General features: G+C 39.7%; 49 protein-coding genes (2 of these 49 cut by a window edge). 17 read left to right on the plus strand and 32 right to left on the minus strand.

Going from position 1 to position 57,671, the window contains the following annotated elements:
* The 3 genes from IPP86_17600 to IPP86_17610 all read right to left on the minus strand — a co-directional run.
* A protein-coding gene (locus IPP86_17600; protein ID MBL0140316.1) for a phospholipase D family protein crosses the window boundary here: on the minus strand, positions 1–595 show its beginning. It extends 1,298 nt beyond the left edge of the window; only the first 595 of its 1,893 coding nucleotides appear in the window; the start codon lies at positions 593–595; its stop codon lies off the left edge, out of view.
* Complete coding sequence (locus tag IPP86_17605) at positions 588–1,109, minus strand: hypothetical protein (protein MBL0140317.1); 522 nt, start codon at positions 1,107–1,109, stop codon at positions 588–590. The genes IPP86_17600 and IPP86_17605 overlap by 8 nt, the downstream gene beginning before the upstream one ends.
* Positions 1,110–1,295: 186 nt before the next feature.
* The gene (locus IPP86_17610; protein ID MBL0140318.1) at positions 1,296–1,745 is read right to left on the minus strand and encodes a hypothetical protein; all 450 of its coding nucleotides are present in this window, start codon (positions 1,743–1,745) and stop codon (positions 1,296–1,298) included.
* 398 nt (positions 1,746–2,143) lie between these two features.
* On the opposite strand from IPP86_17610, the gene IPP86_17615 reads away from it, so the two are divergent.
* The 3 genes from IPP86_17615 to IPP86_17625 all read left to right on the plus strand — a co-directional run bounded on the left by IPP86_17615 (position 2,144) and on the right by IPP86_17625 (position 11,973).
* Positions 2,144–2,665 carry a hypothetical protein gene (locus IPP86_17615; protein MBL0140319.1) on the plus strand — a complete coding sequence of 174 codons (522 nt, stop codon included), beginning with the start codon at positions 2,144–2,146 and terminating at the stop codon, positions 2,663–2,665.
* Between the two features lie 498 nt (positions 2,666–3,163).
* Positions 3,164–11,062, plus strand: coding sequence for a T9SS type A sorting domain-containing protein (locus tag IPP86_17620; protein MBL0140320.1), 7,899 nt, complete (start codon positions 3,164–3,166; stop codon positions 11,060–11,062).
* Positions 11,063–11,145: 83 nt separating this feature from the next.
* Positions 11,146–11,973 (plus strand): T9SS type A sorting domain-containing protein, encoded by an 828-nt coding sequence (locus IPP86_17625; GenBank protein ID MBL0140321.1) that lies wholly within the window; start codon positions 11,146–11,148, stop codon positions 11,971–11,973.
* 101 nt (positions 11,974–12,074) lie between these two features.
* Here IPP86_17625 and IPP86_17630 read toward each other — a convergent pair whose 3' ends face one another.
* The 5 genes from IPP86_17630 to IPP86_17650 form a co-directional block, all read right to left on the minus strand.
* Positions 12,075–12,590, minus strand: a complete 516-nt coding sequence (locus tag IPP86_17630; protein ID MBL0140322.1) for a hypothetical protein — start codon at positions 12,588–12,590, stop codon at positions 12,075–12,077.
* A 334-nt stretch (positions 12,591–12,924) separates the two neighbouring features.
* Positions 12,925–13,191 carry a DUF4236 domain-containing protein gene (locus IPP86_17635; GenBank protein MBL0140323.1) on the minus strand — a complete coding sequence of 89 codons (267 nt, stop codon included), beginning with the start codon at positions 13,189–13,191 and terminating at the stop codon, positions 12,925–12,927.
* 172 nt (positions 13,192–13,363) lie between these two features.
* A complete protein-coding gene (locus IPP86_17640; GenBank protein ID MBL0140324.1) occupies positions 13,364–13,819 on the minus strand; it encodes a hypothetical protein in 456 nt (151 codons plus the stop codon).
* A 40-nt stretch (positions 13,820–13,859) separates the two neighbouring features.
* Positions 13,860–14,453, minus strand: coding sequence for a hypothetical protein (locus IPP86_17645; protein ID MBL0140325.1), 594 nt, complete (start codon positions 14,451–14,453; stop codon positions 13,860–13,862).
* A 110-nt stretch (positions 14,454–14,563) separates the two neighbouring features.
* Positions 14,564–14,953, minus strand: coding sequence for a DUF45 domain-containing protein (locus IPP86_17650; protein ID MBL0140326.1), 390 nt, complete (start codon positions 14,951–14,953; stop codon positions 14,564–14,566).
* Positions 14,954–15,260: 307 nt separating this feature from the next.
* Here IPP86_17650 and IPP86_17655 point away from each other — a divergent pair, with 307 nt between their 5' ends.
* From IPP86_17655 to IPP86_17680, 6 genes are all read left to right on the plus strand, one after another.
* Positions 15,261–15,674, plus strand: a complete 414-nt coding sequence (locus IPP86_17655; protein ID MBL0140327.1) for a transposase — start codon at positions 15,261–15,263, stop codon at positions 15,672–15,674.
* A 540-nt stretch (positions 15,675–16,214) separates the two neighbouring features.
* Positions 16,215–16,502, plus strand: coding sequence for a hypothetical protein (locus IPP86_17660; protein ID MBL0140328.1), 288 nt, complete (start codon positions 16,215–16,217; stop codon positions 16,500–16,502).
* Positions 16,503–16,621: 119 nt separating this feature from the next.
* On the plus strand, positions 16,622–17,212 hold the full coding sequence (locus tag IPP86_17665; protein ID MBL0140329.1) for a sigma-70 family RNA polymerase sigma factor: 591 nt from the start codon (positions 16,622–16,624) through the stop codon (positions 17,210–17,212).
* A gap of 71 nt (positions 17,213–17,283) precedes the next feature.
* The gene (locus tag IPP86_17670; protein MBL0140330.1) at positions 17,284–17,664 is read left to right on the plus strand and encodes a hypothetical protein; all 381 of its coding nucleotides are present in this window, start codon (positions 17,284–17,286) and stop codon (positions 17,662–17,664) included.
* A 433-nt stretch (positions 17,665–18,097) separates the two neighbouring features.
* Positions 18,098–18,679 (plus strand): sigma-70 family RNA polymerase sigma factor, encoded by a 582-nt coding sequence (locus IPP86_17675; protein ID MBL0140331.1) that lies wholly within the window; start codon positions 18,098–18,100, stop codon positions 18,677–18,679.
* A 315-nt stretch (positions 18,680–18,994) separates the two neighbouring features.
* Positions 18,995–19,444, plus strand: coding sequence for a hypothetical protein (locus IPP86_17680; protein MBL0140332.1), 450 nt, complete (start codon positions 18,995–18,997; stop codon positions 19,442–19,444).
* 218 nt (positions 19,445–19,662) lie between these two features.
* Here the strand turns inward: IPP86_17680 and IPP86_17685 are convergent, their stop codons facing one another.
* The 22 genes from IPP86_17685 to IPP86_17790 all read right to left on the minus strand — a co-directional run bounded on the left by IPP86_17685 (position 19,663) and on the right by IPP86_17790 (position 49,248).
* Positions 19,663–20,637, minus strand: a complete 975-nt coding sequence (locus IPP86_17685) for a restriction endonuclease (protein ID MBL0140333.1) — start codon at positions 20,635–20,637, stop codon at positions 19,663–19,665.
* Positions 20,638–20,721: 84 nt separating this feature from the next.
* Positions 20,722–21,237, minus strand: coding sequence for a hypothetical protein (locus IPP86_17690; GenBank protein ID MBL0140334.1), 516 nt, complete (start codon positions 21,235–21,237; stop codon positions 20,722–20,724).
* Between the two features lie 275 nt (positions 21,238–21,512).
* Positions 21,513–22,163 carry a hypothetical protein gene (locus IPP86_17695; GenBank protein MBL0140335.1) on the minus strand — a complete coding sequence of 217 codons (651 nt, stop codon included), beginning with the start codon at positions 22,161–22,163 and terminating at the stop codon, positions 21,513–21,515.
* A gap of 49 nt (positions 22,164–22,212) precedes the next feature.
* Positions 22,213–22,410: a hypothetical protein gene (locus IPP86_17700; GenBank protein MBL0140336.1), complete on the minus strand. Its 198-nt coding sequence runs from the start codon at positions 22,408–22,410 to the stop codon at positions 22,213–22,215.
* Positions 22,411–22,541: 131 nt separating this feature from the next.
* Entirely contained in the window at positions 22,542–22,991 is a 450-nt protein-coding gene (locus tag IPP86_17705; protein MBL0140337.1) for a hypothetical protein, read from the minus strand.
* Between the two features lie 266 nt (positions 22,992–23,257).
* On the minus strand, positions 23,258–23,866 hold the full coding sequence (locus tag IPP86_17710) for a hypothetical protein (protein ID MBL0140338.1): 609 nt from the start codon (positions 23,864–23,866) through the stop codon (positions 23,258–23,260).
* 171 nt (positions 23,867–24,037) lie between these two features.
* Positions 24,038–24,670 carry an ATP-binding protein gene (locus IPP86_17715; GenBank protein ID MBL0140339.1) on the minus strand — a complete coding sequence of 211 codons (633 nt, stop codon included), beginning with the start codon at positions 24,668–24,670 and terminating at the stop codon, positions 24,038–24,040.
* Positions 24,646–24,987, minus strand: a complete 342-nt coding sequence (locus tag IPP86_17720; GenBank protein MBL0140340.1) for an NERD domain-containing protein — start codon at positions 24,985–24,987, stop codon at positions 24,646–24,648. Before IPP86_17720 ends, IPP86_17715 begins: the two co-directional genes overlap by 25 nt.
* Before the next feature lie 28 nt (positions 24,988–25,015).
* Positions 25,016–26,092 carry a Fic family protein gene (locus tag IPP86_17725; GenBank protein ID MBL0140341.1) on the minus strand — a complete coding sequence of 359 codons (1,077 nt, stop codon included), beginning with the start codon at positions 26,090–26,092 and terminating at the stop codon, positions 25,016–25,018.
* A 133-nt stretch (positions 26,093–26,225) separates the two neighbouring features.
* Positions 26,226–26,507, minus strand: a complete 282-nt coding sequence (locus IPP86_17730) for an NERD domain-containing protein (protein ID MBL0140342.1) — start codon at positions 26,505–26,507, stop codon at positions 26,226–26,228.
* 27 nt (positions 26,508–26,534) lie between these two features.
* Positions 26,535–27,800 carry a hypothetical protein gene (locus IPP86_17735; protein MBL0140343.1) on the minus strand — a complete coding sequence of 422 codons (1,266 nt, stop codon included), beginning with the start codon at positions 27,798–27,800 and terminating at the stop codon, positions 26,535–26,537.
* Positions 27,801–28,090: 290 nt separating this feature from the next.
* Positions 28,091–31,144 (minus strand): type I restriction endonuclease subunit R, encoded by a 3,054-nt coding sequence (locus tag IPP86_17740; protein ID MBL0140344.1) that lies wholly within the window; start codon positions 31,142–31,144, stop codon positions 28,091–28,093.
* Positions 31,125–32,414: a restriction endonuclease subunit S gene (locus IPP86_17745; GenBank protein ID MBL0140345.1), complete on the minus strand. Its 1,290-nt coding sequence runs from the start codon at positions 32,412–32,414 to the stop codon at positions 31,125–31,127. Before IPP86_17745 ends, IPP86_17740 begins: the two co-directional genes overlap by 20 nt.
* On the minus strand, positions 32,411–34,390 hold the full coding sequence (locus IPP86_17750; protein ID MBL0140346.1) for an SAM-dependent DNA methyltransferase: 1,980 nt from the start codon (positions 34,388–34,390) through the stop codon (positions 32,411–32,413). The genes IPP86_17745 and IPP86_17750 overlap by 4 nt, the downstream gene beginning before the upstream one ends.
* A 50-nt stretch (positions 34,391–34,440) precedes the next feature.
* Positions 34,441–34,830: a hypothetical protein gene (locus IPP86_17755; GenBank protein MBL0140347.1), complete on the minus strand. Its 390-nt coding sequence runs from the start codon at positions 34,828–34,830 to the stop codon at positions 34,441–34,443.
* A gap of 50 nt (positions 34,831–34,880) precedes the next feature.
* The gene (locus IPP86_17760) at positions 34,881–36,836 is read right to left on the minus strand and encodes a hypothetical protein (GenBank protein ID MBL0140348.1); all 1,956 of its coding nucleotides are present in this window, start codon (positions 36,834–36,836) and stop codon (positions 34,881–34,883) included.
* 40 nt (positions 36,837–36,876) lie between these two features.
* A complete protein-coding gene (locus IPP86_17765; GenBank protein ID MBL0140349.1) occupies positions 36,877–40,095 on the minus strand; it encodes a UvrD-helicase domain-containing protein in 3,219 nt (1,072 codons plus the stop codon).
* Complete coding sequence (locus IPP86_17770; protein ID MBL0140350.1) at positions 40,092–42,824, minus strand: hypothetical protein; 2,733 nt, start codon at positions 42,822–42,824, stop codon at positions 40,092–40,094. The genes IPP86_17765 and IPP86_17770 overlap by 4 nt, the downstream gene beginning before the upstream one ends.
* 10 nt (positions 42,825–42,834) lie before the next feature.
* Positions 42,835–45,930, minus strand: a complete 3,096-nt coding sequence (locus IPP86_17775; GenBank protein ID MBL0140351.1) for an AAA family ATPase — start codon at positions 45,928–45,930, stop codon at positions 42,835–42,837.
* Complete coding sequence (locus IPP86_17780) at positions 45,927–47,156, minus strand: exonuclease SbcCD subunit D (GenBank protein MBL0140352.1); 1,230 nt, start codon at positions 47,154–47,156, stop codon at positions 45,927–45,929. Before IPP86_17780 ends, IPP86_17775 begins: the two co-directional genes overlap by 4 nt.
* Before the next feature lie 68 nt (positions 47,157–47,224).
* The gene (locus IPP86_17785) at positions 47,225–48,361 is read right to left on the minus strand and encodes a hypothetical protein (protein MBL0140353.1); all 1,137 of its coding nucleotides are present in this window, start codon (positions 48,359–48,361) and stop codon (positions 47,225–47,227) included.
* Positions 48,362–48,843: 482 nt separating this feature from the next.
* Positions 48,844–49,248 carry a hypothetical protein gene (locus tag IPP86_17790; protein ID MBL0140354.1) on the minus strand — a complete coding sequence of 135 codons (405 nt, stop codon included), beginning with the start codon at positions 49,246–49,248 and terminating at the stop codon, positions 48,844–48,846.
* 451 nt (positions 49,249–49,699) lie between these two features.
* Here IPP86_17790 and IPP86_17795 point away from each other — a divergent pair, with 451 nt between their 5' ends.
* The 3 genes from IPP86_17795 (at position 49,700) to IPP86_17805 (ending at position 52,613) form a co-directional block, all read left to right on the plus strand.
* The gene (locus tag IPP86_17795) at positions 49,700–50,062 is read left to right on the plus strand and encodes a hypothetical protein (protein MBL0140355.1); all 363 of its coding nucleotides are present in this window, start codon (positions 49,700–49,702) and stop codon (positions 50,060–50,062) included.
* Between the two features lie 406 nt (positions 50,063–50,468).
* Positions 50,469–50,840, plus strand: coding sequence for a hypothetical protein (locus IPP86_17800; GenBank protein ID MBL0140356.1), 372 nt, complete (start codon positions 50,469–50,471; stop codon positions 50,838–50,840).
* An 81-nt stretch (positions 50,841–50,921) separates the two neighbouring features.
* Positions 50,922–52,613: an AAA family ATPase gene (locus IPP86_17805; protein MBL0140357.1), complete on the plus strand. Its 1,692-nt coding sequence runs from the start codon at positions 50,922–50,924 to the stop codon at positions 52,611–52,613.
* A 72-nt stretch (positions 52,614–52,685) separates the two neighbouring features.
* On the opposite strand, the gene IPP86_17810 is transcribed toward IPP86_17805, so the two are convergent.
* A complete protein-coding gene (locus tag IPP86_17810; protein MBL0140358.1) occupies positions 52,686–53,123 on the minus strand; it encodes a hypothetical protein in 438 nt (145 codons plus the stop codon).
* A gap of 206 nt (positions 53,124–53,329) precedes the next feature.
* Between IPP86_17810 and IPP86_17815 the strand changes: the two genes are divergently transcribed.
* From IPP86_17815 to IPP86_17835, 5 genes are read left to right on the plus strand one after another with little or no spacing between them, the layout of a single operon-like run.
* Entirely contained in the window at positions 53,330–53,905 is a 576-nt protein-coding gene (locus IPP86_17815; protein ID MBL0140359.1) for a hypothetical protein, read from the plus strand.
* Positions 53,906–53,930: 25 nt separating this feature from the next.
* Positions 53,931–54,797, plus strand: coding sequence for a hypothetical protein (locus IPP86_17820; GenBank protein MBL0140360.1), 867 nt, complete (start codon positions 53,931–53,933; stop codon positions 54,795–54,797).
* A complete protein-coding gene (locus IPP86_17825) occupies positions 54,794–55,588 on the plus strand; it encodes a hypothetical protein (GenBank protein MBL0140361.1) in 795 nt (264 codons plus the stop codon). Before IPP86_17820 ends, IPP86_17825 begins: the two co-directional genes overlap by 4 nt.
* On the plus strand, positions 55,542–56,549 hold the full coding sequence (locus IPP86_17830) for a caspase family protein (protein MBL0140362.1): 1,008 nt from the start codon (positions 55,542–55,544) through the stop codon (positions 56,547–56,549). Before IPP86_17825 ends, IPP86_17830 begins: the two co-directional genes overlap by 47 nt.
* Positions 56,522–56,974, plus strand: a complete 453-nt coding sequence (locus tag IPP86_17835; GenBank protein MBL0140363.1) for a hypothetical protein — start codon at positions 56,522–56,524, stop codon at positions 56,972–56,974. The genes IPP86_17830 and IPP86_17835 overlap by 28 nt, the downstream gene beginning before the upstream one ends.
* A gap of 112 nt (positions 56,975–57,086) precedes the next feature.
* On the opposite strand, the gene IPP86_17840 is transcribed toward IPP86_17835, so the two are convergent.
* A protein-coding gene (locus IPP86_17840) for a hypothetical protein (protein ID MBL0140364.1) crosses the window boundary here: on the minus strand, positions 57,087–57,671 show its 3' portion. Its footprint extends 12 nt past the window's final position; the window shows 585 of its 597 coding nt (coding positions 13–597); its start codon lies beyond the right edge, outside the window; its stop codon occupies positions 57,087–57,089.

Genomic DNA, 57,671 nt, shown 5'->3' on the forward strand with positions numbered 1-57,671 from the left:
CAGGGCGGAATTTTACCGACAGAAGTTCATCCAAAAACTGTTTGGGAACATCCCGTTTACTTGTCGTATACAGGAATTCGATAAAATCGGCAAGTGGCTTATTGGTTTTCCCGTCTATTTTTGATGGGTTTGGATTCACATCCCCTTCCATCATCACCGTCATATCCCAGCAGGAATCAAAGGTCAGGTTTCTTGTCAAAACAATTACTTTGTATCGGGCAGGTAAGGTATCGTGTTCATAACGGACAACCCATAACTTTGGATGAAAAGCTTTCCCTTCCGGAATTAATATTTCATGTATGGATCGTTCCAGGAATCTATACAAGCGATGACTTTTTGTATTGGCACTGATTCCACCCAATTGGCAAAAAACATCAATTTTATCCGCGGTGTCTTTCAGTGATAAAAACAATTGAAAAGGATCTTTCAAGGACTCCGCGTCAAGTGCACCGGAAAAACGAAATGCTACGGGAACTGCGATCAGTGCTTTCAGATCAAGCGAATATGTAGTACCAATCGCCCTGGCAAACTTGTATCCTTCTTCATTGATAGTTAACAATTCGCCAAATTCAAACTTATTATCGTCCTTATTCATAATTTCTATTTCCTGAGTCCTTCAAAATATCTGCCAGGAGTCTTTGAACAACGGCAAAGCGATAACTTAAATAATTTACAGATGAATCATCATTCAACGAAATACCTATTGGTAAAACTGCTTTTTGCGCTACGGTCCGATTCGAAAGCCTTGATCGGGATGGCCCTTTCAATTTGAATTCTCTTTGAGAAATAATCTTGTCAAGCTGTTCCGAGTTTTTTTCAAAATCCAAAATTCCATTTATCCAGGCCCGACAAAAATCTGAAGTCAGATTTGATATTTTAAATTTCCTATAAATTCCATCAAACATGGAAGGTGAAATACCATCTATTTGTGAAACCGAATTTTTGTAAAAGCTCCATCTCAATTCCCAATCTTCCTGATCGCTGTATCCGGCAGAGCGGCTAATGAGGTAATTGTACCTGATATAAGCGCCTTGCATGATTTTATCAAACAAAACGGCCAGCTTTTGCTCAGAAGCAAGAGGAACCTGTGGACCCAAAACTTTCACCATTTCTTCGAATGAAGAAACCTTTAGGATTCCATCCAGGTTAACCCTAAGAATATATGCAAGAAGGATTGTGGAACAGATTCCAGTATTTTAACTTTAAAAACTGTGCTTCTTCTTTTGTTAAGGGCAATTCAACATTTATCTGCGGTAATTTCTCAAATCCTTCACATACCAGGTATTGATTACCGGTTAATTCCCGCAAATCATCAGCCATGAGGTCCTCTCTTGTGTTTCGGCAAGGCGTATAAGTGTCTTCAAATTTTTTCGCCGTTTGAAAAATTCACGAACCTGTGAGAGATCAAGATCCTGAGTAATAATTCCGTAGGTTTTGAGTCCGTTCCAATAAATCGAAGACGGCATTCGCTTCAGTCGCTCTTTTGCCTCCTTCCCTATCAAGCCTGATTGATCCTCTGTCTTGAGAAGAGATTCAATAACCCTAATCTCCTCTCTTCTAAGAATTGTTCTGAAAGCTGTGAAATCATCATTTTTTCTGTAAATCTCATTGAGAATCCATGGCACCAAAATGAAGTATTTCGCCCTGGTCTGGATTGTTGTTGTTCCGGGGAAGAACAAATTTGCAAATCCATCACGCACCGATCCTAAACCCAATTCATCCAATGTCCCGGGTTCCTGGGTCATGCTAATGATCGTTTCCAGATTTTCTCTTTGCTTTTCAGAATAAAAAAACCCAACCGATATTGAACATAAGAATTTGAATATTCCTTAAAATTTGAAATCAACAGAACAAAGGTATAATGTTAAAACGTAATCTATTTACAGTGAATTTAAGAAAATTAGCAGATATATTGAAACATAAGGTGCAACATGCAATTAATAAATAATCGCCAAGTTTGACAAAAATAAAAATATGATTTACATCATCAGAAATAAAGAGTACCTCTAAAGCGATTTTAACAAATCGTCTGCTTTAAAAATTAATTATGGAAAGGTCGTTTATTTTATGATCCTTCATGTACAATATAAAATTCAAATTATATATTTGATCCGAATTTTCGAATTATAAATATTTCTTTTTTATGAAATTTATTTTATTCTCTCTATTCGGCTTAGCCATTTTATTCTCCTGCACAAAGGAAAACCAACTCTCAGATCCCTTATCAGATAAGGCTTTAATTGAACAAGCATTGCCGACTATCAATCCTGATTCAATAATGAACACAGGTGATTTTGAAAGAGCGCGACCTTGTCAGTACGCTGCAGGCATGAGTGTATTCACCTATGGCCAAAACATGGTTGTGCCAAATTTGTATTCTATAACGATTGGCGGTTCAGTAGTGAATGCTCCATTAAATGCTGTCATTGACATTTCATACCGAGTAAGTACAGACCTGCTCCATTGGTCACAACCCACACTGGTGTATTGCCGAACCATTACCCCTGCCGATACTGGTCTAACCACCATGGTCGGATTCAGTCATCAAATTCTTTACTTACAACCGGGAGAATGGGTGATCTATCGGCCGGTGATTTATGTGGGAGGATGTAGTAATCCAGTTCTGGGGGAGGTGAGGTTGGTGCATGCTTTGAGGATGAGGTGAATAAATTTATACCTAACAAGAAATAAGTTCACCTATATTGATGAATGCATTTTAATTTATCATGAAGTTAGTTCCTATCTCTGCTTCGAGTACTTTTTCATATTAATATTATGATTTAAAATTTATAATTTTCCTAAAATCACTTCCATGAAACTAAACTCCATTTTTAATCCCTCAATTTAAAAATACACTTCACAAATCCACTTTAAAATGAGATTTTATTTACTCTGCTTCAAAGTACTTATTATAAGTATTTTTCTTCCATTTTTTGCAATTTCCCAAACCGGTCCAGTTTTCAATACAAATTCTTCGAGTGTATTTCTACGATCAAATATCTGTACCACCTCAACCGCAATTACATCCATTGCAACAGGTGGTAAATTATATTCGATAAACGGAGCTGGATCCTGCAGTAGTTATAACTGGATACAGGTTGATGTCGTAGGTGATCACGCGAGTCATCCCAGGACTCTTTATTGTGCTTATGGCTCAAACTACATGATGGCAACCAGTTCGAATTATGTCGAAGTGATCAATGCTCCAAATGGCTTAATTCTTTACGATTCACCAGGAGGAAATGTACTATGGGTGGGGAATAATTATGCATCCATAGAAAATGGGCAACGGTTTATACCTACAGGTGCAACTCAAATTTATAATGGTGATGTATGGTATCAGATTTTTGTTACTACCAATGTTAAATACCCAATGAATGGGACCTCACAGCTATATGGATGGACGAATGGAAACTATTTAACTTATTCAGGTTGTTCATCTCCTTCAATACAGGCTAGTAATATTTCTTTTTCATCTGTTTCTTCAAATTCTTTGACTGTTAGCTGGACGAACGGAAACGGAAGTAACCGGATAGTTATAGCGAAATTGGGCTCATCAATTGGAGGGAGTCCAGTAGCCGGTAACTCCTATTCAGGAAATGCCAATTTCGGTTCCGGAACTCAGATTGCAAATGGTGAGTACGTTGTTTACAATGGTAGCGGCAGTAGTGTACCCGTTTCAGGGTTGACTGCCGGAGTGAATTACTATTTCAGGGTATTTGAATACAGTTGTTCGTCTCTTCAATACAATATCTCCGCATCAGCTGGTAATCCAGGAAGTCAATTTACTTTATCAAGTTGTAATCTGCCAGGAACACCAGTTATAAGCTTATCACCGCTTCCCGGCTCTCAAGTATATGTTTCATGGAATTCTGTAGCAAATGCCACAAATTATGATGTTTATTATTCTAGTGGTTCTTGCCCATGGACAAACGGCACCTTGTATACAAATACTACTGCCAACAATTCTACAGTAAGTGGCTTAAACCCTAATTCAATTTATAAATTTATAGTTATTGCAAAAAATTCACCCTCTTGCACTGCTACAAGTTCATGTATGAGTTGTACAACTCAGGGTACAGGATGTGTCCTTTTTAGCGGAATATCAAACTCGCCAACAAGCAGGATAGTCTCATCTCCAGCACCAACAACTTTCACAGCTACTCCACAAGGAAATGGTACGAGTCCGGCATATACATGGGAATATCAACAACCTGGAAATGGATGGATAGCCTGCACTTCAAGTAATTACACGTTTAACACAACAGGAGCTAGTTCTACTTTGACAATAAATAATACTACGGGTTTAGATCAATATCAATTTCACTGCATTATCACAAACCCATGTTGCACAATTCCTAGTAACCCATGTTTACTTAATGTCAACTCAACGCCACAATCCAACATTACTGTTACATCAGCAAGCATTCCTCCATGGCAGCGTGCAAATGACGATTATACAATATCAGCAACATGTACGACAAGTGATGGGAGTAACTGGAAATTCATAGCTTATAATCCCGTTAGTGGACAAACTCTATATTCTTCTCAAACTTTTCAAAGCGGATTGGAAGGAAACTGGGTTCTTAATTTTCTTAGTCCTACAGAACCAGAACAGATTTCCTATTCTGTGATCAGTTCTAGTTCAAATCCTGGAAGTAGTATAAGTCTTGATAACTACGGTAAGACTTCTATAATTAAAACACAATGGTTAAATGAAAACATTGTACTTTATAATCAACCCAACCAAGAATTATCAATCCCAATAAAATATGTGACCGGCGCCACTAAGTTTGAAATAGGTTTCGAACGCATCCAACTACATTCCACTGACAATGATGTACTCCGTCCACTAACACCAATTTCTGCTTGCCTTTTTGGATTAGATTTCTGTGATTCATACGTAAATGCAAATGGATATTTGAGAATTCCAACAGGGTATATTTATAATAATAACTTGTTAAATCTATCGCCAGGCGTCTTTAAATACACTTTATTTTATCTCAATAATTCAAATCAACAAATTGGAAGCTCAGAAATTAGTCATTTTGATTTAACTAAAATAGGAAATGTGAATAATTCAATGGCCAATGCAACGGATAAGAATAAAATCGTTGTACTTGTCGGCGGTATCACAAATACAATTGAAAATAATATTTTAGGTCTAACTCATTCCTTAAATACGAATTCTCACGAAATGTGGTCAATTGCCGATGACCTGAGTATTAATTCATCTAGTAATAAATTTAACACTTGGTATATAGCACAGGGTAATTTAAATTCAGTACAAAAAAATGCATACAATCTTGGAATGGCACTTGATTCCATACGTTCCATTTGTTTACGAAATGGGGCGCAAAATCCACAAATTAATGTGATTGCACATAGTAAGGGTGGACTTGAAATGCGATTACTTGTTGACGGAAAATCAGAATATTTAGGTGGGAACGCCGTTTTCACCCAAAATCCAGTTAGACCATTTACGAATACAAACATATCCGGTGCTTTAAGGAGTATTATATTCTTAGGGACACCACACCGTGGTATAAATCGAATATCTGAACAATGGTTAGCAGTTGGAAATTTTAATTTCTTCATAGATTATCGGAATAGTCAAGGATTTATAGATTTATTGAATGAATCTCCCCTATCACCGGTTATTAATTATTTAAATACACATGGATCAAATGCAAATAATATTATAGTAGCCAATTTCACTGGTTATGGAAATGCAATTCGTAATGGCGATGGTGGTGTGAATAGAGAAAATAGTGAATATCCAACTATAAACAATTCAGCGGGGGTTTATCAATATTACATTAAGGATGAATCTAATAATAACGGAGGGTACCTTCATGGCGCATTTCACAAATCATTCATTACTAATGACCCTACAATTGCCTGTAGAAATTGTCAATTCTTCTCAATATGTAATTATGGTACAATAAGCATTCTCGACAGAATAAGAAATATTGTTAACGGTGCACCAATAGATCAATCATGTGCTCCTCCTAATGAAAACACATGGTTGACTGCTTTTATTTCAAGATCAATCCTATCTGGTGCGAAACTAAGATTACGGGACATCAATGGAGTATACAATGATATCGGGATTTCAGATGAATATGGAATAGTGAACATAGGTCTTGAAAATATTCCATTGGGCGATACAATCTCAATAGAGGCGGCCGGAAGTCCTACTCTATATTTTGCAGTTGATTCTGAACTAGCTTTCAATAGAAGATTATTAATTCCTATGATCAAATCTCAAGTCACAAATAAAATTACTTACCCCTCATTAATTTCAAATCAATCATATATTTCAACTTTACCAACCTTTGATTTATTTATTTCATCTGAAAATACATTACAATATCAAATTTGCTCCCCGATAAATCAAGACTCCTTATTTCTTCCAATTACTTTAAATTCTGGACATTATTTTGCATCCTTGGATACAGGATATAATTTGTTAGCTGTTAGATTTATTGGATCTATTGATACCGTTATTTTATACAAGACAGTTTATTATTTACCAGGAACCCTTATAAATGAATTGACAAAATACTTGACAGTCACCACGAGTGATAATTATTTAGGAAGTAAAGTGTATTTAAACAATAATTACCTTAGTACAATAAATCAGAATATTCAGCAAATTAATATACTAGATGGATCAGGATATTTAAAAATATGTAAGCTAGGATACAAAGATACAATTTACGAACTGAGTAATTTGAATACAATAAATTTAATCCTTGAGCCCATCAATTATTCATCAGAATTGGATAGTACCAGACTCGATTTTGATTTGAATGGAGGGATGCAATATTGGAAAAACATAACAGTCAATAAATATAATACTACAACCGGAACAATTGTTAAATTAAAACAGTGTGAGGATACATTGCCCTCAATTGGTTTAATTCCTTTAAGTCGATGTTTTGATTTTTATAATATTTCCTCATCTGGATATCCGATATTAAGAACTGCTATATGCCTCGATCAAGTAAGGAATTTAAGCAAAGATTCCACATATCTTCTTTTTATCAAAAATGACAGTCTATATTCAAAAGCACTATTTGATTCAACAGGCATTTGCGACTTTGATTCCATTGTACAGAAGTTGTATGTAAATCCTATTGATTTTGACTCTGGACGCGTTGCGAAAGAAGAAATTCGAATCATGAAGCGTCTTGCCCCGATTGCTCTTCATAATACTTATTCAATAAATCAAAACAGTACACTTAGTATTCCCTTAGACTCATTGTTTGCTGATCCGGATTCACTTAAAAATGATATGACATTCTTGATTGGCACTATAGGAACAGGCCTGACTGTAGCAATAAACAACAATAATGTAAATATCAATTCCGTATCTTGTTATTATGGAAACACTCATTTTGTAATCACGGCTATTCATGACGGAATTGCAGTTAATAGTACGATTAATTTAAGTGTCGGATCTATTCCAACAATTAGTAGTAATAGTCCGGTTTGTTCTGGGAGTACTATTAATTTATCAGCTTCTTCTGGTTTGAGTTATTCCTGGAATGGACCCAACAACTTTATATCGGCACTTCAGAATCCTTCTATCTTAAACGGTACGTCAAATAATTCTGGAGACTATTTCGTCACCATAACGAATGTAAATGGTTGTGTGAGCACATTGACTACAAATGTCCAAATTGGAGTCTCTGTACCTGCAGATAGTTGGACCCAAATTATGCCATTCGGTGGCGGTATTAGACAAGGGTGTGCAGGTTTTACAATTGGCAATTCTCTGTATGTAGGGACAGGCGGGGACTCAATTTGCAGGAAAGATTTCTGGAAGTGGGATCCTTTAACTAATACATGGACTCGTTTAGCTGATTTCCCGGGTAATGCACGTTATGGTGCTATTGGATTTGCAATTGGTAATAAAGGTTATTTGGGAACTGGTTATGATTATACTAACTATTACAGTGATTTTTGGGAATATGATCCTATTACAGATAGCTGGACCAGAAAAAATGATTTTCTTGGAGGATCTCGTTTCCAGGCAGTTGGATTTGCAATTGGCAATAAAGGGTATATTGGCACTGGAAATGATGATGTAACAGATTATAATGATTTTTGGGAATGGGACCCTTTGAGCAATACGTGGACTCGTAAATCAGATATTCAAGGTTTAGCAAGAAGATCTGCGTCTGGATTTGTAATTGGCCAAAAAGGATATTTGGGCATAGGTACCAACGGTCTAACAGGTAGTCTTAATGATTTCTGGGTATATGATCAATTAACTAATCTTTGGTCTCCAATCGCAGTCATGACACAAGGCCCAAGAGCCGACGCTTGTGGATTTTCAATTCTGAACAAAGGATATATTTCTACGGGCATTCTATTGGGAGTTAGCAGATTGAACGATATTTGGGAATATGACCCGTCAATAAATCAGTGGAGTCAAAAAGCAATTCTTCCGGGATCAGGCAGAGATCATGCTTTCGGAGTTTCTATCGGAAGTAAAGGGTATGTTGGAACCGGATATTCCGGCACATGGTATTTTCAGGATTTTTATGAATATAATCCGGAACTTTCTATCATTACTTCTTCAATTAGCCCTCAACAATATTGTGCAGGCGATTCAATTCACATTCCTTTTGTAATCAGTGGAGCTTTTTGTTCGAATAACGAATTCACAGCCCAATTAAGTGATTCAACCGGAGATTTTTCAACCCCCATCAACATAGGTTCACTGGTCACTTCCAATTCTGCAACAATTCATGCAGTTATACCCCCAAGTGTACTTCAAGGTACACATTATAGAATTAGAGTAATCAGCAATAATGCGACGGTTGTCGGTTCTGTGAATCCTGAAGATATCATTATTGGCAGGCCTAATGGTTCGATCAGTAGCAATAGTCCAGTCTGTCTTGGCGACACAATTAATTTGTTCTCCGGTGGTGGCATTGTATATTCTTGGGTTGGTCCAAATGGATTCATGTCCAATTCCCAAAATCCAATAATATTGAATTCAATCGTATCCGATTCAGGTACCTATACATTGAATGTAACCGATGCAGCAGGGTGCCAATTGAACATAAACACGTATGTGAGCATTCTTTCAAATCATGTCACGGTCGAATCAAACAGTCCGGTTTGTAGTGGACAATCCATTAATCTAAGTGCAAATGGCGGATCAAGTTATGCCTGGAATGGACCTAATGGATTCATTTCAAATGATCCGAATCCGGTAATTAATAATGCAACATTATCTAATTCCGGAACCTATTCAATAGAAGTACTTAATACTACTGGTTGTGGCAATATAACAACTTCAATTTCCGTAAACGTTAATCCTAGTCCGCTGGCTTCAATTTCTACAACAAATGTGCTATGCGCTGGTGATTCAAATGCTACAGCCCAGATCAACACTTCAGCTCTTGGAGGGACACCTCCGTATTCCTACTTATGGAACAACGGAGAAACTTCGTCTTCAATTACAGGTCTTGTGGCTGGAACCTATGCTGTTAATATTATTGATGTGCATGGTTGTTCAGATGACACTACATTTGAACTTTCGAATCCAGATTTATTAAATATAAGCTTTCCTCAATACTCAATTTACTCAGGGGGTTATAATGTCAGTTGTTCCGGAGCATCTGATGGCTTCCTCGATTTGTATATAAATGGCGGTACTCCACCGTATATTTTCAACTGGAATAACGGACAATATACTACCCAAAATTTAACAACCATTCCTGGAGGTAACTATTCAGTTCTTGTGACAGATGCAAACAACTGCACTGCCACAGGTAACTTTAGTTTAACTGAACCTTTACCTATACAACTTGATTCTTTGTATAGTCCTTCTGGAAACGGCGGATATAATATTTCATGTGCTGGTGAATTAAGTGGCGAAATATTCACTAGTGTTTCAGGTGGAATAAGTCCATATACTTACTTATGGTCCGGACCTGGCAGTTATTCAAGTAGTGATGCAGATCCACGTAATCTTGCAGCAGGCCTTTATTTATTAAATGTTGCAGATGTAAATGGCTGTTCAATTTCAAATAGCATTACACTTACTGAGTCAAGTACCTTGTACCCTCTGATAGTAAGTGCAAGTATTAATGGCGTGAATATCCGATGCTTCAACGGAAGCGATGGCTTAGCATATGTGAACGAGGTTAACGGAGGTACCCCTCCCTATCATTTCGAATGGTCGAATGGAATAACTGATACTGTAATTCAACAAGTCCCATCAGGCACATATGATGTTCACATTGTTGATACAAATGGATGCACATTCGATGAAACGATTTTTCTGAATCAACCTGATCCACTTGAAACCATCCTTAGACATTCAAATTATAACACATACGGAATTTCATGTAACGGAGCAAATGATGGTTTTATAATCCTTGATTCATTATTTGGCGGCATACCACCATATACATATAATTGGTCCTCCGGTGGCTCATTTGATTCAATTGGAAATTTATTAGCAGGTAATTATACATTAAGAATAACCGATTTAAACGGTTGTATGGATTCTGTATTAACTGTTTTAACTGAACCTTTACCAATTGTTGCAGGTATTAATATTAATGGAGACACGCTTTCAACTTCCTGTGCTTATGATAGCTGTATATTTCAATGGTACTATGGAACGGATACAACATCGTATATCCCATTAACAAATTCTGATGTGGATACGATGATAGCTATGAACGAAGGATATTATTATGTAGAAATAACCGACTCAATTGGATGCAACGGGGTATCTAATTCAATTTATTTTTCAATTTTAAAAGCTTCAATGGATGAAAACCACACAGAAATTCAAGTATATCCAAATCCTAACAATGGTTCTTTCACAGTTGAAATCAAAGGTGAATCAAACATATCATCACCGACATCCTTACGGCTCTACACTGGAATGGGCGTAATGGTGGCCGAACAATTAGATTCTCGAGAAAATAAATTCGAATTCCAACTGGAAAATAGTATACCCGGAATTTACCTTATTGAAGTAGTTGTTAATAAGCATTTCTTTAGAAGCAAATTGGTAATCTACTAATCTCATAAAACCTTGTGATCTAATTGCACAATCAAAAGATATAATAATCTTGGTTTGTTTTTAATTTTAAAAAACTAATTCCAATGAAAATACCTTACAAGACATTTATAGTTATTCTTTTAACATTTTATTATTCCATTGGAACAGTTCTCGCCCAATGTAGCCCCATCATCGGCATCAATCCTCCAAGCCTCCAAAATGGTTACCTGATTCTTTCGGGTTTCGGCGTTAATTCGACTGCGTTTGCTGAATTTTGGGGAGAAGTGAATCCGGATAACACACAATGGGCGGCATTACAAAATACTATTGTGCCAAATCCCTGCACCGGCTGGATATTTGCTTATCAAATTGACATTAGAACATTAAATTTTGGCCAGGTTATCCAGTTCCGCGTCAAAATGTTCGATTCAACACTGTACTCAAGCGACAAAGTCACCTATCGTGTAATACACAAGCGACATCACGATACAATTGATAGAATTATTTCCGGTAACAATCCTAACTTCAATTCATACCAATACGAAAGACCGATCATTATCAATAGCACATCGAATTCAAATGAAGCGACCAATCTCGATATAAGTCAACTAACATCATCCGAATTCCCTTCTCTAATTGATATCGGAGAATATGACCTGGAAAGAATTTCAAATAGTGATTCTCAGATCATCCTTGAAAATATTGAGGTTACTGTTCATGAACCCTCAATTCTAATTTCAAATCATGAAAATTACGTCATAGGTGCGGCACTCTATACAATGGATGGCAGAGAGGTCCTCAATTCCAAAAATGAAATTTTTGGAAACTCATACATAAATCTTAATATAGAAAACCTACCTGCCGGAATTTATATTCTCAATATAAATAGCTCAACAGGTGGCATGAAGAGTCAAAAGGTGATGATTCATTAATTAAAATGACAAAAGGTTATTACACATAATTTTTTCGATCAAACCAACCAAAATATTTAAACTGATCTATATAGTATTTTAATTTTCTATGTTACAGGATTTTAACGATGAGATGATGAATACCAAATCTGATCTATTGCATTTAATTTACTCTGATAATCCTCATCGTCTATAAACTCCAGGACATATCTCAATTTGGAAGAAAAGCGAGTGTCAATTGTATGTATAAATCCGAGAATTGAAACCATTATTCTGCGATAGCTTTCACTATAATGGGTTTCTTGATGAGAATCTTTCTTATCAAACAATAAAAAAAGAACTCCATTCAAATAAAATTTTTCCCCGGTAATTCCAGAATTTATTTTGATTCTGTACACGTATTCATCAAGTGAAAATGGTGTCGAAGGTATTATGTCAGGATTGTACTGCTTCTCCTTGACTTGATAAGATAATTTATAAGCATTATAAGATCTTTGAGGGGCATTTGTAGTGAAGCGCCAAATAGTATACTTCAAAATCAGTAATTTCGCATTCTCAGCTAATTCTGATGACAACTGAAGTATTTTGTAGATATCCTGCACTACCAGAAACTCAAAAAGCGATAGGCCTTCGGGCATACTGCCATATCCAATTAGACCTGTCTTCCTGCAATAATCAATTATTTTTTGATTGTGCTCCGCCTTATGAATAAACCCCAAAATGTTGCTACAGAACACTTCCAATCCTTGAATATCTACACAGGATTCAGGGTCACTTTTACTTCATTGTTTCGAATTGCCAAACCTGATTCTTCATTCAGTATCGACGGAATTGGGGAACCAAAACTCTCCTGCACTTTAATCTCATTCATGCCGGCAACTACATTCCTATTACGATTTTTCACTAAGTATACAACAATGTCAAATAACCAAAGGACAAGCCAAAAAGAGAGTTGAATTACAGCAGGAAGAACTATGAAGAAGGCTGCATGAATGATAAAAATACCACTAACAACAACAAATGAAAAAACCAAATTACAGCATCAACGATGAATCCTTCTGATTTTTGTTTACGACTAGAAAACAAATACGTTAATCCGGGAATTCCTGTCCGCAATGAAATTCCCCTTCGTCCCACACTACCCCATCTACCTCGATAACTGCTGGATATACCAGACTTACTGAGATTAAAACCCCATCCGCTGCCTAAGTTAATTCTTCTCTGGTATCTGAATCCCATTTTAATCCACATTCAAAATATTTTCATGAAACCCATCCCAATTTTTCAAAATTAACTTTCAATAAAGAATACAATGCAGCTGATCCAATCCGTACTGATGGATGGTACATCTGCAAAATTCTGAAATCACACGTCTCCCCATACAAACACCCGAATCCTGATGGTTTAAATTTTATATTATTAAAAAGTTGTTCGACAATTTTATTATTCGAAACAAAATGATTATTACATTTGGTTTAATATTTTTGATCTGCTCATCAATTACCGGTTTGTTTTTGGTAGCAGCCGCTGACAGTTCTTTATCAGAAATTGTGTCCTTCCCAGATTCCTTCTTAATGTTAAGAAATGCAATTCTTTTTAAAATCCCATATCTAATTTCCTTTTTGTCTTCCCCGGAAATCTCGTCATGATTCCTGAAATTTGTAAAAATGCCATACGCCAATTCGGCAATTCTCTGCGCAAATTGATAATTCGGCTTCCGATTACACCATTCATCAATGAATGAGACAGTTTCGCCTTCAGCTACATTGTGATTTGATTTATTGGGCTCCTTCCCAATGAATAAAATTTTAATTTGTTCTTTGGCAAATAGCTCCGGGTTGATAATTCCATCTACATGAGAAGTCATAACACAAAATTAGATGTATTGATCGTACTCCATCGTGTATTTATTTCCACAAATTAATCCCCTGTTTCTTTATATTCAAATACTGCCCAAACGCAAATAAAGCCTCATCCAGCGATTTTAAATTCGAATAGTTTAATTGCTTGACAAAAGGGTAATAATGCTCAAAATAAAACTGAAGCTTTTTCTCATTTGAAATTTTATTATGAATACCCGACCAATCCTTGCCGTGAATATAAAGATATGCCCTGTGTACATGTTGATCGTACATTGGATATACCCTGGGTTTGATAATATGCAACAGAAAAATTCTCCATACGGCACTTATATTCGCAAACTCCTTGTTGAACGCATCCAGGTCAACCCGTTTCGCTAACTTGAACTGATTGATCTTTTTTGTCTTCGATGTTATTTTTTTCTCTAGTGATTTCTCTTTTGTTCCACTCCCCTCCAAAGTCATTCCGTTCTTCCAACGATACAATTCCCGCAAATTCGTAGGAGTAAATTTCCTGACCTTAATATTCAAACTGTACCGCTCTGAATCACCATATTGGTAATAAGCACGCCAATGGTCCACAAACTCCTCCACCGTTTTCGCCTGCTTTACTGAAAGAAGTACCAGATTACGCGATTTCATTTTACTTTTCGTCATCATAAAAACACCCAGTATAAAACAACAACTTATTATTCCTCACCCTTCATCCATAATTCAAAATTCATAATTCATAATTCAAAATTCAAAATTCCCTAATACCCCCACTCCACATGACTCACCGGCAGCTTATTCAACTCATCGCGTAACCGCTTCCAATTGGGAAGATAACGGTCCATCAAAGCTACGAAGTGTTCATTGTGTGTGCGCTCAAGAAGATGTACCAGCTCATGCACGACAATGTATTCGATGCAGTGAACAGGTTTCTTGGCAAGCTCTAAATTCAGGAGTATGCGTTTCTTTTTCGGATTGCAGGAACCCCACTTGGTTTTCATCTGCCGCACTTGCCAGTCGTCCAGGCGAAGTTCCATTTTCTTTTCCCATTTTACAATGATACCTGTCAGCAGTTTTTTTAGTTCAGCGCGGTACCTTTCCCGCATCAACTCTTCACGCCGGGCTTTGGAGGTATTGGGATGGACGTGCATCACAATAAATTTCTTGCCGACTTCTACCGCATATGGACCTTCTGTCGGAATAACTTATCCGCTGGGCCAAGTCTTTAACGCAAGCCTGTGCGTCAGAGGACTTGGCCCGTTATTAAGACTAAGACCTTAGAAATATAATCATTTTATTCAATTCTGTTGCATAGTGCTTACGGACTTAGATTGAATTGCTATAGTAGTAAAGATTTTCAGTTGCCCAAGAATCTTTAAGCTCCGAATTAAAAATACATACTATAAGAACCAGCTTATTGGGTTTTATTTTTTCAATGAATAATAAAATATTTGTGGAATGGGACATGCGTATAGAATCCACAAACAGGATGCAGCGTATTTTGTAACATTCACTGTGGTTGACTGGATTGATGTTTTCACAAGGCCGGAATACAAATATTTTCTTTGCGAAAGTTTAAACTATTGCATTCGGAAGAAATCACTGAAAATATTTTCCTATGTGATGATGACAAATCACATTCATTTATTGTGCCGGGCTGAAGAAGGGAATCTGAGCGACATCGTTCGCGATTTTAAAAAATATACAACCGGAAAACTTATTTCAATGATCCTTACCGGAAGAGAAAGCAGGCGCGAATTCTTACTCGAAAAATTTAGTCATCATGGCCAACAAAATAAATTAAATACCAAATATCAAATTTGGCAAAACGGAGTCATGCTGAAGAAGTTTTTGAGCCGAAATTTACATTGAGTAAAATTCAATACATTCATCACAATCCGGTGGAAGCTGGTCTTGTGACCTATCCTCATGAATATAGATTTAACAGTGCACAGAATTATGTCGGTATTCGAGGACCTGTAGACATTGAAGTTCTGGAAATCCATAAATTATTTTAATTGGACTGATACAGACATTTTTCATAAATACGTAATATTATTACCTGTAATAAAGGACATTCCAAATAATTTTATTTTATTCAAAATTACTCGATGAGTTTAAACGTAAGCTATAGTACTTAGGTCGTGCAACCTGAATTCTCATTCTAAAATAAATCAACCTCTCCCACCTACACATTTTTTTTAAAACTCCCATCCACTTTTTTCTCCGATTACTGCTTTCGTGTAAAATAAATCTCCCTGATTCTTAACTCCTTCCCCTTTTCACGTTTCGAAATTTTACATGATACTTAAACATCCGGGTACTATACATGGGAGCTCTATGCTTTTATAACTACTTGATTTTTAATCATTTATATTTGCATTGAAGTGTTTTTTGATTTACATTTGTACCGTGAACGAAAGAAAAACACTCCTCCTCTTCCCTACACCGGCCGACAGAGTCCTGGCCACTGCATTGGACGCTATGGGCCAGTGCAAGGGATGCATGCGTTCCGGAGCTGCTGTTCGTCGCTCTTTCCATTTGATCGTAGCCAACACCAAAACAGATAGGATGAAGAACACAACCGGTGCTATCTTACAATTCATTCGTTTTGCTTTCTTCTTTTTTACGGACATGTCTGTCCGACCCGAGAAAGGTTTTGCTGACCGAAGCCCCACAGCTTCACCCCTGATCTTGTAATACCGGCCTCCGGTTCCCCGGTGGAACCGGTCATGGCTTGCCACCCCGTGGCTCCCTGCAAAGGCTTCCGCCTCTGTCCCTGGATATCTATGCCCATCACTCACCCAAACCCCATCACCATGATCAACAAAATAGAAAATATCGGTTCCGGTGTCTTTGCCGGGGAGATTTTTGCTGTCCTCTTCATGTCGAAAGGAAAAGACTTTTTAAACATACATCGCCGGTTCAGCACGGTGAAGGAGGAAGCGGAAGATGCCATTTCGGATTTTCTTCTTGCTTTTTCCATCAAGGTCAGCGAAGGACGCATCTGCCCTTCGGATTACGATGGCTATATATATAAAGCGTTCAGAAATTTCTGCATTGACCGCTACAGGAAAAACAAAAGGAATATTCCCGTTGATTTTTCTACCGCATGGAATTATGCGGATGAGGATGGAAACGAGAGCCAATTCACCTGCACACTTCAAGCCGGTGCGGATCCGTCAGACCTCCTCCACAATCGGATGGTGATGGATCTAATGCGTCAATGCATTATGAAATTAAGGCCCAGGGATCGTAAGGTCCTTCTCATGCGCCATATGAAGGATATGAAAAATCCGGAGATCGCGAAGGCCATCGGGCTTTCCACCGCCGCAACGGCGAATGTGATGAAACGCGCGATTGCATCCTTGCGCGCTATTTTCAAGTCTAGGAACATCGAGCCCTGGTGAACTTAAAATAATTTACGCGCTGATGATATAATTCTGCCTCCAAGCAGTTAACCATAAAAATAACAACAACCATGAACGATACAAAAAGAGTTGAATACCTCATCGGTTCTGCCTATCGCGAACTTGAAGCACAACAAGAGGAGATCATGACGGAAATGATCTCCTGCATCAGCGTGAAAGATGTGGTCATCCGCATTTACCGCGGGTTCAGACTGGGTATTTTTATGGAATGTACGAACATGGACACCATCGATTATGCCGGCATTCGTGAGATCATCCGAAAATACACGGGTGGCTATATGTCCCTTGAATTCTCGGTTCCAAAGGGATTTCTCCGTGATGAACAGAAAAAAAGCAGGAAAAACAAAAATACCGCCTGCCTTTTCATCATTCTTAACTATTACAAATTCTGCGATCTCAAACATCCGGAGTACCTGGCCGGCAGCGATTGAGCGGGTCTCCTCCGGTCGCTACTTTTTGAACGAAAAGTAACAGGGTAAAAATATTTTCAATGCGATGATATGAAAACAAAAGCACTTCGTCATGATAGAGCAAAAAAAAACAAACCATGAAAAGAAATAAAATCGCTTCAGCCCGGCTTCGGAACCCTGAATTAGAAGAAGTGAAATTTATTTCATCAAAAGCACCAATTTTCTGTTACAAATCTACACCCTCAAGCGTAATTGAACTAAACATACCCATCATGACACACACCTTCACCCCTTCTTCTTTCTGCTTTTCCCTGACAAGCAATTCAAACAGCCTTTTCAGAGTATTTTTTATGTTTTCCTGCATCCGGCAGCTCGTCGGAGCCAGGCTTCGGATCTAAACCCGAAAACTGTTCCGGCCGGTTCCTTCATCATCAAACCTAAAAAACATGAAAACATGAAAAACAAAAATCCGGAGTCGTTTACTGAATTTTACAAGTTGTACCACAAACCTGTCTATGACAGGATGATGCGCTATTTTCGTAATAATGTGGAACAAGCCGAAGATGCCACGCAGGAGGCGATGCTTCGCGTGTATGAAAAAGTACCCGTAAGCGCCTATGCTCATCTGCGATTCAGGGCCCTGGTGTTCACCATCGTGAAAAATATTGCGATGGATATCTTTCGTAAAAACAAAAACAAAAGAACGGAAGAATTTGATGACAACATGGCCGTAACGAATCCTTCGGATGACTATTCCTGCGGTGACGATGAAGTCGGGACAAGCGATTCTTCAGCCTGTATTTTACCCGAAGATGCCGGCTTTGACGCCGAGATCATTAAAAAAATGAAGGCCTATCTTTCGGAGAAGGACCGAACTCTTTTTGAGATGAGGTATTGGAAGGGGATGTCGTATGCGGAAATTGCCGCAGCCTTGGATCGTACAACTGCCTGGGTCGGAAATGAATTGAAGCATGCGCAAGAGCGATTTCGCAAACTCCTTTTGAGCAAGGGGTATGAACGCGGCGATTTCATCTAAAGAGAAGGGCCTCCCCCGGCCCCTTTTCCTTTCTTGTGTTTTTTACATAACCCCAAAAACCGGCAGCATGTCCCACAATTCCCATGGAGTGTATATTGTATGTGTCAAGGCGGAAATAGCCGGGAAGTACGGAAAAAACTCCGTGAACCTGGTTCCTGCATCCAGGGCTTTGGCCCGCAAAATTGACGACTTTCATTACGAGTTGCTCGGCACCGACAGTTCCCGCAGCACTCAAATCGTCGATAGCCGAAGCGGGACGTTCGTGGTGAGCGGTTACACCACTGGGAAGCGGTGGAACACCATCGCCCCCCCGCTATGCGCTTGTTTTATACAGACGCATGGGAGCGCGAGCGAATCGAATTTGAAAACGGTTATCGTCTCGATATGCCGGCGCGTTTCTGTTCTGCGGAAGGAGAACACTGCGTTTATTTCGGCGACATCGTGCCGGAAGGACATTTCACGCATATCTGCTATGCGGGCGAAGAACACAATATGCGTTACTGGCTGGAATACCGTCTCGGTGAAGATTGCATTCTCGAAGAAAAGCAAATCTTCCTTCCGCGAAACGGACAAAACCCTTTCTGGGGCAACCTCACCCTTTTCCGCAGCCGCCATGGACAAGAAAGCGAAAATGAGGATCAGTTTTTAACCTCGCTGCTTGAAAACACTTTGGGTAATGGCATGGAAGGCAATAAAATCACTAACATCGAAAAATCATATATAGCTTTCCGGAACAATAATCACTTCCGCTGCTTATACCAATAAATGTCAGGTCAGAAATGAACAAATAATCAATCTGCTCTCCAACGGAAAAAAACATGAATCAGATTAGGATTATTGATACGTTTTTTCATTGAAGGACCTTCATCAGAATGTCCATTCTATTTTTTTGTAAATAATTATCATATCAAATCTAATTTTTTAGAGCACTGAACTAATCCACCCTACCCTATTCTTTGTGATAAAGTATCTTAATATTTCATTCAAACATCTTCTCTGAATTTATCCAGTCCAATGGACAATATCATTTCAGATAATTCATCTCCATCAATACATCTGATGCCATTTTCATTTGCTAATGCCAAAGCTTTATCTGAAAATACACCGGATGTCACCGCCCATCCAAATATTCCTTTTGAATTATCCCGATTGTCAAATTGAATTGCTTCAATCACTTGCTTTACGGCATGTTCATCGCTTATTTTATAATGATTTTTTGCCTGGACATAGATTTGTAAACCCAGTTGAACAAAACTAGCAATTACATCAACATCTGCAATTGAACCTGGATATCTTTTCCTTGACGGCTTTTCCGTTACAGCTCCTAAACCTTTCAACAATTTCATGATCAAATTTTCAAACTTATCGGGCGAAAGTGCTGATTGAGGAGAAATTAAAAACTCTTTCACCTGTTTCTTTAGATTTTCATTAAGTTGTTGTTGGAAATTAGGTGCCTTCTTCTCCTTATCGCACTTCAAAGCATTTTCAATGCTAACTAATAAATCCGTTGCGCTTACACATGTGCCCTGGTACTTAAGCCGAGAAATCAAACCGGCTTCACAATATTCACGGCTAATAGGATTTTGGTCATTAAGCCAGCGTACATTTCTTCTGATTGCAGTATCTTCTTTTACTTTATCTTTAATACAAATCACATCACTCATGATTTCCGCAAGGTAAAATGCCCCTGAGACAGGAACTAATGCAAAATCTCCGATTTCCATTTCCCTAATAAAACGCCAAAGGTAACCGGTAGCTTGCCCAAGTGAATATGGATCATCTTTATAATCATGATAATGACTTATTAATATCTTTTTAAAATCTTCTCTTTGAAGTGTTTTATTAAACAATTCATTTTTCGTTAGAGACCACCCAATTACTATCTGATCCGTATCAAGTAGTTCAGTAATGCGATTAACTCCACTCGGAGCACACCTGATTATAAAAGCCTGTTTCATTTTACCGTTTTTAAAAGTCAAATGATTTTTTTGCTTGAGGTAATAATATTGCCTTTAACAAGATCTATTAAAACCTATCCGCCCCTACCTAAAAACAGCATCCGCAATCTTCTTCGCAAAAATATCCTCATCCACCCTCCGGTTGCGGCCATGCTCCAATAGAGGAAATTCCGGAAGGATCATATAGTTTAACTTGTCTTTGTTATGCGCGTATCTTCCAAGAATCATGACTTCCTCCTGGATGAAGCGCGCTATGAATCCTGCTTTGCGGTTTACCATGTCCGCGGTCACTTCCGTTCTTGATTCCAGGGAAGACTTTTCCTTGTCCGCATTGCGAACCATCCGGACCAGGTCGGGAAGCCTGACGAAATGCCTCACCGAATTGTAAAAGAACGAAAAGAAATAAGCACCTTCGCCGTAGCTGGACTGGATCAGCATTTCTGGAAAAAAGATCTGCATCCGGAAAACCAGTTCCTGCAGGCTCAGAAAATCCCAGGGTTCGTGCACACCGGTGGCCGAACAGATGTGATGAAGGATATTCTGCTTTATTACGATGAGGGTATCATCGTCAACAGCATTGTTTCTTTCAGAATCACACATGTGTTCTTTGTAAAACGTTTTTTGAATAAACTTTCTTTAGTCTTGCTCTAAATATCCATCGTTTTTATAATACTTTCTTTCACGAATATACTCAGTCTGCATATGAAAAGCTGAGCTTGTATCATATCAATCTGTAGACACTCTATTCGACGATATTTTTAAATTATCCATTTCCGGAACCACGCTATTACGAATATATAATTTAGTTATCAACTGTTTAATATAGAGGGCAAAAAAAAGCATTCTGAAAACTCCAAATTTTCCATCTATCCCCTTCAATCCGGGTACCATCCATAAAAATAAACGGAAGGATACGAGTCCTCCCTTTTATCAGACAATAAATCAGATAATGTCCTGCACAATTCAAAATAAACTTTTACTTCATTCGTATTATTTCTTTTGTGACCTTTGTAACAATACGAAATATAATGAATTTCATTATAGATATTGTTTTGCTTGTAAAGCAAAGCCATACGCGAAAAATATTTTTTTGCAACCTGATCGGCCCGATTAGCATCTGGCTCAATAATGTATAAGCGGTGTCCTAATAAACAGATCAAATCAAATTCAGATCCATTTTTTTTATCAAGCCCCTTAAAAAAGGAACCAGAATCCACTTCTTTTTTAATAAATTTTATAAATTCATTATATTTTTTTTTCAATAACCAGTTTTCCTTACGGAATTCCTGTTGATCGCAATTTGAGCCACAGAGTTTTTTAAGGAGCTCCGTTTCTATATATGTACCTTGAGTCTTTCGACCCAGAGGAGGTAATGATTTATATGTATCATAATTATAATAATTTAAAAATAAGGGGTCGTACTTCGTACTTTCTAAAATATCAATAATTTCAATCGAACAATCTTGGCTGGAACTTTTCTCCCATTTTTTGGGAAACCATTCTGTTTTGGGTTCCTTTTTTGTCATTGTATGATAATATTTAATTATCGAATGTCTGAATAGTATTTTTAAATCCTCAAGTCCTCACCACCTTTACAATCTCAGTAACATCGATCACAGGCCCCTCCACATCAGGCCCCTTATCAATGAACTCCCCGTCTTTGTAACTCCTGCCCTGAATGGCGGCGCTTTCCGGATCTTTGGCTTCAACCATCACAAGGATTTCGTTGTAAACGATTCTTGCCCTCTTCATTGTTACGTAGTAATTGGACATATCAACAAACTTTAATTTGAAATATTTTACTAGAATCTATACTTAAAGCGCACCTATAATAACTCCTTCGAAGCTATTATTCAATGATTTTCATCACTCACGCACAACCATCCTGGTTGCGCAAAGTGCATTCATTCCCTCTCTGAATCGCTGCATGTATGATCTTCGCCCTTTCCTTCCAGTTCCTCGATAAGCCGCTGCACTTTTGCGCACAGCTCGTAATTTTGCTTCGCCTCCGCATTCAGGAGCAATTCACGAAGTGCCAGTAACTCCATCGCTTCAGGTTCCAGCGAAGGAACACTTCCCGCGGATCCTGATGACAGTTGTTTCACGGTTTGAAGAGGAACAAATAAGATTTCCAGCCTGCTAAAATACTTTTTGAACCGGATGAGCCAGATAGGCGTTTGCAATTCCCTGAGACTGTTTTCGTAAGCAGTACTTATTAAATTCAGCAAAGCGGCTTTCTGCTCTGCTTCCGTCATGGGACTGCTCCCTGGCAACATTTTCAAAATACTTAGAATGATCGGCCAGTTCAGCTGTCCGACGGCTTTTTCAAAGGCTGCCTTTTTATTTCGGTTCATCTTTATCGTGACTATTGTTTAAGACCTATTCCATCAGTTTAAAGAGTACAAATGTTCACCGTTAATCCTCCTGAAAACCTATCGTACTTTTTTCAGAACGCACAATCACTTCTGCTCTCGAAGCTTATTCTATTGCAGCGATCGTCAACTAATCACCCTTGAGGATACCTGTTCCATCCGTACCCGCAGATTTCTCTCAGGTTTCTTTTTTTGCCCTGATCAGCACCCTGTGCAGCAAGGCTTCATTCCATTCAATTTTTTCCTAACTACCCCACCAACACATACACCCTGATCCTTGCCCTGGAAGCTCCGATGAGCAGCTGGTATAAGGTATCTATCCTCTGGTCATACAGATCTTTCATGACCAGGATCACCACGTCGCGCTCGAGGCCTTTGTAGGAAAGGGCGGTTGTGAATTTAACTCCGTCTAATTTGGAACAAAGATTTTCGGGTGTGATGCGGACGTATTCAGGACGAAGATCCATTTGCTCATCCAGCGGGCGCTGACGGGGCGACAAACCGGAAACAAGATTGGAAGAAAACAGCACCACCAGGTCCTCCGGCTTCCAGCCGGCGCGATTTTTTACCTCATTCACGGTTTTATCCAAAAGCCGCAACGCTTCCGCTTCGTCTTTCCAGCGCCGGATGATCACATCATCTCCGTACTTCCTCTCCGGGTCAATGTTCCGGCTGTCGAGGTCGGAAATGAATTCATACAGCCCATCCCCGGCAGTGCCGCGGTAGCGGTGGTAGAGTTGGTAAATGGCGGCATATTCCCGGAACCAGTTAAGGGATTCGCGGTATCGTTCCTCGTCGATGGATTGCCGGAAGGCCTGGGTATTGTCGTAGAAGATGATGTAACTGCCCTGAATCAAGCCGTCCTTCGGCGCCGCAAGCCGGTTGACGACGTCATCAATTCCCTTGTTAAAAGATCCTGCGCTTCGTCGATGATGATGTAATCGTACACTGGTTTCTTCCCGGCACTCTCGAGGTAATCCAGCGCTTCGTGCAGGGCCTTCAGCAAAGCCCCTGGCTCCTTTAATTTCTCAAACGGCAGGTCCTGCGGATTCAAACCGGCCTCTTCCATAAGGTAACAGACATACCGGTAAAAAGGCCAGGCTTCTGCACCTGTGATACCTAGCTCCCTGCAGTTTGTAACTATTATAGGCTGCAAGCAATTCGTTCCAGCAGAGATAAAGTATCTTCTTATAGCCTTCTGCCGACTTCCGGGCCGCCATAGCGAGTGCATAACTCGATTTTCCACTTCCCGGAGGACCCTGGATCAGAATGCGTTTGTTTTCATTCAGGCCATCCAAAATTCTGAGGTTATCGGAAGCTCTGCGTTTGGCCTCATCCTGGGAGAGCAACAGATGAGCCAAAACCTCATTGGGCATAACCTGCGGGCAGAGCAGCTTTGAGATCTGCTCCATCCTGTCGCGGCTGAGGACATTTAACCTCAGGCCATTTGTCACCGTCTGTAGAGCAAATTGTTCTTCCAATACTTCTTCCAAAAAAAGCGAGAGGGAAACTTCCTCTGCCTTTCCAAGGTGCCAGAAAGGATCAGGTGGATCCTGCAAAGGGAAAGTACATTCCGGAAAAACAACAGCATTGGCCACCAGGACATCCTTGATTCCATTCTTATGGAGAATATCAATCAGTGCCGACTTGTTCTCTCGCACCTGAACAAAGGGCGATTCCTTATTGATCCACTCTTCTCCCTTTTTTGACTGAACCTGTGATCCTGCAGTTTCCATTGGCTGCCTTTCACTTCCAATACAAGAATGCCCTTCTCCCCAATTAAAATAAAATCACATTCCCCAGCTGAATCCTTCCGCGATTTCCCTCTCAAAAAAGAATGGATCAACTGCCAATGCCCGGGATGGTACGACAATTCCAACTCCAAGATCTGGCTGGTTTTCAGTTCACCGGAGTTGGTGATGTGGTAGGTGGAGTAGAGTTTTTGAGGGGCATAACGTTTGAAAAACTTCCATTTCAATAATGAGTCCAGGAACCTTGTGATTCCTTTAGCTTCTTAAAAGTTCTACCAACGACTTGTTGATGTATAACTGGTACTTACCCACTTGCTGATTAACCAGGAACCCTTTTTGTTCAAGTTGTTTTAAATGACGGGTGGCTGTTGTATAGTGGATGCCTAACAAAGTGCCGAGCCGGACAGGGGTGATGATTGGCATTGCAAACAACTGTTCAACCAAATCGGAGGAATAAATTGCCGGACATTTTTGTTTGATTCCTTCTTTCATTGCCTGGTGCAATGCGATTATTTTTAACAGGACTTCCTTTGTCTCCTTTGCCTGAAGGTAAAAGCCTTTGAGCATGTATTCTACAAATTCCGTCCACTTCCCTTTTGAAGTCACTTCATTCAACAAGCGATAATACTCCGAACGGTGTTTGTTGATATAGCCGCTGATGTACAACATTGGAAAACTTAGTAAGCCTTCCTGCACAAGATATAATACCATGAGTATTCTACCTGTCCTGCCGTTACCATCTCCGAAGGGGTGAATTGCTTCGAACTGATAATGAGAAATGGCGCACTTAATGAGCGGGTCTGTTTCATCTGACTGATTGTGAATGTAACTTTCCCAGTTCGCAATCAGCTTGCTTATTTCTCCTGATGAAGGTGGTGTATAAAGCACTTTCCCGGTTGATGAATTCTCAATCCGGTTCTGTGTTTTTCTGTATCCGTGGCTATTTTCTGCCAGGAGCTCTTTGTGGATACCTAAAATAAGACGGTTACCGATTGGAAGTTTCCTCATTCCGGTAAAACCGTACAAGACCGCATCCCGGTAACGTAAAACCTCCTTGTTTTCGATTCGCTGTTCCGATTCCGGAAACAATTGTTGCTCTAAGACCTTTTCGACCGTGGTATTAATGTTTTCTATTCCGGAACTGGCAACAGATTCCCGGAGGATGGAGGGGCTTAAAAGCAATCCGGGATTAGGAAGGGCGTGAGAATAGCCCTTGAGCTCTCCAAGCTCGGTACGCGCCTTTAAAAGCCATTTTACAAGGGTTTTCTGACCGGAATCTAACTTTGGGGGAAGCTCCGGTAAAGGAAATGGGTATGTTGCATCGAATGACATATCCTGTTTGATATGTTACAAAGATAGCTATTCTACAATATATCGCAAACAAACTGAAAAACTTACCTTTCAACGAATTCATCCCACTCAATGTCAAGCTCTATTTGGTTTCTTTCTGCCCCGGTACTACCGACTATTCTTTGCTTATCCAACCCTCTCCTTTCTTCTGCTTGAACTGGTTGTACTGCAGTTGCCACCGACTTCCCTTGACTTCCAAAACAACAAATCCCTTCTCGCCCACCAAAATAAAATCACATTCCCCCGCCGAATCCTTCCTCGACTTCCCTCTCAAAAACGAATGAATCAATTGCAAATGCCCGGGGTGGTAGGACAGTTCCAGCTCCAGGATCTGGCTGGTTTTCAGTTCACCGGAATTGGTGATGTGGTAGGTGGAGTAGAGTTTTTTGAGGGGCATACAAATTAAACAATCTCAATTTTCGTTTTAATTTAATTTTTTAACCCTGCTCCTATTTTTGAAATACCATTCGTATTCATATTTACCACTAAATACTTGATCACCAAGTCCGCTTACACCAGAATAAAAGTCGCTACCATCGGTGCAATAATGCGCATCTTCATAAATATAAAACAACAAATAAGCTATCATATCCTCATATTCCAAATCGTACTTTGTAAATAACTCTGAATACTTGAATATCCTATTCGCAAGTTCAAAAGGAATTTCACTGAATATATTCACTCTATAATTCTCTGCTTCCTTTTTGATGAAATGCACTATATAGCTATTAGGTAAAATATAATTTAATAATATCAAACCAGGAATAGAATCTAATTGATCAATTGTATGGTAAAGTCCGTGTTTGATTTTATCTATATTAAAATATAAAGCTCTGAATAAATCTATTTTTCGCAAAGGCTGTTCAGACGTTGAGGTGATATCTTTCAGGCCAGCCCTTCTTCCGATTTTATTAAATTCCTCTAAATGTTCCTCTTCAAGATAATCTATATGCTGATCCAACCTTTCTTTTTCCTTTAACAAATAATCTTCCATAAACCCAGGAAATATTTTCTCAATTTCACACAAGGGTAAACTCTGCGCCCAAGCTGTGTCACATATTTGACCATAAATAAATGCAGCACTACGTGTCTTCTCAAGAATCTCCTTTGCTTTGACAACGTACTTATTACCTTGTATAAATAAATTAAAAAATGGGAAATCAACATATTCACCATCATAAAGTTCCACATCTGCCAAAATAAATAACCACCAAAAGTTCGCTCCATCCAAACCCCATGCATTCCCTTCAGATCTAAAATACTGTAGGGCATCTGATTCACCTTTATCTAAAACCAAATCTAGTAATGTAGATTTGCCAAAACCGTATTCTAATCGCATAAATTGAGAGATATGCTCCAAATATTTTTCCAAATTATACTCACCATATATGCGCCACTGCTTACTGTTCATATTAGCAATAACCTTCGAATCAAGCAACCAATCCAAAACATCCACAACAACACTTCTTTCATCATCTCCTTCGAATGTTAATGTCTTTTGATCAATGCCTTCTTTTACAATACTTGTATATTCTATCTTATAGTCTTTTTCCGATAATCGGGTTTCATATAATTGATATACGTTGTCATTCAATAATACAGTTAATGGCAATACATCTTTAAGTTCTGCTTCCTTAATATGAATATTCAAGATTTTTGCTGTCTCCAATAATGGGTCTGTACTTTTCATGCTAATCCTTTTCATCATTATTTAATTTTCGTAAGTATATGAAGAGTTCCGGAATGTTCTCAACCATATTTAATTAATACATTCACAAATTTAATCACATATTTATTTTCGAATTTTTACGCTTTAAAGTCTCCCAAATAAATAGTTCTTAGTATATTCCCTCCAATGCACATTAGATATTTTTGATACGAAGAACAGCTATTTCAAACAAATATTAATACATTATAATTTACTATTATTTGTAAGTAACTATAAATAAGACATCTATAAATACAATCTTAAAGTGCTCTTTATAATGTTGTTCTAATCATTTCTCTTAACATCTTATAGGCTGAACGATTTATAAATTCTTGCACATTACCCTGAGTTAATTCCTTATAATTCTGTGGTGAATGATTTATGATATAGTCAGTATAAAGTTTGTTCATTATGCCCTTAATAACCAAATCATAAACTTGGCGTTCGTCCTGTGTTAAGTTGTTTTTAATGGTTGCTCTCAAGGCTGCAACTTGTTTATCATCTACTTTCTGTAAGGTCTGCAAATAATTTTCTACTACGGAAACTCCTTCGGGTGAAACTCTTTCTTTGAAACGTAAATTAATAGCAATTACAACTTCTTCAACTGTTGCCATTGGTCTAACATTGGTTACGTTTCCACCCGTTTGGCTGCCACCACCATTGCCTCCTTCACCATCACCTTCATCGTCATCGTCTCCGCCATCGGGATCTTGAACTCCTTCGGTAATTTTTTCAATGTCGAAAGTTTTGAGTTTCACTTTGGCAATTTCCGCTTCTAAATCTTCGACACTCATTGTTGGATCGAGTTTTTTGAAAAGTAGCGAAGCGAAAATGTGAAAGTCAATCAGAATTTTGTCTTTGAAACGCAAACGGAACAAAGCACGGATAAAACCAAACAAACTAACATAACGAGCCAGCAAGGTTCTTAATTCCCTGCGTTTTTCCATATCGCATTTGGCTTCTAATATGCCTTTAACCTGAGTTAGCAAGGCTGAAAGCGGTGCAATGTCGTTAGCATTTTCGCTATTGAACAAACGGACACAATTTTCAACATCTTCAAGCGTAAATATTCCCCGCTTCAATAGTTCGTCTTTAATTTTGTAAAGGTCGTCAGGGTTTGCTTCTTTATGGCTTTCTACATTGTGCTGATACTTGCGGAATGCCTTAATGATTTTATCATACGAATTGGTAAAGTCAACTGTTAATGTGTCGAACTTTTTGCCTGGATAAATTCGGTTCAAGCGGCTAATGGTTTGCACTGCGTTTCGGTCTTGTAGTGCTTTATCTACAAACATTGTATGCAGCATTTTTTCGCTGAAGCCAACTTGAAATTTATTGGCTACAATCAAAAAACGAATGTCATCGCCTTTCTCAAAACAATCTTCAATCTTTACAGACTGCGGATTGTTTGGTCGGTTCATTTCTGTTTCGGAATATAATTTACTGTTGTAATTGGTTTGTCCTGAAAAGGCTACCAATGTTTTCCATTTAAAACCACGTCTTTGAAGTTCTTCATCCAAAAACAGTTTGTATTTAACGGCACTCAATCGGCTTGAAGTAACAATCATTGATTTTGCCTTTCCTTCAATTTTATCGGCTGTTTTATCTTTGAATATGGAAACAATTATTTTGCATTTTTCTTTTATTACTTCATCATCTTCAAATGCTTTTAGCTTCAATGCTCGGTAAACCTGCAAAGTTGGGTACTCGTGTTGCTTGTGGTCGTCAGGCAGTTTGTAATTGAGTTCGTAAAGTGTTTCGTAGGTGATGATGCTTTTTGCAACGTCCATAATGTAGCCTTCGCCAATGGCTTCATCCATACTGTAAACATCAAACGGACGACCTTCTCTACCAAAATGCTGAATGGTTTTGTCGCTTGGTGTGGCTGTTAATGCAATAAAGCAAAGGTTCGGAAATTCCTTTCTCGAAATTTCTTCAATCAATTCCTCTTGCTCGTCTGATTCTTCTTCTACTTTTTGTTGTGTAGTTAATCCTGTGGCTTCATCAAATACATCCACCATTTTTTCGTGCAATTTGCCTTCCTGATTGGTGTGTGCTTCGTCAATAATGAAACAAATCTTTTTGCCCGATTGGTCTGCCAAATCTTTTAAGAAAGTAAATTTGTGCAGAATGGTAACGATTACTGGCGAATTAACTGGAATTTCAGGATTGCGATAATTTTCTAATCGTTCTCCCAATGCCAAACGAACATCATTACTGGTTTTGCAATACCCAACAACGCCTGTTTGCCCAATGGCTTTGATAAAATCTTTGCTTATCTGGTCGTCAAGATTAATGCGGTGTGTAAGGATAATGATATGGTCGAATAACTTTTGATTTTTGATGTGCAAGTTTCGTAGGTTTTGCACCAACCAAACAATGGTATTGCTTTTTCCGCTTCCTGCACTGTGCTGAATGAGATAGCGAAGGTTCAGCGATTTCTTTTTGGTGTAATGTTCTGTAATGTCATCATAAATGCGTTTTACACAACGTTGTTGGTGGTAACGTGGGAAAATCCAGTTTTGTGTATTGCCGTATAAGTAGCGTTCAATAAAATTCAACACGCTATCAGGTATCAAAATTTCATTGTACAAGTATTGAACGGCATAATCATCGCCTTTTATTTTTTCATTGAGCAAGCCTGTATTGAATTCTCTGAAATCGACTTTAGTAGGTGGCTTGCTGAATGTGGTGGCAATTTTCGCCTTTTCGTCATCGGATGCTATATGTACAAAAGCTCTGTGATAAATGGCTCTGTCAATATCTCGATTGCAATATTGTATTACGGCATCGTTTACATTTTGCCCTGCAAGGGTGTGTTTGAGTTCTACAGTAATAATGGCGAAGCCATTCAAACAAATAACAATATCAATGCTTTGGCGGTCATCTTCCTGTTGCCTTGCATTGGCGGCACTGGTAAAATGATACTGACGAATTACGCTGAAAATATTTTTTTTGTATTGGGCTGTCTGTTCTGTATTGTCGGTTCTTTCGGGTTTGAAATACAATAAATCTAAATGGTGTTGACTGTTTACTTTCAAACCATCTTTCAATAGTTGAAACAGTGGTTTGCTCTCCAGCTCTTCGCTTATTTTTTTACCTAATTCCTTTTTCCATTCGTAACTGAGTTCCGATTTTATGGATTGCAATTTTGCACGTTGGGTATCTTCCCAAAACTGTTCAAGCCTATCCCAATGAATACAGTTTACCTTATCAACCGTAATTTCACTATCACGGAATATGCGGTAGCCCCATTTTGTATCTAACTGATGACAAAAATGGTCTTCAAAAATGCGTTCCCAATCTTTACGCTGTTGCTTCGACATAAGCGTTTACTTTTATTTTGCCTGTTACGGCTTCGTATATTTTTATCTTTCTAAATTCTTGCAGTTTTTCGATTTGAGTTTCGATATTCTTAATCAAGTTATCAATCAATTTAGTTTTGTCCACTAGTACCTTTGAAATTTCTATTTGTTCTTCGATTGGTGGAATTGCTAATTTTAGGAATGAAATATTTACAAGATATATTGCTTGTTGAGCACTTGATTGCGATGTTTGGTATAGGTTTTCCTGAATTTTAGGGTTGGTTAGTGCGTAAAACAAAAATTCTGAATTAATTTTATTTGTTGGTTTAATTAATATCACACTACCAAGCAAACAAAATATTCTATCAGTTTTCACAATACTAACTCTGCCAACAGTTGCACCTCTTGAAACAATTAAAGCGTCACCTCTTTCTGGATTGCATCTTTGTCTAAAACTCAAGCCATCTATTTCTGAAACAAATTTATCTTCTTCAAAAAGTATTTCGTTTTCCCTCACATCTTTCGCTGAAAGAAAGGGCATTCCACTATCTGTAAAATTTGGAGCTATATGTTCGCCATCAGTTATTTTTTCTGACACATTCTTCAACCTCTTCACTGCCCAATGCTTCGGAATTTTACCCAACCAATCAATGCCGCTGTCTTTTAGTTCGGCATTTGGGTTTAAGCCTTTGGTAACGGCATTGTTTATTTCAATTTGCCGTAGTTCTTTTAGTTTTTCTGCCTGTGCTTTTTTGTTGGCTATAAGGCGGTCAATCTTTTGGGTTTGGTGGTCTAAGTAATTGGCAATGGTGAGTTGTTCTGATAAAATTGGTGAATAAACCTCAATTCCTCCTAAATCTTTTTGATTGAGTTTATCTCTTGTACTACCTTTTATGTGGTTTGCATAGTCAACTACATTTAGCCAATGCATTAAGAACTTTGGAGTAATTCTATTTTTATCGCATCTTAAAACGTGTGCGTGGTTATTTACCCAACTTTTCCCTTGAATAATAAATGAAACATCTTTGATAGGCTCAAAAAAAGGTGCCCCATCTTCTCCTATTAATACTAATTCCTCATCAAATAAAAAATCACTAACATAGTCTACAATACCTGTCGCACCGTAATAAGGGATGTCTCCTGATACATCAAACCTCTCTCCGCTATTTAGCGGCACACGTTTACCGTCAAGGTTTTCAGAAATTGTTTTTATTCTTTGTCGCTGCCAATGTAAAGGAACTTCACCAATCCAATCAATACCACTTGGTTTATATGTTTCGTACTTGCTCATAATGTAATTCCTAATTCAATCATTAAATCAAGATTTTCTTTTTCAAGTTCAGCCATTTCGTTTACCACTTTTGCTTGTTCACGCAAAGGTTGGTAAACATAAAAATGTTTGGTAAATGGAATTTCGTAGCCTTTTTCTTCGGCTGTAATTGTCCATTTCTTTTCTACTTCTTTTTTTAAAAAGGCTTCCTTGTCGTCTTTCCAAGGTATGTACTCGTTGTCCATTACAATTTTTGGTACATTAATTGTTGCTTTTAATCTCAGTTTGTTGCCGTCTAAAGTTTTTTGAATGGTTATAGAAGTATCAGCCGTTTTGTTTTTGGTTACCAGTTCACTTTCAGCATTCAGGTTAAAAGTAAATTCGCCTTCCTTGCCTTTTTTGTCTTTCAGTTCTGCCAATCGTTTTTTATCATCGGCAGATTTAACCACTAAAATTTCATCCAGTTTATTTTGAGCAACGGTTACTTCTTTTTCAATTGTCATTGGGTTGCCGTCTTCATCGGTTTCCTCCAAATCCAAAAACACTTTGCGGAATGCAAAATCTTCGAGTTCAAATATTTTGCTGTATTGTCCGGTTTTATATGCCTTATGAATGTTGATGATTTGTTTTATCTGGTCGTTGGCTTCTACATAGCGTTCGTTTTCTCCGCTGCCTTCTATTCCGTTGTGAATGCGTCTGCGTTTGTTGCCCAAACTGGGTTTCATCGGTTTCCAAAAATCAACGGCATTAATCAATTGAATTTTGCCTTTGCGTTTTGCAGGTTTGTTGTTTCGTATCAGCCAAATGTAAGTGGCAATACCAGTGTTATAAAATAATTCGGTTGGCAGAGCTACAATGGCTTCGAGCCAATCATTTTCCAATACATATTTTCTTATTTCGCTTTCGCCACTTCCTGCATCTCCACTAAACAAAGGCGAACCGTTGTGTACAATAGCAATGGCAGAACCGCCTAACTCGGCAGGTTTCATTTTGCTAATCATATGCAGGGTAAAGAGCAATTGTCCGTCACTGCTACGGGGTTGCCCTACATCAAAACGGCCATTGCTGGCTGTCATTACTTTCTTTTGTATTTTTTTCCAACTCTTGCCATAAGGCGGATTGGAAAGCATAAAGTCGAATTGTTCGCCTGCTGCTCCATCTTCGTAAAGAGTGTCACCTTTGGTTATGTAAGCCGTTTCGCCTTTCAGCAATAAATCGGCTTGAGCCACCGCCCAGGTTTTATCGTTTACCTCTTGTCCGTACAGTACCACTTTGGCATTGTGGTTTATTTTTTCTTCAATAAATTCCTTTGCTGCTGAAAGCATACCACCGCTACCACAAGCAGGGTCGTAAATGGTAACGAGTTGTCCATCTTTTATAGCTTTCTCGTCCATATCCAACATATGTGTCATCAGGTCAATTACCTCACGTGGTGTGTAGTGTTCTCCTGCTTCGGCATTGTTGGCTTCCGAAAATTTGCGAACCAATTCTTCAAACACATAACCCATTTTAATGTTGCTCACTTTTTGTGGGCTAAGTTCAATTTGTGCAAAATCTTTGATAAGTGTAAAAAGTATTTTCTCCTCTGCCAATTTGTTGATGTGAGAACGTATGCCCGAACGATCAATAATGATTTTGATATTGTCGGTATAGCCGTTCAGATAACTTATAAAATTGTTTTTGATGCTGCTTTCGCCTACGTCAGCCTGTGATTGTAAAGTATTGTGAGTGCTTGTATTGTTAAACTTGATTGCTTCCAATACTTTGCTGTTCAATATTTGTGTCTGCGTATCAGCATTCACCTTTGCCAACTGGCTTTCCAATTGTTTTTTCAACTCATCAGTTTTGGCAATCAAAACACCTTCAATCCTGCGGATAAGAACCATTGGATAAATAATGTCGGGATATTCAGTCCGTTGAAAAATGTCTCTTAAAACGTCATTGGCAGTATTCCAAATCAGGGCAACTTCACTTGATATTTCGGTGTCTCTTTTCATATTATAAATTTAATTTTTATCCTTATTTTTATATTAGGATTAACCACATATTAATTTCTATCTCCATTATCAATAAATAAATCCGTCAAGTTCATTAATTTTTCTTTGTCCAAGAGGAATAAATCCACGAACTGAGCCACACAAATATCTAAACCGTTTGCAGCATCAAACATAGGCAAAGATAGATGAGCGAATTCTTTTGCTTCAAAACTGAAGTCGTCATTATTGGAAAGACCCGACTCCTTGGCAGTATAAGTCGGTCCTTCACCCCATTTTTTCAAATCATATTTATATACCACGGTTGTATAAGGATCCCTGTCTTTAATAATCTCGAGGGAAACAACACTTTCCTCAATCAGTATGTTAACAGCAATGATGGTAGGGTCTAGGTTTTCAACATATTGCGACTTGATCTCTTCAAATATAGACTTTCTTTCCATAGCATTTTATTACATTATTAACATCTCTTCCTATCGGAAGAAGACTTATTTTAAAATTCAAATTTAGGTTTTCCATCAACCAATCGATCGAAAAGACCAATTTCAATAAATTTTGTTTCAAAATATTCAAATTTCAAGAAATATGAAAAAGTCACAACAGCATTATTATTCTCGTTATATGCACACAATATATCCGATTGGTATTTAATCACATCTTGAACATCAATTTCCTTTTCAATCGTATCAAATTGTGATTCAAAACCCATAATTCTCTTTGCCTTAAGAATTGCCTTATTATTAACCATTTTGAAACCAGCTGGAATAATGAATTCTACACCACTGAAAGCTTCTCTAAAATAAGGCATAAGGATAGGTAATTGGTCTTTAAGCATAGCAATGAAACTAATATCGTCATAAGGAGCATGAGCATAACGGTTTCTAAATTTAATAAGATCGCCAATAGATTTGGACACCTCATTATTACTTAATTTCTTAAACAAGTTATTAAAACATTTAAACTCATAATTAGTCTGCCCGATTATTTTACAAAATTCGTTGTAATTATCGCTTAAAGTACCATCGGTGTTAGGTCTATCGGAGTATGTCTTGTCAAATATTGCTTTTATTTCTAATGTATTTTTTTTATCAAATATATACTCTTCAAGAGGAATGAATAATCTGCATTTAAGTAAGGTGTTTAATAATTGTTGACCATATTTCAAGATCTCAGAATTTTCATTCGATTTAATAAATTTACGAAATCCACTTTCAATTATATATGGCAATGGATTACGATATATTTCTATTAGCTTATGATCGCGTTCATAATAATCAGAAAGATAATTTAGTCTTACTTTGCTAAGACTACTCTGTAATTCATAGTTCTCTCTGTTTCTAATAAGGGATTTCATTTTTTTTTCAAGCAGATTTTTATAAAGTCTGCATTCTATTGTATATTGAATACTTGATGCTAAATTTTCTATATATTCAATTTCATTAGGTATCCTATTTTCCTGTATCAACTCATTACGCAAATTATCGCCTTCTAAACTACTTGCCAGAAAATCATAAAATGAAATGTATGATGTTTTTGAATTTAATCGAAATATAATATATATATAAGGATCTCTTGATTTATTGTAATTTCCATCTGAAACATATTTATACTTATTCAAGTCGACTAATGCATTATTAAATTCTATTCGAAGTCTCTCAAAATACCCTGATATATTCATATTAAACATAAATGGGTTCATAAAAATATCCCCACTTCCAGGGGAATTAACTGCCCCTTCGACATATCCAAGAAACAGGTTTTTTATTTTTTCGAACTCACTCTGTTTCTTGCTCCATTCCTTGTTATAATTGAGCATATATTCTTCTAGCGACATATTATCAGGCCGATCAACATCTGGATACTGATTAAAATAAATATTGTGGTACTCGGAAATTGAAAATTCTTTTTTAATCTTTTCAAACTCAATCATTTTGTCAGAAAGCATTGGAATATAAATGTATATTCCATCAATTATATTTTTAGTATTAATTTTTTTGAATTTATAGCTCCGGCTTATCGTTAGCTTTTTATTTTCATTGAAAGATTTTATATAATTAACTAATTCGATTAATTCTTCAGGTTGATTTACAATTAATGAGAATATGTCAATTTCTTGCTCTCCTTCCGCTTTTGAACCATACTGTTCTGGACCCTCATAAGCCCCTTGCTCATTCATTGATCCAACGTAATAGAAATCAGCTAAATTCTCGTAGTTAACGTAAACATGCAAAACTGTGGGAATTGATTCATAAACTCCTACTGAGCCATCCAATGAAGGATACAATACACTTTTTTCTTTTGGAAAAAAATTAAATTGCAGTAAAAGATTTTTCATTCCTAAATCATTTTCTTCAATAGAATCATATAGGAGCTTTTCTTTAAAGTGTTCTTTGCATTGTTCAACAATTTGTTGAAAGAAGCTGACCTGTTTTAATGATTGAGTTTCCATGAATAATCAATTTTTTAATCTTCCGCAATTTAAAATACTATTAACCCGAAATTTCAATTAGGCTTCCATACACAGGAAAATAAAGATAATCACTTACCGGCTTCTTAAATGTTTCCTTTAAAATACTGCCATAAGTTGAAAGCTGCCCGGCATAAGAAAGCGCTTTTGACTCGAGTTCACTTTCATGCCCTGTAAACGTTTTATAATCTATGATTAAAATGGAATCTTTTGTTTCCAGAACCAGATCAGCAACTCCACGGATTAAGCTTCCGTCTTTCTCCTGCATCATCGGCCATTCTTTATGCATTCTTAATGGCGAATATTTCTCCTGCAAAAAGGTATGAAATTTCCTGAAACCATTCCAGAAATTACCTGCATCGATGCACTTTTCAAAACCATATGTCACTAAATGTGAGTTTATTAATTTAACCGCTTGAACAGCAGGCATCTCTGGATCAAGGGCACAATAAAGCTGATGAAAACAAGTCCCGAATTCAGCTGATTCACCTTCAATTTTCTGATTTAATACCAAAGGTTCAGAAATCTGGAATCGATTCAGAATTTTCGCTTCAGGTGGAGGCGGTTGACTGGATGGATTAATGAGGTAAGGACTGTATGTCGTATTGGAGTATTCCTTGTAAACATTTACTGTTGACATTTCGCTCACAGTAGTCTGAGCAATATCGCTATAGGAGCTTACACTTACATTACATCGGATAGAACAACCTTCTAATTTTGAATTGACTATTCCAGGTCTATCATCGTCTCCAACAATTGATTTAACTCCACCTGGCAGGATCCGCTCCAACCAAAGCTGCTTTTTGTGGGTTCTATGACAGAAAATCAGATAATCTCTTGCACGGGTACATCCCACATAAAATAACCTAAGAGACTCTTGCTGGTGTAAAATCTGCACTATGCTCAACTCTTTTGCATCCCCAAATTTATCAGTAAATGGGGGGAAATCACGTTGCTCCCCATACGGCCATGGCCAGAAACGCAAAACCCTCCCATTAAGCGGTCTTGATAGATCCAATTCTGTATTTTGTAAAACACGAATTTTATCGAAGATGTCAGGTTCGTTTTCGTTGTCGAGACTAAATAAGATTACAACGGGCCATTCCAATCCTTTTGCCCTATGATACGTTAGAATATTTACCGCCTGGTCACTTACGAAGAGACCTCTTTCATCGATTTCATCCTCCACCAATTGCTCGAACCAGGTAATAAATCCATTTATGTCAGCCAGGGAGCCCAGTTTTGCGGCATACGCATCAAATTGATTTGCATAATTTAAAATTTGTTGCATGTTGGCTGTTCGCTGAGCAGCATTGCCCCATTGCATAACCAGATTTTGAACTGGGAGTCCATTTAATATTTTCCGAATCATCAATTCCAATCCAGGTTGCCGGAATTGATCATGATTCTTTAGTATCCAGGAAATCCATGGGTGGTCATCTTTCCAATCTATACCCTCGATTTGCTCTTGCGAAAGAAAAGATAATCGGTCCTCTATAATAGATGGCATTGAATGGCCTTCCTCTACTAAAAATAATATTTCTGCCCTTGCCAGACTATCGTATTTATCATTCGCCAGACATAAACAGGCTTTCAAAAGGCGCCACTCTGCTGTAAGCGAAAGACCCGAATTGGATACTACGGATTGTATTCCATGATTCCTTAGTATTCTTGCAATTGACCTGCATTCATTATTGGTCTTGCATAATATAGCCAGGTCTCCTGGTCTTACATTTCGTAAAACACCAGATGATTTCTCTTCAATTTTAATTGCAGGGTCTTCCAGGTAGTTCTGTATTTTAACAGCCAGATTACTTATATACTTTTCAAGACTATCTTTATTTACCTGACCGCCTGGAGAATTCCATGTAAAACCCCATGATTCAAAAGCAGGAGAATATTCACTACGCTCTTTACGGTAAGGTTTAAGAATGATTTGTTCCTCGGTTAATAAATCATCAGCCTTTTTAAATGCCGGCAAGAAAATACTATTTGTCAAATTTAGAAGATCAGGACGTGATCGGCGTGATTGAGTTAGAATATCCTGAGGATCTATTTTACCGAAAATCCGCAAAACAGCATTAATTAATTGAGCATCACCACCTCGAAAACCATAAATAGCCTGCTTCGGGTCACCTACCCAAATAACATGTTCCAACAAATTGGCCATTTTCACAAACAATGCTAATTGAAGAGGACTGGTATCTTGAAATTCATCCACAAGAATCACCTTGAATTTATTTTTAAACTCGGCTTGCACTTCAGGCTTGTCCAGCAGGTTAAGTAAACTCGCCTCCTGATCTGTAAAATCAATAAGACCACGCTCTTTTTTCAAGTTCTCATAGACAGTCAAACATTCAGCAGCTTTCTCAAAAACAAAAGATATGTATTCCCTAATATCCTGTTGAAATTCTTTTAATGCAATATGTTTGTTCAGAATTTCCTGAATAAGATCAAAAGCTCCATCCTTTCTCGACTTTGCGCCCACTTTAGATTTCGCCAATTTTGCCCAGTCTGACCAAGGCACTGAATGACCATTATCAATCCGATAAGAAAATAACTCCAAATCTTTAAGTAATTTTTGGGTGTCATTAGTAGTATCATTGAGATCCTCAATTATTTTTCTCAATGGCTTGATAAAATCCACAATCTGTTTCCTTATATCCACAAGACTTTTTTTCGCATCAGGTATCCGGGACAAGTATTCCTTTATAGAATCATCCTTAAATTCGTTTAATTTTTCTACGCCTATGCCATTCATCCTAACTGAATCGACAACCTGTTGAATAAAACTTCGAATAATAGCCAAGTCCCCTTGAAGATTAAATTTCGCTTCTAAATGAACCAAGGCATCGGAAGACGCATCGTTAAAAACAAGAGAAAGTGCTTTCTGAAATAATAATTCTTTTTCTTCCTCTTCAATGACATGCAATGTGGGTGAAAAGCCACCCTCAAACGCAAATAGTGAAAGCAACTGACCACCAATACTATTGACTGTTCCAATCATCGCCTGGTCAATAACGGATGCTTTTTCAATATCCCCTTCATCAATAATTTTACGACGCACCCTATCCGCCAATTCACCTGCCGCTAACCGTGTAAATGTTGTAGCAATAACCTGTGATGGATGAAAGTTGTAGTTCCCAACTGAAGATATAAATGCAGCAAATTCTTCTGTCAGACGATGTGTCTTACCACTTCCAGCGCTCGCACTAATTAATCTAATCTTCGTCTTCTTCATTCCGTATCAATAAATGTTGTGAAATCGTTATATTTGGATCTAGTCTTTTTCATTTTTACCACTTCTGGTAATATATGGGAATCATTATCGCAGTCAGTGAATATATTTAACTTCTCACACAACACATCCTCCCCCACTTCTATACTGCCGCTCATAATCTCATCACGCCTGTAAAGAATTGTTTTAACCAACTTTCTAATCAATTGTGAGTATAATATAGAATTATTAATGTGGCTATTAACCAAAACCCCATTGGGAAACGCAGAAATGTCCCGCGTAAATAAAGATCCTTGTTCTATAATATAGTATGCAGTTGGTGAGTCTTGGCTACTTGTTTCAAAGAGTTTGGAATATATAGCCAACTGAAGATCCTCTCCTTTTTCCATGAGGCCGCGGTATTTATTTGCTCCTGAATATTTCAAATCCATTACGCATGTTTGATTAACTCCGTTGTATTTTCTTTGAAGTAATAGGTCGCATTTACCATTTATACAGATCCCTTGTATCTCCTTTGTCTCTGTCAATTCACAGCCAATGATAGACCAGCCACCACTAACAATATGTTGCAATAAAATATGGAAGTTAAACAAGAGTTTATTTTTAAAGGCCGCCAAATAGCTTTCTTGTCCGAATTCATATAATCGCAAACCATTTTCCGAAATAACTATTTCTAATTGACGAGCATACAATTGATCTATAACGGTTTTAGGCATTGTCAGTATGTCACTGGTAGTTAATAGTTCTTCATACAAATGATGCGATAGATTTCCAAGATATTTATACATTGAGTCAAAGGTTATCACATTGTCGCGTTTCAGCTTGGCTTTATACTCCAATACCCATTGATAAGGATACTTCAATAACTTTATCAGACTATTGTGAGATTCACCAGATTCTCTAGGTTCATTTAAAAGTATATTGTCATTTCCTATCTTCCAATAAACAGGAAAGGAAGGTATTAGATCCAATCTCTTTTCTACGATTTTTAATTTCTCCCCTTTAAGTAATCTGACATCAGAAGGAACTTGATAATTAAATGTTATAGATTGAAGATCCTCAAAAAGAGATTCCATGTATGGCATGAACGGATGCGGTTGCGGGGTTTCTCCGTTCACAAAATTGGGTATTACAAAGATGACTTTATCAGTTACATACTTAATCCAATTCCTTAAAAAATAGAACTGTCTTTTCGCACATTGAGATGCTTCATCATATAGTAAACCTTCCTGCTTTAACCAATCCAATTCCAATCCTGTCCAGTGATCCCAAATTGCCGCTCTGCTTGCGGATCCGTAGAAATTAAACCATAACAACTCTTTTACTCCTCCAACAAGAAGTGACGACGAATTCAATTCGGTAAGACTTCCTTTTTGCTTTTCCAGGTTTGGCAAAACAACTGAGGCAAGTACCAAGTCTACTATTTTGTCAATGTCCAACTCATTCATTTCTAAATCCTGTGGTAAAGATTCAAGAATAATTAAAAATTCGGCGTACGTAGTACAAAGCCTTTCCAATGTAGACAGAACAGGATCCTCCTTTCTAAAATGCAATCGCCGTGTTAATATTACATACACATACTTATAGAATTTGATTAATTCATCAACTTTAAACTTTTCATTTTTCTTTCTTCCAAATGTTATCAGAAATTCTAATCGCTCAGTCACTTCTCTTTCTTTCTTATCCCGTTCCTCCGGTTTCAATGAATCTAGATAGTCACGAATACTATTCGTCCATGCTTCGCTACCAAATCCAGGGCTTTCTTTGAAATTTTTAGCAAGTTTTTTACAAAGTTTTTGAGAAAATATATTGATTGGACTTAAGAAATATTCGAGAACACCTTGCGTTTCATTGGGTTTCCATAACCACACTTTCAAACTCCGCAACAAATGAATACGCGGATCCACTATCATTTGTATACTCTGACCAGAAGTAGGCAATCCAAATTTTGAAAGAGCAAAGGACAACGAAGGTTCGCCACTCTCATTTACCACCAATGGTTTATACAAGGGGTCTTCTGAAAGAATTGCTGCTATACCATCAGCAGCGGAAAGCACATCTGGAAATCTCAGTATTTGTAATGTACCATCAGTCTTGGGAATTCTCTTTATTTTTTCTTTGGTTCCGGAGTGGACATACTGTTGCAAAATTCCTAAATCTGTATTTGTATCTATTTTCCTATTAAAAGAATATTCAATAATTTCTATGTTCGATTTTTTTAGTGCATCAAACATTCTTCTCCAGGGCTCCGGTAAAAGTGAATACGGTTCTAAATGAGTGATCTCCCGCACAGGAAGCCTTACTCCTTCCTTTATTTTATAAAGAACATTATTAAATCGGTCAGCAAATCCATTATTAGGTTGGTCGAAACATGTTTCAGTTTTAGCAAGATCCATTAACCTTTTAGGCATTCCCTTCTTAACTTTAAAATCCCATCCTGCCATCTTCAACTCATCTCTCCACAGTAGGAGTGTTTGACTTACTTCCAGGTCATTAGCACTAAACGATTGCTCATAAAATGCACCTTTGAGATTTGCTTTCAGCGCATCTCTAGATTTTAACAACCTCAGTGCATGAGGCGGCTGATGGTTTGCTAATCCCAAGTGAAGTTCAAGCAAACCAATCAGTCCCACTGGACCAGCGTGAAGATCTCCGACGGCTATCCCATTTGTTGAGAAAACATTCACGGGATAGGTTTCTTGATCAAATAAAGTTGAAAAGAATATTCTCATAACTATATAATTAATTACTTGACCAACTATTTACAATTTTAGAACCCGAAACCGGATCTTCTTCTATTTTCAAATAAACGTCAATATCCTGCTGCAGATCCTCTACATGTGAAATCAGTCCAACCACCCGGCGCTCATTTCGTAACGTCTTTAATGTATCAAACACCACCTGTAATGATTCTTTATCCAAAGAACCAAATCCTTCGTCGAGGAAAAAGAATTGCTGGTCCACTCCGGCGTTGCGTTGAATATTTTCGGACAATGCCAGGGCCAGCGAAAGAGCGGCCTGAAAAGTCTGACCGCCTGACAAGGATTTAATGTGTCTCAGTTCGCCGTTATTCATGAAATCTCTAATCATAAAGGAATTATCTGCCGTCAGCTCAAGCTTGTACTTTTGCCTGGTCATTTTGTAAAACCGCTGATTGGCTATTTGCACTACATTATTCAGGTATTTTGATGAGAGGAAATTCACAAAACCTTTTGATTTAAACAAAGTTGTCAACTCCCCAAGACTCAATTCGCGCTCTGTCAATTTTTCCTTTTCCTTCAGGAATAATTGTTTCTCTGTAAGCTTCGCTTCAAGAACATTTATATCATTTTCAAGGACAGCTATACTTCCATTCAGTTCCTCCAATTCCTTTAGCTGTAATGGTATTTGGCTTCTTAATAAATTTAACCTTTCTACGTCCATTTTTTTTCCTTGGGTTTTCCCCTGCAACTCCGATACCTGACCTTTTAATTGATTAAGATTTGCTTTAAACCTTTCAACCTCATCAGTAATCCTTTTTTCATCAAGTTGCTTTTCGAGTATGGCCAGTACTTCATTACGATCACGCGCTAATTTTTCAGTAGATGTGTCGATTTTTATATTCGTATCACTAATACTGGCTTCCAGTCGCTCTTTTTCCCTTTTCTTTTCAATTAAACTTCCACTAATTGTTGACTGCTCCTGATCCAAATCCTTGATTTCTTGCAATCGCTCTTTTTCAGTCGTTTCTATATTTACTATACTCGAACGAATGCTCCTGATTTCATTTTCAATAGAGGTTGCTGGTCGATCCTTGTAATCTTCGATACTAATTACGGTAAATAACTTAATTTTCTCTTCGAGTTGACCAGCCATCTGATCTTCTTCGCGCTTCTTATTTTCGAAGGTCAACTTTTCGTTAGAAAGATGATCTTCCATTTTTTCTATTTCTCTATCCAATCCCTCTCGTATCTTACTGCTGTCCTGTAACTTTTTTTGTTTACTTTCAAGTTCCTTCCACTCCTTTTCAAATTCTTTAACTTGCTCCTTTTTATAAATTCCCTTTGGAAACTTTTTGGCATGATCATTTTTAGACTCTTTGCTTTTATTCCATTTTATCTCTGCATCCTCACATCTTTTCACTAATTGCTTAATGTCTTTTAAAATTGATTTCATGTCTCCCCATAACTCATCCAGCATATTTAATTCTGTATCCAGTCCTTCAATTTTATTTTCTATTTCGTCAAGTTTTCTCTTAATGTCAATTTTTTTCATTGGATTGGGGTGATGCGTTGATCCGCACAATGGACAAGGCTCTCCTTTCGTCAAATTAGAAGCATGATCTACCAATTTCTGCTGAACTGACAATTTCAATTTTTGATCTAGTAAAGCCTTTTGCGTATTTTCAAAAGCGCTCTTTTCTTCTTCCCAAATTTCCTTAAACTCATCAATGTCAAAGTCAGCAGGTAACTTTTTAAATATATTTTTAAACGCCCCTTTCTTCAGTATAGTTAGTTCTTTATTTTTTTCAGATTTTTCATTTTTAACGTCCGTCCATCCCTCCAGCATCTCCTTCTCCTTCTCTTCGAGCATTCTGTTCTTGTCATACCAATTTTTTATCTTTTTGAGATACTCCAGATTGGAAGCACTCTTCGTTAACCCAACGATTTCTTTGGCAACAGCATCTCTACTCTTTTTTGAATCAGCTACTTTCTTGTTGTCTGCCTTTATTTTGCTTTCTTCAATAGTTAAACGACTTCGCAAGTTCTCGTGCCGTTTTTTCAAGTCATAAAATAATACAAGCTGATTTAACTGATCTGCCTTTTTGGTAAGAGTCGGGATTTTTGCTTTATCATTTTGTGTTATATCAAGCGCAATTTTTGCTTTGTGCAATTGCTCCGTAATAATTCCGTCTTTTTGAGAATATTGTTCTATCGAAGCATTGCATGTGTTCAACTGTTTCTGATCAGCAGAAAGGTTATCAAAAAGGGGCTTAAATTCAGTCTTGTAGCTCCTGAATTCACTAAGTTCCTTTTCTTTTAAAACATATTCCTGTTCCTTCCCCTGCAGGCTTGCCAATTCTCCATTTTTCTCTTCATAAGCCTTAAGGTCAGTAGCAAGCTGATTCAACAAGTTCAATTCTGCTTTAGCGGGATCAATCTGAAGTGCCAATTCATCCTTTTTCTTGGAACGTTCACTTTTTTCTTCTTTCTTAAGATTTATATTTTCAGTTGACACATCATCCACTCCTTCTAATCGCGCATTTATTTTTATAAGGCTATCTTTATTTTGATCCGAAAGAATTTTCACTTTAGAAGAAAGATCATATTTGCCCAGATTAAAGATCTCCTGCAGCATTTGCGTCCTGTCTGTTGGTTTCAATGAAAGAAAGTCCTGGAACTTCCCTTGTGGAATAACAATTGTTCGATTAAAATTTTCGTAAGAGACACCGATTTCCGAGATAATAACTTCAGGAAGAATTGGGACAAGTCCATCGTTTAATAGTTCATAATAATTATGCTCTTTGATGGTAACTTCATCAAATTTTTTCTTGTTTCTTAACGCCCTTATTTTAATAGTGAATTTCCGTTTTTGCGATCCTGCTAAAAAAGTGAAATCAATGATCATCTCATTTGACTTCAAATTCATCATATTGTATTTAAGATCAACATTTCTACCTTGAAAGCGATCATTGTCCCCATAGATGGCATATGAAATCGCATCAAGAATAGCTGATTTCCCCGACCCGACTTTTCCAAATATCCCGAACAATCCAGCCTCAGTAAGCCTGGCAAAATCAATGATTTGTTCTTCCTGATAAGAATAAATTCCTTTTAGTTTTAATGATAATGGGATCATAGCTGTTCGGTTTCATCAATACTTTGAACTTCTTTTAATAAATCTAAAACATATAGAGGCGGATCAGTTTGCTTTTTATATTTAAAGTAATCAATAAATAAACTTTCAAAATCCTGGGCTTGGTTAATCTGAACAGGACTTACAGGCTCCAATCCCGAGTTGATCATTTCAGGGATGACATCAATGATTCGTTCATGTACATCCGCAAGACTTTTCCGTGCCTGGCCATCCAAATACTTGTCCGTAACAATCGTGACTTCAACAAAAGCTTCTTGATTTTCGAGTAGCCATCTTTTTGCTTCATCTAAAGATTCAAACCTTCCCCTTTTTAAGGGACGACCTGCTTCTAATTGATGCGGGTGTATTCTTACACTCTCTCCGGGATTCGCCTCGATAATTACTACATATTTATCCTGCTCGGCTTCAGCGAAGCTGTAGGAAAGCGGCGAGGAACTATACACTGCAGGACAGGGTTTATTCCCAACAGTTTGGTTGCGGTGCAAATGTCCCAAGGCAACATAGTGTACCTGCTGTGGGACACTGCTGGTATATATCTCCTGGGCACCGCCGACATGAAGAATTGGTTTTTCGTCGTCAGGTTCCTGGGGCTTTTCTTGCCCCTGAGTCATCATAAACAGGTGCGCTACCAGGATATTAATGCCTTTTGAATCGCAATATTCATCGGCGATCTTTTTCCAATGTTTCCTGAGCAGGTCACGCAATTCCTCTTCGGAATCCTGCTCACCCAAATAGGTTTTCAACCGAAATTCATTTGCATAAGGTGTTAAAAGTATGCGAAGTGGGAAATTCACATCCGGCAAAACGAGCTCCACAAATCCGTCATCACTCTTACTAACCTTGATCCCATCAGGGAGATCAAGCAAACTCAATTTTGACTGAGGAAAACCGGAGAACAAGATGCCACATTCTCTTGCCAGGGGATCCGGGGCTTCAATCCGTTCCGGAGAATCATGGTTTCCTGCTATTGCAATTACCGCCCTCTTGCCGTTAGAGGAAAGTCTCTTCAGCGTTTTATAGAACAGTTCAATCGATTCAGCGGGCGGATTATAGGTGTCATACAAGTCCCCGGCAATAATTACAGCATGGACCCCTTCGCTCTCTGCTATCTTACAGATCTCGTCAAGAACATCAACCTGTTCTTCATGTCTGGAAAATCGATCCAGTTTTTTACCAAGATGCCAGTCGGCGGTGTGTAATATTTTCAGCATTTGTTCATTTTATCTTTGAAAGAATTTATTCAAGCAAATATTCTGAACGAAAAATATTCGTTCTACTATATGAGTATGATCCTGCCCGTTTGCACTGTTTTTCCCTCACTAATCACAGAAAACAGAACATACCCCGTCAACCGCACAATTCCCTCCCCGATCATTTCCTCCCCCGGCAAAATTTCCCGGCGAAGAAGAAGGCGCCCCGAGAGGTCGCAGCATTCAAGGACGACAGGGTGAGGATATGGATTGCTGATGCTGAGGGATCCGGAAGGGTCCTGGCGGATGCTGACTTCAGGATTTTCAGGTTCAGGAAGTGAACTTTCTACCGAGGTAGGCAGGGGAACACGGTACGCGTACAATCCGCCCCGGTAAACGGTGGAGAAGAAATTGTGATCAATCAGAAAATAGACCGAGGCAGTGTCGGAGTTTACGACCATGGGGGAACCGGGCAGGGTGAACGTGTCGAGGTAGGTAAAGCTCCCGGTTTGAAGATCCTGCTCATACACGGTAACGTTATGCCAATTCGCCGGACTGCAGGAGAAGAGGATGGCACGGCCCTGCATCGTTCCGCTGAAGCAGTTGTTGCCAGCTACCACCGCAGGGTCGAGGGAACCGATCATCGTCCAGGCATCAAGTTGTGTATCGTAAGTCCACAATACCGACGCAGGTCCCGTTCCCTGAATCGGCATGTACAAGGATCCGTTCCGTGCCCATGAAACGAAATTTACGCGAAGGCCGGCGACCGGAAGGTCACTGCGGCGCGTCCAGCTGTCCAGGGCGGTATCGTATTCCCATACATCCCGGTGGTTCATCGTATAGCCGTGTACGGGATCCAGTGAATCCCCGAGGGTGATGTATATTTTATTTCCAACAACTTCGCACACCGGATATTCCCTGCCGCCGCCGGGGAAATCAGCCTTCTGTGTCCAGGTGTCTGTGCTTTCGTCGTATTTCCAGAGGTCGTGGTAATAGGTCCAGTTGGATAGTGTGGTTTCATCGCAGCCGATGCCGGTGTACAATTTTCCGTTACAATGCACCGCGACGGCTCCGGAGCGCCAGGGGAAGAGGATGTCGTTCTTCCGAACCCACGAAGAGGTGACGTGATTGTATTCATGGAATTCATGCGAATACCCGCCCAGGCTGTCGCTGCCGTAAATAAACCGGGATTTCCCGTCATAAAAAGAACCCGTAGCAGCCATGCGTTGAGCAGGCCCGGGGAAACTGTCAATGAAACTCAGGTTTTGTGTCCGCGATTGAAACGGAAGCAGTAAGAGGAATAAAAAGGAATATATAAGAAAAGAAAGGTTTCATAATATAAGGTGTTTAAAGTGATAACGGCTGAAGGTGTTTTGTATATCATGCGACCGGATATTTTAAAAATAAAACAAATTTCTTTCATTGAATTCACCGATTCAAATATAGTAGAAGCATCTTAAAAGTGTGAAATGAACGAAACTAAAAATACTTCTTCAATAGCATTTGTGGGAATGATATGTATCATGAATCACTGGCTCCCGGAGAGGAGAACTGCACCTTCCGGTGTACCCGACTCAAACTCATAATTCGAAGCTTGTCAGGGGGAAAAAATCAGTCGAAAGTATGAGTGCAATACCCGGTCAGCGAGAAAAATGTTTTTGAAAATCGGAACGGATCGCTCGGCTGCAAAAATGTCTTTTCAACTTCACTGAACATTCTCCCGGAGCCATTGCATCCATTCTTCCTGCAAAATCACGGGAACACCGGCCTGCTCGCAAACGCGGAGGGTATGTCCGGTGCCTCCTCCCCCGCCACCCTCCCGGCTCCTGTCCACATAAAAGATCCCAAGACTTGCGGGGGCAAGTCCCTGTTCGGCGGACCCGGTTACTTTCAGGGTATCGCGAAGCAGGTACAGACTTTTTGCATAGGCTTGTCCCTTTTCACGTTGCACAAAACGGTCGATCAGTCTTGCGTTGGCCGGCGTGGCTTGTTTGGTCCTGTACACCAGCTCCGGCTCCTCCACGCTTGAAATATTCTCCACTGCAACGGAATAGGCGGAAGGGTTCTTCCTCGACTTGCCCATTCCGGAACTTGGCAGGATGTATTGCAAGCGCGACGCATCCACACGGCAAACACCCTCGGCGAAGGCCTCGTCCGATCCGGTGGCATTGCCTGTGCGGAAAATGGCGCCGGGCAATCTGCCTGCAAGCATTTCGGCCAAACGAAGGAGAGCCGGACGATCCGCGTCCGGGAGATTGCGTGTGCCTTCCACGAGAATGACCGGATCCTTGCAGGAGGATATGTAATGAAGGAAGGAGGCGTAATCCATTGTGGTTAAATTTACTAAATTATGATATATTCAGAGGTACGGAACGTTATTAGTGGGAGTGGGTTTGGTTGTTGGTTGTTGGTTGTTGGCTGTTGGTTTTGAGTTATTGAGTTATTGAGTTATTGAGATATAGATAATTTAGAAACAGATCTTAGTGTATTGGTAGGTGGAATTTATGAAAATTCGGGGGGGGGGTGTGAGAACTTTTTCAGATTAATTAATATTTACGGACATGATGGATTTTTTTCCGAATGGGTACAATGAAGAAACGTACAGGGCCCTGTGGAATGACCTGCAGAAGGACCTGGACAGGGACCATAAATATTGCCGGCTCGCACAGGCCGGCATGCTGATCACCGGAATCACGATGCTGTTGGTTTTGATCATCGGGATGAATTACAAATGGCAGATCATCTTATGCGCTGTGGCAGGATTTGTCTTCTGCTTCCGGAAATGGAGGCATCACCGGATCATGTTCTCGATCTCCAAATTCATCCTGAACCGGCTCATCCAGGACATGCAGAAAAGCCTGGGCCTGCCGCATGTCTCCTTTGATACGGAACTCAAGGCAGCAAAAGAGAAGGCCGCCGGGTGACCGGGGTTCGCGACTTTTAAGTGGTGGTTTTTCTGTTATTGGTTATTGAGTTATTGAGTTATTGGTTATTGGGTTATTAAGTGGTTTTGCGGGACTGGCTATTTTATTTCCGGAGCCGAATGAAGGATTGCTTGGGTTAAACCAATTTTTTTCAGTTGAAATTGTATTTGAAAGAAAAATTGAAGGTGGGTTTTCAATAGCAACGCCCACTGTCGGATTTTTTCAATTCACCATTCCCTTAATAACCAACAATAACTAATAACCAAAGGTTACTTACAAAGCCGGAAGTCACTTCAGAAGAAAATCCACCGGTAAAAAAATTAAATCCCCTGCTGATATATCCGGGAGGGTCAGGCGTTATCAGGAAACAGCATTCACCGGCACCTCACCTCAAAATCAGACAAACATGGATTTCGACAGACTTACAGAGGATTCTTTGAACGAGAAAATACAACACGAATTGGAAGAAATGAAAGTAAGCATCCTTACAGAGCTCATTTCGCATCTCTATATTAAAAGTGTCGTTATTTTAAAAAAACCTCAACGCTGGGCGGTGACGATCGACTGCCTGGATCTCCAAAAGGAAAACATGGATGCCATTTGCAATGTCGTTTCAGCTTATAATTCCATGTTTGCGACGGCCGGCATCCGCTCTTCACTCTTGAAGGGTGATCAACCGCAAGGGCATCCCGACAGGATCATGCTTTATCTCCACATCGACAAGCAAAAATATCGTGAAATGATCATGGGCGATCCGTTTGACCGCAATTGGAGGTAAAGGGAAAAAGATCTCCGGAATCAGTATCCCGAATTGATATAAACCAGTCTTAGAAACGTCTAACACGAAAACAGGGGTCACATGAAAAACGAAAAAACCGGTACTGAAACTAAAACCTTACTTGAATTGATCCATAGTGTCTCAAACCGCCAGGATGTATCGGAGGATTTTGGGATCGACGGTGTGTTTCTCCTTGATGATGACGAGGAGGAATCAAAAACTGCATTGGCGGAACGTCTCGGCATGACCGGGGAAGAGGTGGCGGTCTTCGCGGTGCTGTTCGCCATGACCCTCGAAGACGGGGAAATTAACACGAATCAAATCGCACGAAAATTAAACTATACGCTGGCGCGTTACGATGAGTTAACCGCCATTCTCAATCGCTTACACGAAAAAGGCCTTGTGTTCAGATGTTACGATTTTCGAAACCGATATAGTTATATCGTCGGGCCGGAGATCCAAAGCAGGATCTTCGCAAACAAAGACGTCCTCGGGATGGAACTTAAAACCGATGCCTTTGGCCTTGCCGACATTGTCGCCTCCTATTTCAAATTGCTTCGGGAGGAGAAGATGGAAGCGGACATTATTTACAAATACCTCATAAAACTCACGGAGATAAATCCCTCCTTGCCCATTTCGAAAACCATCGAAAAATATTTGCTTTCCGAAGAGGAAGTAGTCCTTCTCTTTGCGTTGTACTGCAACAAGATCGAAGGGTACAGGTCCCTCAGCATGTCCTCCTACCTTTCCGACGTGTACAGAAAATATTCCCAACGCATGAATATTAAAAAAATGTTCCTTTTGGGAAATGCAAAAACGCTGGAGACCGGGCTTGTGAAATTAGAGGACGATCATTTCCAGGTCGGCGACAGCATTAGTCTCACCGAAGCAGGATTGGAAGCTCTTTTCGGAAATGACAAATCTCTTTTCGAAAAAAACGAACACGCATCCGCTTTTCCGGAGATGATCAACCCTGCCGGTCTTCCCGAGCGCAAACTCTTTTTCAACCCTTCGGAAAAGGAGGCCGTTGATTCTCTTCAACGTTTGTTGAGTGAAGCGGAATTTCCGGTCATTCAAAAAAATCTGTCCGCGGAAGGGATGATTCCCGGAATGGCGATCTTGCTTTATGGCGCGCCGGGAACGGGAAAGACCGAAACGGTGTACCAAAGCGCCCGTAACACGGGCCGTGAACTTTTTAAAGTGGAGATCAGCAGCATACGTGATAAATATGTGGGCGAATCGGAAAAAAGGACGCGCAAGATTTTTAACGACTACCGTCGCTGCATGAAAAAACCCGGGCCCATGCCCATTCTCTTCCTCAACGAGGCGGATGCGCTTATCAGCAACCGCATCACCGTATCGGATTCTGTGGATCAAATGAACAACACGATGCAAAACATTCTTCTCGAAGAGATGGAACGCTTTGAAGGCATTCTGTTTTGCACCACGAACCTGGAAATGAATCTTGATCCTGCTTTTGAACGACGTTTTCTTTACAAGATCAAATTCGAATTGCCCTCGGAAACTGTTCGCGCCGCCATTCTCCGTGACAGAATAAAGAACCTCAGCGAAGAGCAAGCCCTCAGGCTTTCGTCACTCTATCCTTTGTCAGGCGGTCAAGTTGACAATATTCACCGTAAACTCGTCACCGAACGATTGCTTACCGGAACGGAACCCACGATTGAATTTATTGAAAAAATCTGCACGCAAGAATCGATTCTCCGTCAGCCCTCGAGGAAAATCATCGGGGGCTTTCATACCCCCGGAAATTAAATTGAGGCAGATCCGATCGCAGGCAGGTGATTCATTCCATTTTTTTGGAAACCTGCCGGCGGTCGGGATAAACTATTTTTTCGGGGTACTGTGCTCCTCTTCGATGGCGAGGACATAATGATCCGCCAGGTAATTTTTCATAAAATCGTCGATGAGGTAAAGGAACAATTCGTCATCAATAAAAGCAGGATCATCGCAAGGTGAGTAGCCTCCCCCTCCCATATTTTCATTTCTGACAAGGTTATTCTTCCAATACATTAATTTAAAGATCGTACCCGGAACCTGCATCAGGCAATAGAGTACGACGAAGATGTCGGGATTCTCTCTGTCCCGGATCATAAAATTTACTTCTCCCATAGAACCATCATGGTCACTGGCAAACAATTTTATCTTGAAAAAATCCATACGATGACATTCGTACACTTTTGTCAGATGATCAGGATCCATATAACAATAAAAAGTCAGATGCCGACTGCGTTTAAGACGCTTGATGTTGTTTTTTTGAAGCATGTTGCAGGTGTTTTTAAAAATGATATTCGATATCCATCCGGGAGTCATTTGTACCGCACACCGGTCCTTCCCAAAAGGTAAAACGATCCACTTACGTTGAAATATCACAGGAGAGATATAAAAAAGAAAAAATAATTTCCACAGGATGATATAAATGAAACAGCAGGTCGTTATTGGATGAGTAACCTTCTAAATCCTCAACGAGCATGAAAAGATTTCCAATTCAAATCACAGGCCGGATCGCCGCAAAGGTCATCGCCTTCCTTGCCGTGTTTCCGGCACTCTTCTTCGCCTGCAAACCTTCCAAACCTCTTGCCAAAGTGGAAGAACAGGTGCGCATCGAAACGCCCTTCAGCGGGAGCCAGTACCACTCCGACAACAAATTCATCCGTGCGGTCTATTCCCACGAGAGTGAAGACATCTCCCAGGCCAAGACCAGGGCCCGGATGAAATCCGAACTGGCCATCGCCCAGACCGCAGGCTCACTTGTCAAGTCCTACCTGAAGGACTATACCGCGGAACGCAAGTTGGAAAAGACGGAGCTGAACAGTAATTACCAGGCCATCGGTGAACTCTGGACCCGTGAGCACCTGACCAACTGCATCGTCATCGGCGAGGAGCTCTACAAGAACAAGACGACGGGTCTGTACACCTACTGGGTCGCCATGGAAATGAACAGGAAGAGCTCTACACTAAAACGGTCAGCCGTATCAAGGCCGATGACCGTCTGCGTCAGGATTTTGACGAACAACAGTTCCGCAAGGTTTACGAGCAAGGAATAAACGAACTCCAAAAGGAACAAAATCAATGAACCTTCAGTGGTATCTCGTTTGCATCGCGCTGCTCCTGTCTGCTGCCGGAGCGGCTGCACAGCAACAGCCGGTACCGTGCCGGGGTTCGGCAGAACTGCCATTGCGGGAGGAGCAATCGATCCGTGCATTGAAAGCAGAACTGCTGGCCGCGGCACGCCTGGATGCCATGGGCAGGGTCCGGGGAACGGATATCGCTTCCATACAAACCAGTCTTATTGCTTCTGCAAATCCGCATGATTCCGGCATGAGCGACAGCTTCAGATCCTTCAGCCAGTCACTCATCGCCGGACGCTGGGCCGGAGATGCGGACCTGCCGCTGTTCACTCCATTCATTGGCCGCGATGGCCGGCCCTGGATGCGGGCGGAAGTGAGCGGGTTTGTATTTCCAGTAGGATACGAAAGGAATGTCGCGAAATGCTTCATTTCACTTTCCGGCAGAAGTGAGGAGCAAACCGTCTTCCGGGAAGGGGATGCCTTTACGATTCATATTGAATCCGGACAATTCGGAAGGTTGGATGTGTTCATTGAATCGGATCTTTCAGATACCGTGTTCGTTCCGGAAGACGCGGCCATCACAGTTCGAAATGAGAAACTGTTGAGCATACCGCCGGATGACGGCTCCGCGTGTGGCAACCTGGTCTTCACCGGCAACGACACGAACGGGCCCTCCGTGCACCGCTTCCATTTCCTGTTCTCTCCTCTTGTGGATCTGCCATCCGGCGCAGCAGGGAAAAAGGCCGGCATCTACCCGCTCCGCTTCCTCTCCCGGCAGGAATTCTATGAACTGTTGTTGAAACGGCTCTCGGAAGAAAACCCCGCGCCGGATTATGAAATTGCCGATGTAACCGTATATCCACGATGAAGAGCATAGACCTATTTTCCGTTTGCCTCCTGCTTGTCGCACTTTGGTTGATGCCATCTGCTCGAGCAGCCATGCCCGGCAATGTGCATATCAGCCAGGTCAGCAACACGGTCGTGGTCACCTACGACCTCATCGGAAGTCCGGAAGAACGCTGCGACATTCGCATTGTCTTTCAGGCCCGCACTATACAACGAAGCATCGTTCCGATCAACCTGTGGGGCGATCTGAAAAATGTCGTACCGGGTCCAGGAAAAACGATCACCTGGGATGCCGGTGCAGATCTGGGGTCCTGGTCGGGAGAAATAAAAGCGGTGATCACCGTCTTGCCCGCTGCCTGGATGCCTTCTACTGTCGTTAGGGATGCTTCCGCAGGAGGACCTTCGAACGCATTGCTCTCCGCCTTTTGCCCCGGGCTGGGAGACATGTTCGTGAACGGAGACGATGCGGTGATGATCAAACCGGGATACATCACGCTTGGCTTCCTTGCGTCACTTGGCTGTGCCTTCTATTCGCGCGAACAGATGAAAAACAATTACACCGCCTATCATTCCGCTGTGCAGCAATACGAGATCAACGGCTATTATGAAAAGGCAGAGTACTACCGGAAAAATGCCAACTTCTTTACCGGGATGGCGGCCTGTATCTGGGCGGGAGATGTTCTCCGTGTTCTCCTAAAAGGAATCAGTAATACGAGTGGAGGCCGCGGAGGGTTGAAGTCAACTACACAGACTGTATTTGATGTATATGCAGGTCCTGCCGGCGCAAGCGCAAGGCTTTGCTTCCGGTTTTAATCACAACACGATGGATCACAAGAAACAACTGTTCTGCTGCTGCTGCTGCTTTCTCTTGCTGCAACCCACTGCTTGTCCGGCCCAGACGGCCGAATCGGGATACACTTACATCAGCATTGGGAAAAGCTCCGTGAAATCAGAACCGGAGTCGAATACCCTTTTTCCGGTTGATGTGGATTCTCCGCTTCCCTTGAAAGCAAGGGCCAACTTCAACCGCTTTGCACTCATCATCGGGAATGAAAACTATGCCGCCTATGGACATGGGCTGAGCAACACCGAATACGCCGTCCGTGATGCAGAATCATTCCGGATGTATGCTGTGAGCCTGCTCGGAATTCCCGAAGAGAATATTTTCTTCCGCACCGATGTTTCCGCCGGCACGATGGAAGGACTGCTGAAGCGATTCGTGCAGGCGGCCTCCATGGCAGCAGGAAAACCGGAACTTTTTGTTTACTACTCAGGTCACGGTATGCCGGGGACCCAGGACGGCGAGAGTTTCCTCCTGCCGGTGGATGCCGATCTGATCTCCCTGGAAAGTTCCCTGAGCCTCCGAAGGCTCATGACCGATATCGCATCCACCCCTGCTTCCCGCATCGTCCTTTTTCTGGATGCCTGTTTCTCGGGAGCCGGCCGCAGCGGGAATGTATTGCTTTCCTCCCGTGGTGTCGGATACCTTTCTTCTCCTGCGGCAGTTCCGGAACGGACTGTCGTATTCTCGGCAGGAACAGCCCGTCAGCCTGCCCTGTGTTACCGGGAGGCTGAACACGGTTTGTTCACTTATTGCCTGTTAAAATCGCTTCGCTACAACGGTCGCGGACTGCAACTTGGTGCACTCGTTGATGAAGTCAGCAGGGAGGTCGAAGCCGCTTCCATTCGTATCAACGGCAGTGTACAAAAACCATCCCTGCGTTCCGGCTTTGATGTACGTACCGAATGGCATTCCTGGAAGATCAAAGACTAAATCAGATGAAAAAGAAAATTCTGCTCCTCCTGGCCTTCTTTACAGGCGTTCTCATTTCCTGCGAAAAGGAGCCTCTCCAAAGGGACAATGTCATGGATGAATTCCTTGACAACTCCAACGGCCACTATGCTTTTCCAAACGTAAGCGACGGTTCGGTGAGCGGTATCTATGCGAACGGGGCGATCTTCGACGGAAAAGTCGTCTCCGACGGTGGCAGTGCGGTCACTGCGCGGGGAATATGCTATAATTATAGCGGAAATCCATCCCTTGCTTTTTACACGATCCAGTCCGGCGGCGGAACCGGGGATTACCGCTGTATCCTGGAAGGACTTCTTCCGGGTTACACCTATTACCTGCGCGCCTACGCCACCAATGCCCTTGGAACAGTTTACGGGTATGAAATTTCATTTACCACGACGAGGTGAGGACAAGGTAAATTAATAAATATTAATAGAACAAAAGTTTGCAAACCGAACTACTTTAACTCTGTCTCCAAAATAAATGATGGACTAGTATGCATAAAAGAACCTTTAGAATTTAAAGATTATTAATCCACTCTACAGTATTTTCCTCTGTAACAGAAATTAAATAGTATACTAAACCAAACTTTCTACTTTCCAATTGCTTCGGCCAAATTCCTTTCATAATTTTTCCATCAGGAAAATCGTTAAACCAAGATTGAAGCCATTCATACTGCATTTGCGTTGGATTGTTCCACCAGTTATAGAGCTGATCTTTGCCACCAGCAATAAATAACCCGTATCTTGAAAAGTCATCCAACTGTAACTGAGTTTGTCTATGATCGGATTTCAAAAAAGTGAAAAAATCATCCTTTACTGATACTCTCCAAAAATCTTCTTCGTAACTATCCCAGTTTTGTTGAAACTTAACTTCAACCTGGCACGTCCATTTATTTTCCTCACATACCAAAATCAAATCACGTCTGGCTCCGGATTCATTCATATTACATTCAGAATAAACTTTCAGTTTCCATTTTGATGCAATTTCTGCAATAGAAAGTGAAATATTATTCTCATGAGGAAAACCTCCTTTTTTAGTGGGCCAAAAATATTCACATTTTTCATTTAAATTAGAATAAATATCGGCAATAAATTTTTCGAT

The organism is Bacteroidota bacterium, from assembly GCA_016720935.1.
Classification (GTDB): Bacteria; Bacteroidota; Bacteroidia; order AKYH767-A; family 2013-40CM-41-45; genus JADKJP01.

Excerpts from the sequence above, each read along its gene's own strand:
- IPP86_17605 (MBL0140317.1), bottom strand. The coding sequence starts at position 1,109 with ATGGTGAAAGTTTTGGGTCCACAGGTTCCTCTTGCTTCTGAGCAAAAG.
- IPP86_17610 (MBL0140318.1), bottom strand. The coding sequence starts at position 1,745 with ATGACCCAGGAACCCGGGACATTGGATGAATTGGGTTTAGGATCGGTG.
- IPP86_17615 (MBL0140319.1), top strand. The coding sequence starts at position 2,144 with ATGAAATTTATTTTATTCTCTCTATTCGGCTTAGCCATTTTATTCTCC.
- IPP86_17620 (MBL0140320.1), top strand. The coding sequence starts at position 3,164 with ATGATGGCAACCAGTTCGAATTATGTCGAAGTGATCAATGCTCCAAAT.
- IPP86_17625 (MBL0140321.1), top strand. The coding sequence starts at position 11,146 with ATGAAAATACCTTACAAGACATTTATAGTTATTCTTTTAACATTTTAT.
- IPP86_17630 (MBL0140322.1), bottom strand. The coding sequence starts at position 12,590 with ATGCCCGAAGGCCTATCGCTTTTTGAGTTTCTGGTAGTGCAGGATATC.
- IPP86_17635 (MBL0140323.1), bottom strand. The coding sequence starts at position 13,191 with ATGGGATTCAGATACCAGAGAAGAATTAACTTAGGCAGCGGATGGGGT.
- IPP86_17640 (MBL0140324.1), bottom strand. The coding sequence starts at position 13,819 with ATGACTTCTCATGTAGATGGAATTATCAACCCGGAGCTATTTGCCAAA.
- IPP86_17645 (MBL0140325.1), bottom strand. The coding sequence starts at position 14,453 with ATGAAATCGCGTAATCTGGTACTTCTTTCAGTAAAGCAGGCGAAAACG.
- IPP86_17650 (MBL0140326.1), bottom strand. The coding sequence starts at position 14,953 with ATGCACGTCCATCCCAATACCTCCAAAGCCCGGCGTGAAGAGTTGATG.
- IPP86_17655 (MBL0140327.1), top strand. The coding sequence starts at position 15,261 with ATGGGACATGCGTATAGAATCCACAAACAGGATGCAGCGTATTTTGTA.
- IPP86_17665 (MBL0140329.1), top strand. The coding sequence starts at position 16,622 with ATGATCAACAAAATAGAAAATATCGGTTCCGGTGTCTTTGCCGGGGAG.
- IPP86_17670 (MBL0140330.1), top strand. The coding sequence starts at position 17,284 with ATGAACGATACAAAAAGAGTTGAATACCTCATCGGTTCTGCCTATCGC.
- IPP86_17675 (MBL0140331.1), top strand. The coding sequence starts at position 18,098 with ATGAAAAACAAAAATCCGGAGTCGTTTACTGAATTTTACAAGTTGTAC.
- IPP86_17680 (MBL0140332.1), top strand. The coding sequence starts at position 18,995 with ATGCGCTTGTTTTATACAGACGCATGGGAGCGCGAGCGAATCGAATTT.
- IPP86_17685 (MBL0140333.1), bottom strand. The coding sequence starts at position 20,637 with ATGAAACAGGCTTTTATAATCAGGTGTGCTCCGAGTGGAGTTAATCGC.
- IPP86_17690 (MBL0140334.1), bottom strand. The coding sequence starts at position 21,237 with ATGTGTGATTCTGAAAGAAACAATGCTGTTGACGATGATACCCTCATC.
- IPP86_17695 (MBL0140335.1), bottom strand. The coding sequence starts at position 22,163 with ATGACAAAAAAGGAACCCAAAACAGAATGGTTTCCCAAAAAATGGGAG.
- IPP86_17700 (MBL0140336.1), bottom strand. The coding sequence starts at position 22,410 with ATGTCCAATTACTACGTAACAATGAAGAGGGCAAGAATCGTTTACAAC.
- IPP86_17705 (MBL0140337.1), bottom strand. The coding sequence starts at position 22,991 with ATGAACCGAAATAAAAAGGCAGCCTTTGAAAAAGCCGTCGGACAGCTG.
- IPP86_17725 (MBL0140341.1), bottom strand. The coding sequence starts at position 26,092 with ATGTCATTCGATGCAACATACCCATTTCCTTTACCGGAGCTTCCCCCA.
- IPP86_17730 (MBL0140342.1), bottom strand. The coding sequence starts at position 26,507 with ATGCCCCTCAAAAAACTCTACTCCACCTACCACATCACCAATTCCGGT.
- IPP86_17735 (MBL0140343.1), bottom strand. The coding sequence starts at position 27,800 with ATGAAAAGTACAGACCCATTATTGGAGACAGCAAAAATCTTGAATATT.
- IPP86_17740 (MBL0140344.1), bottom strand. The coding sequence starts at position 31,144 with ATGTCGAAGCAACAGCGTAAAGATTGGGAACGCATTTTTGAAGACCAT.
- IPP86_17745 (MBL0140345.1), bottom strand. The coding sequence starts at position 32,414 with ATGAGCAAGTACGAAACATATAAACCAAGTGGTATTGATTGGATTGGT.
- IPP86_17750 (MBL0140346.1), bottom strand. The coding sequence starts at position 34,390 with ATGAAAAGAGACACCGAAATATCAAGTGAAGTTGCCCTGATTTGGAAT.
- IPP86_17755 (MBL0140347.1), bottom strand. The coding sequence starts at position 34,830 with ATGGAAAGAAAGTCTATATTTGAAGAGATCAAGTCGCAATATGTTGAA.
- IPP86_17760 (MBL0140348.1), bottom strand. The coding sequence starts at position 36,836 with ATGGAAACTCAATCATTAAAACAGGTCAGCTTCTTTCAACAAATTGTT.
- IPP86_17765 (MBL0140349.1), bottom strand. The coding sequence starts at position 40,095 with ATGAAGAAGACGAAGATTAGATTAATTAGTGCGAGCGCTGGAAGTGGT.
- IPP86_17770 (MBL0140350.1), bottom strand. The coding sequence starts at position 42,824 with ATGAGAATATTCTTTTCAACTTTATTTGATCAAGAAACCTATCCCGTG.
- IPP86_17775 (MBL0140351.1), bottom strand. The coding sequence starts at position 45,930 with ATGATCCCATTATCATTAAAACTAAAAGGAATTTATTCTTATCAGGAA.
- IPP86_17785 (MBL0140353.1), bottom strand. The coding sequence starts at position 48,361 with ATGGCTGCTACGGGTTCTTTTTATGACGGGAAATCCCGGTTTATTTAC.
- IPP86_17795 (MBL0140355.1), top strand. The coding sequence starts at position 49,700 with ATGATGGATTTTTTTCCGAATGGGTACAATGAAGAAACGTACAGGGCC.
- IPP86_17800 (MBL0140356.1), top strand. The coding sequence starts at position 50,469 with ATGGATTTCGACAGACTTACAGAGGATTCTTTGAACGAGAAAATACAA.
- IPP86_17805 (MBL0140357.1), top strand. The coding sequence starts at position 50,922 with ATGAAAAACGAAAAAACCGGTACTGAAACTAAAACCTTACTTGAATTG.
- IPP86_17810 (MBL0140358.1), bottom strand. The coding sequence starts at position 53,123 with ATGCTTCAAAAAAACAACATCAAGCGTCTTAAACGCAGTCGGCATCTG.
- IPP86_17815 (MBL0140359.1), top strand. The coding sequence starts at position 53,330 with ATGAAAAGATTTCCAATTCAAATCACAGGCCGGATCGCCGCAAAGGTC.
- IPP86_17820 (MBL0140360.1), top strand. The coding sequence starts at position 53,931 with ATGAACCTTCAGTGGTATCTCGTTTGCATCGCGCTGCTCCTGTCTGCT.
- IPP86_17825 (MBL0140361.1), top strand. The coding sequence starts at position 54,794 with ATGAAGAGCATAGACCTATTTTCCGTTTGCCTCCTGCTTGTCGCACTT.
- IPP86_17830 (MBL0140362.1), top strand. The coding sequence starts at position 55,542 with ATGCAGGTCCTGCCGGCGCAAGCGCAAGGCTTTGCTTCCGGTTTTAAT.
- IPP86_17835 (MBL0140363.1), top strand. The coding sequence starts at position 56,522 with ATGGCATTCCTGGAAGATCAAAGACTAAATCAGATGAAAAAGAAAATT.